The organism is Caulobacter endophyticus (assembly GCF_029543245.1).
Classification (GTDB): Bacteria; Pseudomonadota; Alphaproteobacteria; order Caulobacterales; family Caulobacteraceae; genus Caulobacter; species Caulobacter endophyticus_A.
In genome coordinates, this window is the sequence record NZ_JARQWV010000008.1 from 1 (window position 1) to 57,671 (window position 57,671).

Annotated in this window: 39 protein-coding genes (1 of these 39 running past the window's edge); 15 read left to right on the plus strand and 24 right to left on the minus strand. The window is 70.1% G+C overall.

Translation table 11 applies throughout. The features are described 5' to 3' along the window. The first annotated feature begins 888 nt into the window (after nt 1–888). Nucleotides 889–1,362: a hypothetical protein gene (locus P7A99_RS09285; protein ID WP_277793603.1), complete on the plus strand. Its 474-nt coding sequence runs from the start codon at nt 889–891 to the stop codon at nt 1,360–1,362. A gap of 3 nt (nt 1,363–1,365) precedes the next feature. Here the strand turns inward: P7A99_RS09285 and P7A99_RS09290 are convergent, their stop codons facing one another. Further along, complete coding sequence (locus P7A99_RS09290) at nt 1,366–2,271, minus strand: polysaccharide deacetylase family protein (protein WP_277793604.1); 906 nt, start codon at nt 2,269–2,271, stop codon at nt 1,366–1,368. After that, nucleotides 2,268–4,133 carry a glycoside hydrolase family 2 protein gene (locus P7A99_RS09295; protein ID WP_277793605.1) on the minus strand — a complete coding sequence of 622 codons (1,866 nt, stop codon included), beginning with the start codon at nt 4,131–4,133 and terminating at the stop codon, nt 2,268–2,270. Before P7A99_RS09295 ends, P7A99_RS09290 begins: the two co-directional genes overlap by 4 nt. A gap of 157 nt (nt 4,134–4,290) precedes the next feature. On the opposite strand from P7A99_RS09295, the gene P7A99_RS09300 reads away from it, so the two are divergent. After that, entirely contained in the window at nt 4,291–6,528 is a 2,238-nt protein-coding gene (locus P7A99_RS09300) for a TonB-dependent receptor (RefSeq protein WP_277793606.1), read from the plus strand. A gap of 43 nt (nt 6,529–6,571) precedes the next feature. Here P7A99_RS09300 and P7A99_RS09305 read toward each other — a convergent pair whose 3' ends face one another. After that, complete coding sequence (locus tag P7A99_RS09305; protein WP_277793607.1) at nt 6,572–7,612, minus strand: hypothetical protein; 1,041 nt, start codon at nt 7,610–7,612, stop codon at nt 6,572–6,574. A 72-nt stretch (nt 7,613–7,684) separates the two neighbouring features. Next, nucleotides 7,685–8,428, minus strand: coding sequence for a FadR/GntR family transcriptional regulator (locus P7A99_RS09310; protein ID WP_116490705.1), 744 nt, complete (start codon nt 8,426–8,428; stop codon nt 7,685–7,687). A gap of 141 nt (nt 8,429–8,569) precedes the next feature. Between P7A99_RS09310 and manD the strand changes: the two genes are divergently transcribed. Next, nucleotides 8,570–9,778, plus strand: coding sequence for a D-mannonate dehydratase ManD (manD, locus tag P7A99_RS09315; protein WP_116490704.1), 1,209 nt, complete (start codon nt 8,570–8,572; stop codon nt 9,776–9,778). Nucleotides 9,779–10,117: 339 nt separating this feature from the next. Here manD and P7A99_RS09320 read toward each other — a convergent pair whose 3' ends face one another. Then, nucleotides 10,118–10,396, minus strand: a complete 279-nt coding sequence (locus tag P7A99_RS09320; protein WP_101715906.1) for an HU family DNA-binding protein — start codon at nt 10,394–10,396, stop codon at nt 10,118–10,120. A 355-nt stretch (nt 10,397–10,751) separates the two neighbouring features. On the opposite strand from P7A99_RS09320, the gene P7A99_RS09325 reads away from it, so the two are divergent. Then, on the plus strand, nt 10,752–12,755 hold the full coding sequence (locus tag P7A99_RS09325) for a glycoside hydrolase family 43 protein (protein WP_277793608.1): 2,004 nt from the start codon (nt 10,752–10,754) through the stop codon (nt 12,753–12,755). Nucleotides 12,756–12,918: 163 nt separating this feature from the next. Here the strand turns inward: P7A99_RS09325 and P7A99_RS09330 are convergent, their stop codons facing one another. The 9 genes from P7A99_RS09330 to P7A99_RS09370 all read right to left on the minus strand — a co-directional run bounded on the left by P7A99_RS09330 (nt 12,919) and on the right by P7A99_RS09370 (nt 19,907). Further along, nucleotides 12,919–13,068, minus strand: coding sequence for a hypothetical protein (locus tag P7A99_RS09330; RefSeq protein WP_277793609.1), 150 nt, complete (start codon nt 13,066–13,068; stop codon nt 12,919–12,921). Between the two features lie 2 nt (nt 13,069–13,070). Then, nucleotides 13,071–14,414: an LLM class flavin-dependent oxidoreductase gene (locus P7A99_RS09335; protein ID WP_277793610.1), complete on the minus strand. Its 1,344-nt coding sequence runs from the start codon at nt 14,412–14,414 to the stop codon at nt 13,071–13,073. Nucleotides 14,415–14,567: 153 nt separating this feature from the next. Continuing rightward, nucleotides 14,568–15,401 (minus strand): oxidoreductase, encoded by an 834-nt coding sequence (locus P7A99_RS09340; RefSeq protein WP_277793611.1) that lies wholly within the window; start codon nt 15,399–15,401, stop codon nt 14,568–14,570. A gap of 22 nt (nt 15,402–15,423) precedes the next feature. After that, entirely contained in the window at nt 15,424–16,209 is a 786-nt protein-coding gene (locus P7A99_RS09345) for an alpha/beta fold hydrolase (protein WP_277793612.1), read from the minus strand. Between the two features lie 79 nt (nt 16,210–16,288). Continuing rightward, nucleotides 16,289–17,380: a redoxin domain-containing protein gene (locus P7A99_RS09350; protein ID WP_277793613.1), complete on the minus strand. Its 1,092-nt coding sequence runs from the start codon at nt 17,378–17,380 to the stop codon at nt 16,289–16,291. A gap of 26 nt (nt 17,381–17,406) precedes the next feature. Further along, nucleotides 17,407–18,411: an alpha/beta fold hydrolase gene (locus P7A99_RS09355; RefSeq protein ID WP_277793614.1), complete on the minus strand. Its 1,005-nt coding sequence runs from the start codon at nt 18,409–18,411 to the stop codon at nt 17,407–17,409. Between the two features lie 10 nt (nt 18,412–18,421). After that, nucleotides 18,422–18,886 (minus strand): DUF6130 family protein, encoded by a 465-nt coding sequence (locus P7A99_RS09360; protein ID WP_277793615.1) that lies wholly within the window; start codon nt 18,884–18,886, stop codon nt 18,422–18,424. After that, complete coding sequence (locus tag P7A99_RS09365) at nt 18,879–19,403, minus strand: DUF1097 domain-containing protein (RefSeq protein ID WP_277793616.1); 525 nt, start codon at nt 19,401–19,403, stop codon at nt 18,879–18,881. The genes P7A99_RS09360 and P7A99_RS09365 overlap by 8 nt, the downstream gene beginning before the upstream one ends. A 72-nt stretch (nt 19,404–19,475) precedes the next feature. Next, complete coding sequence (locus P7A99_RS09370) at nt 19,476–19,907, minus strand: organic hydroperoxide resistance protein (RefSeq protein ID WP_277793617.1); 432 nt, start codon at nt 19,905–19,907, stop codon at nt 19,476–19,478. A 154-nt stretch (nt 19,908–20,061) separates the two neighbouring features. Between P7A99_RS09370 and P7A99_RS09375 the strand changes: the two genes are divergently transcribed. Both P7A99_RS09375 and P7A99_RS09380 read left to right on the plus strand, forming a co-directional pair. Then, nucleotides 20,062–20,532, plus strand: coding sequence for a MarR family winged helix-turn-helix transcriptional regulator (locus tag P7A99_RS09375; protein ID WP_277793618.1), 471 nt, complete (start codon nt 20,062–20,064; stop codon nt 20,530–20,532). A gap of 243 nt (nt 20,533–20,775) precedes the next feature. Continuing rightward, nucleotides 20,776–21,540, plus strand: coding sequence for an alpha/beta fold hydrolase (locus P7A99_RS09380; protein WP_277793619.1), 765 nt, complete (start codon nt 20,776–20,778; stop codon nt 21,538–21,540). On the opposite strand, the gene P7A99_RS09385 is transcribed toward P7A99_RS09380, so the two are convergent. Both P7A99_RS09385 and P7A99_RS09390 read right to left on the minus strand, forming a co-directional pair. Further along, complete coding sequence (locus tag P7A99_RS09385; RefSeq protein ID WP_277793620.1) at nt 21,537–22,877, minus strand: sigma-54-dependent transcriptional regulator; 1,341 nt, start codon at nt 22,875–22,877, stop codon at nt 21,537–21,539. The genes P7A99_RS09380 and P7A99_RS09385 overlap by 4 nt on opposite strands. Further along, a complete protein-coding gene (locus P7A99_RS09390) occupies nt 22,874–24,718 on the minus strand; it encodes a sensor histidine kinase (protein WP_277793621.1) in 1,845 nt (614 codons plus the stop codon). The genes P7A99_RS09385 and P7A99_RS09390 overlap by 4 nt, the downstream gene beginning before the upstream one ends. Before the next feature lie 205 nt (nt 24,719–24,923). Here P7A99_RS09390 and P7A99_RS09395 point away from each other — a divergent pair, with 205 nt between their 5' ends. Both P7A99_RS09395 and P7A99_RS09400 read left to right on the plus strand, forming a co-directional pair. After that, nucleotides 24,924–26,258 carry a dicarboxylate/amino acid:cation symporter gene (locus P7A99_RS09395; protein WP_277793622.1) on the plus strand — a complete coding sequence of 445 codons (1,335 nt, stop codon included), beginning with the start codon at nt 24,924–24,926 and terminating at the stop codon, nt 26,256–26,258. 104 nt (nt 26,259–26,362) lie between these two features. Next, entirely contained in the window at nt 26,363–27,808 is a 1,446-nt protein-coding gene (locus P7A99_RS09400; RefSeq protein WP_277793623.1) for an OprO/OprP family phosphate-selective porin, read from the plus strand. Between the two features lie 180 nt (nt 27,809–27,988). Here the strand turns inward: P7A99_RS09400 and P7A99_RS09405 are convergent, their stop codons facing one another. The 6 genes from P7A99_RS09405 to P7A99_RS09430 form a co-directional block, all read right to left on the minus strand. Continuing rightward, the gene (locus P7A99_RS09405; RefSeq protein WP_277793624.1) at nt 27,989–28,990 is read right to left on the minus strand and encodes an alpha/beta hydrolase; all 1,002 of its coding nucleotides are present in this window, start codon (nt 28,988–28,990) and stop codon (nt 27,989–27,991) included. A gap of 10 nt (nt 28,991–29,000) precedes the next feature. Continuing rightward, a complete protein-coding gene (locus tag P7A99_RS09410; RefSeq protein WP_277793625.1) occupies nt 29,001–29,600 on the minus strand; it encodes a helix-turn-helix transcriptional regulator in 600 nt (199 codons plus the stop codon). A 160-nt stretch (nt 29,601–29,760) separates the two neighbouring features. Next, on the minus strand, nt 29,761–32,478 hold the full coding sequence (locus tag P7A99_RS09415; protein ID WP_277793626.1) for an ATP-binding protein: 2,718 nt from the start codon (nt 32,476–32,478) through the stop codon (nt 29,761–29,763). Nucleotides 32,479–32,551: 73 nt separating this feature from the next. After that, nucleotides 32,552–35,023: an ATP-binding cassette domain-containing protein gene (locus P7A99_RS25195; RefSeq protein ID WP_277793627.1), complete on the minus strand. Its 2,472-nt coding sequence runs from the start codon at nt 35,021–35,023 to the stop codon at nt 32,552–32,554. Continuing rightward, nucleotides 35,020–35,898: a branched-chain amino acid ABC transporter permease gene (locus P7A99_RS09425; RefSeq protein WP_277793628.1), complete on the minus strand. Its 879-nt coding sequence runs from the start codon at nt 35,896–35,898 to the stop codon at nt 35,020–35,022. Before P7A99_RS09425 ends, P7A99_RS25195 begins: the two co-directional genes overlap by 4 nt. 3 nt (nt 35,899–35,901) lie before the next feature. After that, nucleotides 35,902–37,080, minus strand: a complete 1,179-nt coding sequence (locus P7A99_RS09430) for an ABC transporter substrate-binding protein (protein ID WP_277793629.1) — start codon at nt 37,078–37,080, stop codon at nt 35,902–35,904. Between the two features lie 273 nt (nt 37,081–37,353). Here P7A99_RS09430 and P7A99_RS09435 point away from each other — a divergent pair, with 273 nt between their 5' ends. From P7A99_RS09435 to P7A99_RS09450, 4 genes are all read left to right on the plus strand, one after another. After that, entirely contained in the window at nt 37,354–38,139 is a 786-nt protein-coding gene (locus tag P7A99_RS09435; RefSeq protein ID WP_277793630.1) for a GntR family transcriptional regulator, read from the plus strand. A gap of 8 nt (nt 38,140–38,147) precedes the next feature. Continuing rightward, complete coding sequence (locus P7A99_RS09440; RefSeq protein ID WP_116489724.1) at nt 38,148–38,780, plus strand: flavin reductase family protein; 633 nt, start codon at nt 38,148–38,150, stop codon at nt 38,778–38,780. A 492-nt stretch (nt 38,781–39,272) separates the two neighbouring features. Then, nucleotides 39,273–42,566: a TonB-dependent receptor gene (locus P7A99_RS09445; protein ID WP_277793631.1), complete on the plus strand. Its 3,294-nt coding sequence runs from the start codon at nt 39,273–39,275 to the stop codon at nt 42,564–42,566. A gap of 8 nt (nt 42,567–42,574) precedes the next feature. Beyond that, nucleotides 42,575–43,975: an amidohydrolase gene (locus P7A99_RS09450; protein ID WP_277793632.1), complete on the plus strand. Its 1,401-nt coding sequence runs from the start codon at nt 42,575–42,577 to the stop codon at nt 43,973–43,975. 72 nt (nt 43,976–44,047) lie between these two features. Here P7A99_RS09450 and P7A99_RS09455 read toward each other — a convergent pair whose 3' ends face one another. Together P7A99_RS09455 and pgm are read right to left on the minus strand one after the other, a co-directional pair. Next, nucleotides 44,048–49,822 carry an autotransporter outer membrane beta-barrel domain-containing protein gene (locus P7A99_RS09455; protein ID WP_277793633.1) on the minus strand — a complete coding sequence of 1,925 codons (5,775 nt, stop codon included), beginning with the start codon at nt 49,820–49,822 and terminating at the stop codon, nt 44,048–44,050. A 522-nt stretch (nt 49,823–50,344) separates the two neighbouring features. Beyond that, on the minus strand, nt 50,345–51,985 hold the full coding sequence (gene pgm, locus P7A99_RS09460) for a phosphoglucomutase (alpha-D-glucose-1,6-bisphosphate-dependent) (protein ID WP_277793634.1): 1,641 nt from the start codon (nt 51,983–51,985) through the stop codon (nt 50,345–50,347). A gap of 170 nt (nt 51,986–52,155) precedes the next feature. Here pgm and P7A99_RS09465 point away from each other — a divergent pair, with 170 nt between their 5' ends. From P7A99_RS09465 to cobN, 3 genes are all read left to right on the plus strand, one after another. Next, nucleotides 52,156–52,293 (plus strand): hypothetical protein, encoded by a 138-nt coding sequence (locus P7A99_RS09465; protein WP_277793635.1) that lies wholly within the window; start codon nt 52,156–52,158, stop codon nt 52,291–52,293. Nucleotides 52,294–52,401: 108 nt separating this feature from the next. Further along, entirely contained in the window at nt 52,402–54,351 is a 1,950-nt protein-coding gene (locus P7A99_RS09470) for a TonB-dependent receptor domain-containing protein (protein WP_277793636.1), read from the plus strand. Continuing rightward, a protein-coding gene (gene cobN, locus P7A99_RS09475; protein WP_277793637.1) for a cobaltochelatase subunit CobN crosses the window boundary here: on the plus strand, nt 54,351–57,671 show its 5' portion. The gene runs 582 nt beyond the window's last position; 3,321 of the gene's 3,903 nt are visible here — the first part of the coding sequence; its start codon is at nt 54,351–54,353; its stop codon lies off the right edge, out of view. The genes P7A99_RS09470 and cobN overlap by 1 nt, the downstream gene beginning before the upstream one ends.

Here is a 57,671-nt window from a genome sequence, read left to right on the forward strand (position 1 = left end):
TCGCATCCACGTCGCCGCTTCGGGCCGGATCCTTGCGCCCTCTCCCTGCGACGGGACAGCTGTGATTATGCGGCGGGTTTCAGCGCGTCTGATCCAGGCGCGTGAGAAAGTTGCAAGCGGTTGAGTTCGTGGGACTCTTTTCGGGAAGCGCCGGGGATCGACGCTGCTCTATCCCCGCCCGGACCAACCTTCCAAGCCCAACCCCAACTCACGCCTTCCTCGCCCTCGTGGCGAGGATCCATCGTTCAGCCTGCTCAGACCTTTGCTGGACGACCCGGGTCTGAGCGGTCGCCGGCATGGGCCCTCGCCACGAGGGCGAGGGAGGCGGTGAGTGGGGGGTGAGCGCCATGCGTTTCAGAAAAAACCTGGGTCCCCGCTTTCGCGGGGATTGTACGGGGGAGTGTGGGCGGCGAGCGCAGCGAAAGCTGAAAACGCCCCTCCGGTCCTCTGGCCACCTTCCCTAGAAAGGAGGAGCGTATCTCTCGGCGTCTGACGCTTTATTGGTCTGACCGGGGTGCGGAAAATGTACCGACGCAGGTCGCGTGGCAGGGGGTAGTGATTTGCCGTTAAAGGGGAAGTCGTTGCGTTGTATAGATTTTTAATGCCGAGATGACAGCGCTATTAGCGCAAAAGTTGCGAAAATTGGTCAGGCCGATATTGCGCAGGCAGGGGCTTTTCGCTAGAAGGAGAGGGTGTTCGGCGTCTGCGAGCCGACCACAATCTTCATAGTTCCCCCTCCGGCCGACCACGACGACGGGTCGGCCTTTTTTTGTGCGCTGGCGGCTTCCATCGCTGGTCCATCGACGGATAGTTTCGGGGCGCGCGCTGGCGCGCGCCTAGGCTTGGCCGAGGCTGCACCTCACTGTCGCCGAGTAGCTGGAAGCCACGATGATCTTCGCCCTGATCGCAAGTTCCCTGGCGAGCAAAACCCCTGCGATTGAGGTACAAGCCATCGAGATGCAGGCCAAGGCGCGTGCGGCGCTGCAAGCGGTCGGCAAGGGCGACCCGGCCGGTCCGGCCCGGTTTCAGCTCGATTGTGAAGAGCCTTCCTGCGTTTCGCTGCTTCGGTCCTTGACGGCGCGTGCGCCGTCGTCGCTTTCCGCAGAGGCCAACTGCGAACTATCGCGGACGGTGTTGCGTCCCGGAGAAAGCTGCGTTCGCCTCTCCTTGCCCGCGAAGCGAACGGCTTGGTCGGGAACGCTCTGGCGGGTCACGGTCGTTGGAGAGGCGCGGCCGGTGTGCGGCGGCTGGCGCTGGAACGTGCGCTACGTCGCGGTGGATCGACACGCCTGGGTCGCCGATCCGCTGCCGAAGGACGTGGAGGTCCCGCCCCCCGCGAAGATTGCACCACCAAGCCGGTAGCCTTCAGCGGCAAAGCGTCTTGGGATCCACGCGCGCGGCGGTCGAAGCCGTCGCCGGCAGGGCGATGCCCCGGGCCTTGGCCGTGCGCTCCATGATCCCGCCGCCGCCAGGGATGGCCTCGGCTTGGGCGTAGGCGGGGTCTCTCTGGGCTTTCTCCAGCGTGACGTAGCGGGCGCCGGCCGCGTCGAGGCGGTCCATGACCTTAGGCAGCATGTGCGCCGACCAGCCGCCGATGTGGGTCAGCAGCACCTGCGGGATCATGCGGCCGTAGACCGCCTGCGAGACGGTGCGCATGTTCGCGAGCTCGTCGTCGGCGCCGCGCAGGTACTGGTCTTCCATCGTCTTGATGGCGGCCTGATCGCCCTTGGCCAGGCAGCGGGCGTAGGCGTCGCTATAGCTCCAGTCGCTGAACGAGATGGTGACGTGGGCGACCTTGTAGCCGTGGGCGGCGAGGTAGGCGGCCGCGCCCTGGTGGCGTTCGGGGCGCGTGCCGGCCGTCAGGTTGGGAAACCTCAGATACCGCCAGTCCTGGCCCTTCATCCGCTGGGCCACCGCCGGCTCGCCGGCCTCGAGGTCGGCGATCCAGGCCTGCAGCGTTTCGGCCTTCTCGAGGTTGAGGTGGCTGGCGGTGTGGTTGCCGAGCGGATGGCCGGCGGCGCGCCAGGCGTCGAGCACGGCGTTGCTCTCCACGTCGGTCGCATTGGCCGAATTGACGAAGCCGAAGGCCTCCTTCACGCCGTGGGCCTTGAAGGTCTCGATGTGCGAGCGGGCGATCGACAGGCGGGTCATGCCCGGCGGCAGGGCGCCGTGTACGGGCAGGTCGTCGACCGTGACGGAGACGTCGAAGCTCTGGGCTAAGCCTGCGCCGGGTGCCAGCAAGGCCAGGAAGAGGAGGGCGGCGGTCCTCACGAGGTCTTGCCCACGTAGTAGCGGCGCAGGGTCTCGAAGGCGAGCTTGCGGTGGCCCTCGTTGCTGACCAGGCCCTTGCGGTTCCAGTAGTCCTGGTAGCGGGCGTGCCAGCGGCGCGGGGAGCGGAAGTCCTTCAGCACCCAGGGACTGACGCCGACGAAGCCGTCGCGGTCGAGCAGGGCCAGGGTCTCCTCGAACACCCAGGCCTGGTACTCCTCGGTCCAGCGGTTCTCTTTCGGGCCACGTTCGCCGTAGAGGGCGTCGGCGCCGAATTCGCTCATCATCATCGGCTTGTCGTGCGGGTTGGAGAAGCGGACGGTCTTGGCCTGGTCGGGCGTGCGCGGGCCATACCAGCCCTCGTACTGGTTGATGGCCACGACGTCGAGGTCGGGCGCCAGAGGGTCGTCGACCACGAACTGGTTCTGGCCGGCCTTGGCGCCGCCGACGTCGATGTTCTTGTTGAGGGCGGCGGTCAGCAGGCGGGTCGGGTCGAGGCGGCGGATGTCGGCGACCACGTGGCGCAGGAAGGTCGTGCGGGCCTGGTGAGTGGGCGTCTCGTTGGCCACCGACCAGAAGGCGACGCTGGCGCGGTTGCGGTCGCGCACCACCATCTCGGCGGCCATGGCGCGGGCCAGGGCCAGGGTCCTGGGGCTCTCATAGGCCACGTCGTCCCAGTAGACGGGGATCTCCGACCAGACCAGCAGGCCCAACTCGTCGCACAGCCGCACGGTGCTTTCCGTATGCGGATAATGCGCCAGGCGGACCATGTCGCAGCCCAGGGCCTTGGCCTCTTCCAGCAGGGCGCGGGCCTCGGGCGGGGTCATGACGCGGCCGCCCTGGGCGCCCAGGGGCTCTTCGTGCAGGGCGATCCCGCGGATGAAGCGCGGCTTGCCGTTGACCAGGATTTGGCGGCCGCGGGCCTCCAGCGTGCGGAAGCCGATACGGTCGCGGCGCACGTCCTCGCCGGCCTTGAAGGTCACGTCGTAGAGCGTGGGGCTTTCTGGCGACCACAGCTTCAGGCCGCGCGGCGGCTTGGCGGACAGGCGGGCGCGGCCGTCGGGGCCGGTCTTGCCGGTCAGGGTCAGGTTCAGGCCGGCGATGGCGACCGAGACCTCCAGGCCGGCCGCGGCCGGACCGTCGGCGCGCAGGTCGGCGACGATCTGGCCGCCCTCCAGCCGCAGGAAGGCGTCGCGCAGGAAGGTCCTGGGCGTCTCGACCAACCAGACCGAGCGGGTGATGCCGCCGTAGTTCTTCCAGTCGAAGTCGAGGGAGGGCAGGGTCTCGGGGCCCACCCGGTCGTCGACCCGCAGCACCACGACGTTCTCACCGGGCTTCAGCTTGCCGGTGACCTCGAAGACGAAGGGCGTGAAGCCGCCCTCGTGACGGCCGATCTCCTGGCCGTTCAGCCAGACGACGGCGTCGTAGTTCACCGCCTCGAAGCTGAGGAAGCGGCGGCCGCCCGCATCGGCCGGGGCCTGGAAGCGGCGATGGAAGTAGATCGGGCCGTCGTACCACTCCAGCGACGGATCGCGGGTGTTCCAGTCGCCGGGGATCTCCATGCGCGGCGAGATGCTCCAGTCGTACTCGACGACGGGGCCGCCCGGCTTCTGCGGCTCGTCCAGCCAGAAGGCCCGGCGGGCGTTCGGCTTGCGGAAGGCGGAGTCGTTCTGGTCGAGGATGTAGGCCCACAGGCCGTCGAGCGTGGTGCGCGGGCGGTCATGCTGCGCGAACAGCAGCAGCGGCTCGTCACCGGCGACGAGGGGCGGGGAGGCGGCCTTTTCCTGTGCATGAGCCTGCACGGCAAGCGCGGCGCTGGCGGTCAGGGCGGCTCCGGCGAGCAGCTGGCGACGGCTGGGCGTCATGGGCGGCGTTCTCCCTAAATCGTACTTGGCTCCTTCCTAGAGGGTTTGGTCTAGTTTGGCCAGGGCGCATGGTCAGGCCGCTATTGCAATCGGTCTGACCAATCTCTATGTGCACTCCCATCGGGTCGAAGAACCCTTCAGAATATGGGAGTCAGGTATGCGGCGGTTTTTCAACACGACGGCGCTCGGCGGGATCTCGGCGGGGGTCGCCCTGGCCGCCTTCGCTGGCCTCGCCCATGCCCAGGAAACGGTCGACGACGCGATCGTCGGCGAGATCGTCGTCACCGCCCAGAAGCGCTCGCAGAACGTCCAGGACGTGCCGATGGCCGTGCAGGTGATCGGCGGCGACCAGCTGGAAGCCGCCGCCGTGCGTGAGTTCACCGACCTGACCAAGGTGGCGCCGTCGCTGATCGTGCGCCCGGCCGACAACCCCGTGAACGCCTCGGTGTCGATCCGCGGCGTGGGCACCTTCGCCTTCGGGGTGGGGGTCGAGCCCAGCGTCGCCGTCGTGGTCGACGACGTGCCGATCGCCTTCCAGGCCCGCGCCTTCGCCGACCTGGCCGACGTCGAGCGGATCGAGGTGCTTCGCGGCCCGCAGAGCACGCTGTACGGCAAGTCGGCCTCGGCCGGCCTGATCAATATCGTCACCCCCGGCCCGACCCGCGAGCTGACCGGCAAGGTCAGCGCTCTGGCCACCACCGACGACGAGGTCGGCCTGGGCGCCATGATCTCGGGCCCGATCACCGACACCCTGCGGTTCCGTTCCTCGAACAGCTACACCAGCTTCGAGGGCAATATCGACAACCTCTACAACGGCGAGAAGGTCAACGGCCGCGAGACCTTCGCCACCCGCAACAAGCTGGTCTGGGACCCGACCGACAAGTTCAGCGCCATCCTGGCCGTCGACTACCTGAAGGGCGACACCACGGCGGGCCGGCCGTTCATCGCCCTGTCGCCGAACGCCCGCCTGCGCGGCAACGCCGCCTGGACGCCGGCCGTGTTCGCGCCCGGCGTGACCGTAGGCGCCAACAACAGCTCGGTGGTCAACAACGTCACCACCGGCTCGGACTACGAGGACTTCGCCCAGTCGCTGAAGATGACCTACGACCTGGGTTTTGCGACCTTGATTTCGGTCACTGCCAACGACCGCTACAAGATGCTGGACGCCTTCGACCAGGACGAGACGGCGCTGAGCGTCAACAACTACGCCAAGGGCCTGTTCTCGGCCGACCAGTTCAGCCAGGAGATCCGGCTGGTCTCGGACGGTTCGCAGCGCCTGCGCTACACCCTGGGCGCCTTCCACGCCGACGTGAACTATCGCCGCTACTTCTTCCGTGGCCCGGCCTTCTCGCAGGCCAACTGGGACGCGACCTCGGGCTCGAACGAGAACTCGGTGTTCGGCCAGCTGGAATATGACGTGATCGAGGGCACGACCCTGATCGGCGGCCTGCGCCTGGGCCGCGAGAAGATCGGCTACACCTTCCGCGACCTGCGCGGCGGGCCGGCGGCGGCCTGGGCCGACGGCGCCAGCGACGACTACGCCACCTATCGTGTGGGCGTGCAGCACAAGCTGGCCGACGACGTGATGGTGTTCGCCACCTACGCCACCGGCCACAAGGGCCAGAGCTACGACCTGACCACCGGCTTCAACCAAGCCCGCGCCGACCTTGGCCCCGTGCGCCCGGAAAGCTCGGAAGACATCCAGGTGGGCGTGCGCTCGCGGTTCCTGGATCGCCGCGTGACCCTGAACGCCACGCTGTTCAACACCGAGTACGAGGACTTCCAGGCCCAGGGCGCCGAACTGCTGCCGGACGGCACCCAGAACTTCCGCCTGACCAATGTGGGCGCGATCCGCACCCGCGGCGTCGAGCTGGAAAGCACGGCCCGCCTGGTCGACGGCCTGACCCTGTCGGGCTCGGTGGCCTATCTGGACGCCGAGATCACCCAGTTCGCCGGCGCCCAGTGCTGGCCCGGCCAGACGGCCGCCCAGGGCTGCACCGGCTCGCCCGCCCGCCAGAACCTGGCCGGCGAGCGTCCGCCCCAGGCTCCGAAGTGGAAGCTGAGCGCCGGCGCCGAGTACGTGCGTCCGCTGGCCGGCGACCTGGAAGGCGTGGCCAATGTGGCGGCCAACTACCAGAGCAGTGTCAACTACTCGCTGAGCCAGGATCCGCTGACCGTCCAGAAGGGCTACGCCGTGGTCAACCTGTCGGTGGGCGTGCGCGACAAGGCGCGCGGCTACCAGGTGACGGCCTTCGTCAACAACCTGTTCGACGAGGGCTACTACACCAACCTCGTCAACAACTACGGCGCCTACGGCAACCAGCTGGCGGTGCAGGCCTTCCTGCCGCGCGACTTCAAGCGCTACGGCGGCGTGCGGGCGTCGATGACGTTCTGATCGAGCAGGGGCGCGCGGGGGTGTTGGGCCCCCGCGCGTCGCTCTATTTCTCGACGGTGAAGGCGCTCACCGTCCACGACTTGAGCGCCCATTCGCGCAGGCCCGTGTCCCAGATCCAGGTCTGCTCGCTGGACGCCGACTCCCGGACCTGCGGCTCGGACAACGAGGCCTTGTGGAGCCGCCCGGTCACCTTGACCGTCCGGCCGTCCAGGCCCTCGATCCGGTCGGGATAGAGCGACAGCCGCGCCGACGCGCTTTGGGCGGCGAGGAACTTGCCGACGTTGTTGCGCCCGTAGATGTCGTCCTTGGCGACCTGTCCGTTCCAGTTCAGTTCGGCCTTGGCGTTGGTGCCGATCCAGCTGCTCCAGGCCCTGGCCGGTTCGAGGTCGCGGCGCAACTCCAGCCAGCCGCCGGTCTGGCTGGTGAAGCCGGCGGCGGCGAGGGTGTCGCCGTGCAGCAGCGTGCAGGCCGCCAGGCGTTCGATGTCGTTGCGGTACTTGGTTTCCGACAGGGCCTCGCAGGCCGGGAACTGCTGGATGGCGAGCGTCGCCAGCTCGAAGGTGAACTGCGTCGTCAGGCCCGGGCCGCAGGCGTTTTCCGTTCGGGTCCTGACCGTGTCGGGGCCGCCTTCGCGGGTTGGCGCATTGACGATCTCGATCGACGAGACCCAGGCGTGAAGGCAGAAGTTCGGCACGTCGTTGGCCGGCTTGACGGGCGGAAGCGGCGTCAGGGCGCGATCGGCGAACTGCGCGTCGCTCTTCACCTTGTTCCAGGCCGTCAGCGAGGCGAGGGCTTCGAGCTTGCGGCCCTGGGCGTAGACCACGGCCTTTGGCGGCTGGCCCGGCCGCCGTTCGAAGGCGATGGTCGGGCGCTCGCGGCCGTAGCCGTCGACGAAGAAGGCGCGATAGGCCTCGACGCCGGCCTTGGCTTCCGCGTCGGCCGAGGCCATGCCCAGCCTGGCGACGATGCGAGCCCGGTCCTCCGGCGCGCAGCGGTCGGCGTGGTTGTCGTCCCGGCAGTTCTCGGGCGGAAGAGCCGGGCTGGCCTGCAGGAGCGCGGCGGCGAAGAACACTGAGCTGAACATGACACCCCACTTACATCTGGGGTTGATTGTTCAGCTTCCTGCGACCGCCGTAAATAGGCTTGCTTCGCTTCCTTAAGTGTAGCGGTCGCGGGTGGCGGCGATGCGGGCGCGGGCCTCTTCCATCTCCTGCACCTCGGTGGCCGCCAGCAGCGAGTTCAGCACGCGGGTGAGGTGGCGTCGCATGGCGTCGCGGGCGTCCTCGGGCGAGCGTGCCCGCAGGGCCGAAACGATGGCCGCGTGCTCGTCGATGCGCGGGATGACGCCGGCGGCGTGGGCTTTCTCGCCCATCAGCTTGGTCTGGGGGGAGCGCTCGCGGGCCTCCCACAGAAGCTCGACGGCGGCGATCATGGCGCTGTTCTGGGTGGAGGCGGCGATCAGCATGTGAAAGCGCTTGTCGGCGTCTTCCGAGCGGTCGACGTCGCGGGCGTTCTCGGCCTGCATCTCGGCCACCAGGCCGTCGAGCTGGTCGAGCTCTTCGTTGGTGATGCGCTTGGCGGCCATGGCGCAGGCCTCGGCCTCGATGGCGCGGCGGGCCTCCAGCAGCTCGAACGGGCCGATGTCGGTAGCGCCGGCCTGGCCCTCGTTAGGGGTCTGGGCCTTCACATAGACGCCCGAGCCCAGGCGCACCTCGACCATGCCGTCCAGTTCCAGGGCGATGATCGCCTCGCGGATCGTGGGGCGCGAGACCGAATAGGTCTGGGCGAGGTCGCGTTCGGACGGCAGGCGCTGGCCGACGGCGTAGCGACCCTCGGCGATCTGGCCGGCCAGATCCTTGGCGACGCGTTCGTACAGACGGTTCTCGCCCTTCACGGACATGCGGGGACTTCCTAAAATTGGTCTGACCAATATGGACAAGCCAGTTGTCGATAGTTATGGGTCTTCCAACTGGAAGACCACGGGAATCTCGACGTGCATACTAGCCAAACCGAGGCGTTCAAAGCAGCCGGCCTGCCGCCGATGCGAATTACCGGCGCCCGCGTGATCGTCACCTCGCCAGGCCGCAACTTCGTCACCCTGAAGATCGAGACCGACCAGGGCGTCTACGGCATCGGCGACGCCACGCTGAACGGCCGCGAAAAGTCGGTCGTCGCCTATCTGGAAGACCACGTCATCCCGGTGCTGATCGGCCGTGACGCGCGCCGCATCGAGGACATCTGGCAGTATCTCTATCGCGGGGCCTACTGGCGTCGTGGGCCGGTGACGATGCGCGCCATCGCCGCCGTCGACGTGGCCCTGTGGGACATCAAGGCCAAGGCCCTGGGGGCGCCGCTGTACGACCTCTTGGGCGGGCGTTCGCGCGACGGCGTACTGGTCTACGGCCACGCCAACGGCAGCGACCTGGAAGACACCGTCGAGGCTGTCGGCCGCTATATCGACGCCGGCTACAAGGCCGTGCGGGCCCAGTCGGGCGTGCCGGGCCTGGACCTGGCCTACGGCGTGGGCCGCGGTGACATGTATTACGAGCCGGCCGACGCCACCCTGCCGACCGAGACCACCTGGGACACCCGCAAGTACCTGCGCTACCTGCCGACCCTGTTCGAGGCGCTGCGCAAGGAGCACGGCTTCGACGTGGCCCTGCTGCACGACGGCCACCACCGGATGACCCCGCGCGAGGCCGCGCAGCTGGGCAAGAGCCTGGAGCCCTACGACCTCTTCTGGCTGGAGGATTCCACGCCGGCCGAGAACCAGGAGGCCTTCCGCCTGATCCGCCAGCACACCACCACGCCGCTGGCCGTGGGCGAGGTGTTCAACACGATCTGGGACGCCAAGGACCTGATCCAGGAACAGCTGATCGACTACATCCGCACGACGATCGTCGGGGCCGGCGGCCTGACCCACCTGCGCCGCATCGCCGACTTCGCCTCGCTGTGGTCGGTGCGCACCGGCTGCCACGGCGCCACCGACCTGTCGCCGGTGACCATGGGGGCGGCGCTGCACTTCGACACCTGGGTGCCCAACTTCGGCATCCAGGAATACATGCGCCATTCCGAAGAGACCGACGCGGTGTTCCCGCACGACTACCGGTTCGACAAGGGCATGCTCTACGTGGGCGACACGCCTGGCCACGGCGTCGACATCGACGAGGCCCTGGCCGCCAAGTACCCCTACGAGCCGCGCCAGCTGCCGGTCGCCCGCCTGGAAGACGGGACGATGTGGAACTGGTAGGGCGGTTCCGGGAGATCGGAGTTCAATACTGATCGTCATCCCGGCTTCATGTTCCGCTGAGCGGGGCTGAGGCCGGGAGATGCAGCCCCCTCCACCGAGCTTCCCCGCGAAGGCGGGGACCCAAGCTGGCTTTCAGGATGTGGCGCGGCCGCGGGTGATCCGGATACGCGGCTTGGATCCCCGCCTTCGCGGGGAAAGTCGGGTTCGAGGGTACGGGATCCGGCTTCGAGCCGATCCGACCACGAGGTCGTGGCGGCCCCAAAACAGCAGAGGCGGAACGTCTGGGACGTTCCGCCTCTTTTTTCTTCGAGTTAGCCCCGAAGGCCGTTCCTGTCAGGATCAGCCGTTGACGGCGTCCTTCAGTTGCTTGGCCGGCGTGAAGCCGACCTTCTTGCTGGCGGCGATCTCGATGGTCGCGCCCGTGGCCGGGTTGCGGCCGGTGCGGGCCGGCTTGTCCTGGACCTTGAACTTGCCGAAGCCCGGGATCGAGACTTCTTCGCCCTTCACGGCGGCGTCAGCGATGGCCTTGAAGACGCCGTCGACGATGGCCTTGGCCTGGGTCTTGGTCAGCTTGTCGTCGCTGGCGACCAGAGCTTCGGCGATATCGGCGGTGTTCATGGAGTAACTCCTTATAGAATCGGGAGAACCAGACTGACTGGTGACATCGGCCTTGTCACGCGCCGCCCTGCGGCGTCAAGCGTTCGCCGCAACCGCCGGAAGGCCGCGAAAGCCTTGATCCGCCTGGTTGAACGGCCGATCCGGCCTCGATCCGGCGCGGGTTCGTCCCCTGGGTGGACGATTGGGTGAAGTTTACTCAGACAATATGCATTGTTCGATAGATTGCATGTGCACGCATATCCGGATCATCAGGTGATTGACGACCATTGTTGCCGATTATACTCCGACAAATAGTCGGCAGCTGGCGAAGGCTGCTCCAGACGCCGCTCGAGACGGCGACGAGGGAAGAAGCAAGATGACGCCGAGCAAGCCTCACCGCGTATTCCTGGCCGGGCTGGCGGCGTTTCTGCTGGTGGCAAGCGCCGCGCCAGGCCTTGCGGGCGAGCCTGGCCCGCGCACCTGGACCGCCGACAACGGCGACGGAACCTTCACCAATCCGCTGTTCTACGACGAGTTCTCCGACCCCGACATGATCCGGGTGGGCGAGGACTACTACCTGACCGGCACGACCATGCACACGATGCCGGGCCTGCCGATCCTGCACTCGCGCGATCTGGTGAACTGGCGGTTCGTCGGCTACGCGGCCGACAGGCTGGACCTTGGCCCGAACTTCCGGCTGGAGGGCGGCGAGGTCTACGGCCAGGGCTTCTGGGCGCCGAGCTTCCGCCATCACGACGGCGTCTTCCACATCTTCAGCAACGTCAATCGCGAGGCGACCTTCCACTTCACCGCCAAGAACCCCGCCGGGCCTTGGACGCGTACGCGGATGAAGCGGGGCTTCCACGATCTCTCCGTGTTGTTCGACGACGACGGCAAGGTCTACGTGGTCTGGGGCTATCGCGGCATCCGCATGGCGCAGTTGAACGCCGACCTGACCGACATCGTGCCGGGCAGCGAGCGCGAGATCATCGCCCCCGAGCAGGGCATGGGCGAGGGGCTGCACTTCACCAAGGTCGGCGGCAAGTACTGGATCACCAGCGCCTGGTTCGACGGCATGATGCGGCTGCCTGTGGCGCGCGCCGATCGCCCGGACGGGCCCTATGAGGTCAATCGCGAGATCAGCGTCGGCGAGGACTTCGGCCTGGCCGAGGGCAATCGCCTGGAGGCCCCCAAGCCGCCGTTCACGATCATCCCGCCCGATCCCCGGCCGCGCGGCCGCACCGCCCTGCACCAGGGCGGCTACGTCCAGACGCCGGGTGGCGCGTGGTGGGGCTATTCGATGATGGACTACAATTCGGTGGGGCGGCTGACGGCCCTGTCGCCGGTGACCTGGAAGGACGGCTGGCCCTATTTCGGCCTGCCGGGGAACCTGGGCCGCAACCCGCGCACCTGGGTCAAGCCCGACACGGGCGCCAAGGATGCGCCGCATGCGCCCTACGAGCGGGGCGACGACTTCTCGGCGGCCGTGCTCAAACCGATCTGGCAGTGGAACCACGTACCCGTCGACGCCCGCTGGTCGCTGTCCGAGCGGCCGGGCTTCCTGCGGCTGAAGACCCTGCCGGCCGCCGACTTCTGGACGGCGCGCAACACCCTGACCCAGCGTTCGATCGGTCCGGCGTCGCGGCCCCGCACGCTCCTGGACGCCTCGGGTCTGGTCGAGGGCGACGTGGCGGGGCTGGCCCTGTTGAACCTGCCCTATGCCTGGATCGGCGTGCGCAAGGTCGCCGGCGGGCTGGAGGTCGAGCAGCGCGACCAGCGCACGGGCCAGATCGCCAAGGCCAGGGTTTCGGGGACACGGATCTGGCTGCAGGCCGACGCCGACTTCATGGCCGAGACGGCGCGGTTCTCCTATTCGACCGACGGCAAGGCGTTCACGGCCTTGGGCGAGCCTATGGCCATGGTGTTCCAGCTGCGCACCTTCCAGGGCGTGCGCTACGGCCTGTTCGCCTACAACGAGGCCGGACGCGAGGGCGGTCACGCCGACTTCGACGCCTTCGAGGTGTTCGAGCCGCATCCGCGCGGCCTGCGCCGGCCGATCCCGGGTGGGCGCAAGGTGACGCTGGCGGCGCTGGGCCAGGAGAAGGTCGTGATTGTCGAGAAGCGGCCGCTGGGCCGGGCCTTGCTGCGCGGGCCGGAAGGCTATCTGACCGTCGCCGCCGACGGGACGATCAGCGCCTCTAAGGCGCGCGACGACAAGGCCCAGGCCTTCCAGTGGATCGAGACGCCGACCGGTGAGCTGGCCTTGATGTCGCTGGTCACCAACCGCTTTCTGCGAGTGTCGGAGGCGGGCGTCTGGACCGCCGACAGCCCTGGACCTCAGTCCGATGGGCGGGATGGGGCGCGGTTCGTTTGGCGTTAGGACGTAATCGTCACAGCTTGAACCTCATCTTCCGAGCTTCCCCGCGAAGGCGGGGATCCAAGCGGCTTTACAGCGCTCTAAGACCAAGCTGATTAGCGCGCCGTGAATTCAGCTTGGGTCCCCGCCTTCGCGGGGATTGAGCGGAGTTTTGCGCCAGGGAAGACTAAGCCGCGTCCAGCGCCGCCCGCTCCAGCACGTCGATGCGATCCGCCAAGCCGGGCGCGGGCCAGTCCAGCGCCGCCAGGGCCAGGTCGATGACGGGCGGGCGAGGCGGCGGGGCCGCCTCGATCGCGGCTTCAGCAAGCTCAGCCATCGCTATTCCGCCGCCAGCTGGCCGGGCGCGCGCGTCCAGCGGTTTTCGGGAACGGGCAGGCCGAGGTGCCCGCGCAGGGTGTCGTGCTCGTACTCAGTGCGGAACAGGCCGCGGGCCTGAAGGATCGGCACCACCTGCTCGCGGAACAGGGCGAAGTCGCGCGGGCGCGTGACCCGCAGGATGAAGCCGTCGGCGGCCCGGCCCTCGAACCAGCGCTGGATCTCGTCGGCGATGGTCTGGGGCGAGCCGACGAAGTCGCTGCGCCAGGTTCCGAACCGCTCGGCCGCCTGGCGCAGGGTCAGGTTCTGCTCGCGCGAGATCCGCACGATGCGCTCGGCGTGGCCCTTGTAGGCGTTGAGGCTGAGGCCCGAGACGTCGGGGAACGGCCCGTCCAGAGGGTACTGCTTGAAGTCGTGATAGCCGAAGGCGCGGCCAAGCTGGGTCAGCAGCTTGTCGATGCTGACGGCGCCGCGCTGGGCCTCGGCCAGGGCGCGGGCCTCCTCGTCGGTATCGGCGATGACGGGCGACAGGCCCGGCAGTACGCTGATGTGGTCGGGATCGCGCCCCTGCGCGGCCGCGCGGGCCTTGAGGTCGGCGTAGTATTCCTGGGCGTCCTCGAAGCCGTCGACCCCGGCGAACACCCCCTCGGCGATCCGGGCGCCCAGATCGCGGCCCGCGCCGCTGACCCCGGCCTGGAAGATCACCGGCTGGCCTTGCTGCGAGCGGCTCAGCGCCAGCGGCCCGGCGACGGAGAAATGCGGGCCCTTGTGGTTCAGAGCGTGCTGCTTGTCCTTGTCGAGGAAGACGCCGGCGGCCTTGTCGCGCGGGAAGGCGTCGTCCTCGTAGCTGTCCCACAGGCCCTGGACGACATCGACGAACTCGCCGGCCCGCTCGTAGCGCACGGCGTGGTCGAAGTGGGCGTCGCGGCCGTAGTTGCGGGCGGCGCCCTCCAGCCCCGTGGTCACCACGTTCCAGCCCGCGCGGCCCTTGCTGATGTGGTCCAGCGAGCCGAACTGGCGGGCCACGTTGTAGGGCTCCCAGTACGAGGTGGTCAGGGTGCCGACGAGGCCGATCTTCGAGGTCGAGACCGCCAGGGCCGACAGCAAGGTGAGGGGCTCGAGCCGGTTGAGGAAGTGCGGCGCGGTGTCGGGGGTGATGAACGGGCTGTCGACGATGAAGACGAGATCGAACTTGGCCGCTTCGGCCAGGCGGGCGTTGTCGATGTACCAGCCGATGTCGATGCTGGCGTCGCCGGCGAGGTCGGGATCGCGCCAGCTGGTGTGATCGGCGCCGACGCCTTCGAGGATGGCGCCGAGTTTCAGTTGGCGTTTCGCGGCCGTGGTCATGTTCGCCTCCGTGTCTTGGCCGCAAGGCTTGCGGCGGGGGAGGGCGGGCGACAAATCAGGTGTTCTCAAGAGGCCTATTGGCGGCGTTCAACACCCTGCTCTCGCTCAGGTTTTCGAACGCCGCCGTCTGCTCGGCTGCAAGGCCGATCAGAATTACTGGGCCGGGAAGTCGGTCGAGACGCTCAAGTCCCGCCAGCGTTCCAGCTCGGCCAGCCGCCGCGTATCGGTGTCGCGGATGATGCCGACGGCGTCGCTGCCCAGCGCGATGCGCAGCGGCGGCTCGTCCATGGCGGCCACGGCGAGGATGGCCTGGGCGGCGCGGACCGGATCGCCGGGCTGATTGCCGTCATAGGCCGCCTGGCGACGGGCGGTGGCCCCGACCACGGCGTCGTACTCGGCGCGGCCGGCGCTCAGCGTCGTCGAGGCGCCGGCGAAGTCGGTGCGGAAGCCGCCCGGCTCGACGATGCTCACCTTGACGCCCACGAGGGCCATTTCCAGCGCCAGGCTCTCGGAGAAGCCCTCGACGCCCCACTTGGCGGCCGAGTAGGGCGCGCGGCCCGGCGCGCCGATCCGTCCGCCGACGGACGACAGCTGGATCACGTGGCCCGAGCGCTGCTCGCGCATCAACGGGATCGCCGCCTTGGTGACGATGATCGTGCCGAACAGGTTGGTCTCGATCTGGCGGCGGAAGTCGTCGAGCGAGGTGTCTTCCACCGGGCCGACATCGCCGTAGCCGGCGTTGTTGACCACCACGTCGAGCCGGCCGAAGGCCGAGACCGCCAGGGCCACGGCGCGTTCGGCCGCGACCGGGTCGGAGACGTCGAGGGCCGCCAGCCGTACGGCGTCGCCGTGGCGGCCGGCGAGGTCTTGAAGCGCGCCGGGATCGCGGGCGGTGGCCACCAGATGGTCGCCGGCGGCCAGCACGGCTTCGGCGAGGGCCCGTCCGAGACCGCGCGAGGCCCCGGTGATCAGCCATGTCTTTGTCATGGGTGTTTTCCTGTCTCTGGAGTCACTGGGCCTTGGCGGCGGTTTCGATCAGGGCCGAGACGGCGTGCGGATGCGAGATCATCACGACGTGCGAGGCGCCGGGCACGGTCACCACCTGCTTGGCATGCGCGCGGTCGGCCATCCAGGCCATGGCGGCCGGCGGGATGTTGCGGTCGCCGCCGCCCCAGACCCACCAGGACGGGATGGTCTTCCAGGCGGCCGAGACGGCCTTCTCGCCGCCGGCGGCGTCGGTCAGCGGGCGCTGGGCGATCGCCATCAGCTGGGCCTTGGCCAGCGGCACGTCGGCGGCGAACTGGGCGGGGAACTTGTCCTGCTGGATATAGAGGTCGTGGACGCCGCCGGGCAGGTCGACCGGCTTGTCGAGGGCGGCGGGCAGGGTCGAGCCGGGGAACTTGCCGGTCAGGTCGAAGGTGCTTTCGCCGACCTCGGGGGCGAAGGCGGCGACATAAACGAGCGCCTTGACGTTGGCCGCGCCGTCGGCGGCGGCCGAGATCACCGTGCCGCCGTAGGAGTGGCCGACCAGCACGACCGGGCCGGGGATGGAATTGATCACCGTGCGCACGGCGGCGGCGTCGTTGGCCGCGCCGCGCAGCGGGTTGGCGGCCGACACGACCGGGTAGCCGTCGCGCCGGAGGTCGGCGACCACGCCGTCCCAGCTGCTGGAGTCGGCGAAGGCGCCGTGCACCAGGACGACCGTCGGCTTGGCGGCGGGCGGCGTAGCGGCTTGGGCGGCGGCGAAGCCGGTCAGGGCGAAGGCCAGGGAGAAGGCGAGGGCTTTCTTGGACATGGGGGTCTCCTTGAGGCGTGCGGAAGGGTTCGGCCGTGAGGGCCGTTCGGGTTGGCGTTTTGGGGGAGAGAGGCTCGGGCTAGCCGAAGGTGAAGGCGTAGGCGCGGACGCCGGGATCGAGGAACTCGATCGCAAAGCCGCGATCGCCGACGGGGCGCGACTGGCGGACGAGCTGATACATGCGGGGCCGGTCGATCACCCCGGTTCCGTCGGGCGCGACGTCCCAGCCGTGGTCGGACCCCGGAGTTTGGCCGTCGAGGCGTACGCGATAGCGCACCGGCCGGCCCGGCTGGTCGGGCGAGAGCACCATGTGCAGGTCGCGGGCGTGGAAGCGGCTGGCGACCACGGCGCCGGACGCGAGGCTGGTGGTGAACTCCTCGCCGGCCCGCCAGTCGCCGGAGAGGCCCCAGCGGTTGAGGTCGAGGGCGGCGGGCTGGCGGTAGGCCTTGGCGGCGTCCTGGCGCAGGCCGCCGGGCGAGGCGAAGGCGTCGGCCTTTCCCCAGCCGATGTAGCTTTCGGGCGAGCCCAGCTCGGCGAAGTCGGGCGCCGCCTCGGGACCGACGGCCCTGATCGGCGACAGATCCTGCGCGATCGCCGGGCCGGGAACTTGCGCCAGCAGGGCCTGGATGCGCCGCTCGTGGCGGTCGTAGTCGCCTTCGCCCGCCGCATGGCCGTGCACCCGGCCGTCGGCGCCGACGAAGTAGAAGGCCGGCCAGGCGTTGTTGCCGTAGGCCCGCCAGATCCGCCAGTCGCTGTCGAGCACGACCGGGAACGGAACGTCCAGGTCGCCGAGGGCCTGGCGCACATTGGCGACGTCCTTCTCGAAGGCGAACTCGGGCGTATGCACGCCGATCACCACCAGGCCCCGGTCGCGGTAGCGCGTATGCCAGGCGCGCAGGTAAGGCAGGACCCGCAGGCTGTTGATGCAGGAATAGGTCCAGAAGGCGACCAGCACGACCTTGCCGGCCAGGGCCTTGGGCGTCGGCGCCGGGCCGTTCAGCCATTGCGGCGACAGGGAAAGGGCGTCCAGCGCCGAGGACGAGCCGCTGGCCCAGGCCAGGGCCTTGCGGGCCGGCGGCAGGCCGATGGCGGCGGCGACCGACAGCGGCGCGAGGCCGACGGCCGCGCCCTTCAGCCAGTCGCGGCGGGAGAGATGTTCGGATCGGGTCACGATGACCGCTCCTTGAAAACGAGGCTTCAGGCCGCCCAGCGGGCGACGTCCAGGATGGCGCGGGCGAAGTCGCGCGGCGCTTCCTGGGGCAGGTTGTGGCCGACGCCGCCGCCGACATCGCGGTGCTCGTAGCGGCCCTTGAACTTGCCGGCGTAGGCGGCCGGCGGCGGGTGCGGGGCGGCGTTGCCGTCGCCTTCCATGGTGATGGTCGGCACGGTGATGACGGGGCCTTGGGCGAGCTTGGCCTCGAGCGCGTCGAAGCGGGCCTCGCCCTGCGCCAGGCCCAGACGCCAGCGGTAGTTGTGGATAGTGATGGCCACGTGGTCGGGATTGGCCAGCGAGGCCGCTGATCGGGCGAAGGTCGCGTCATCGAACGCCCACTTAGGCGAGGCCGTCTTCCAGATCAGTCGGGCGAAGGCGTCGCGGTTCTGGGCGTAGCCCTTCGCGCCGCGCTCGGTGGCGAAATAGAACTGGTACCACCAGGAAAGCTCGGCTTCCGGCGGCAGCGGCGCGGCGTTGGCCGCCTGGCTGCCAATCAGATAGCCGCTGACGCTGACCAGGGCCGAGCAGCGGTCGGGCCACAGGGCCGCGACGATGCAGGCGGTGCGCGCGCCCCAGTCGAAGCCGCCGATGACGGCCTTCCTGATGTTCAGCGCGTCCATCAGGGCGATGACGTCGACGGCGAGGGCGGCCTGCTGGCCGTTGCGCGGAGCGGCGTCCGAGACGAACCGGGTGGTTCCGTAGCCGCGCAGGTGCGGGACGATCACCCGCTTGCCGGCGGCCGCCAGGATCGGGGCGACCTCGGCGAAGGCGTTGATGTCGTAGGGCCAGCCGTGCAGCAGGATCACCGGCGCGCCGTCGGCCGGACCCATCTCGGCATAGCCGATGACGAGGTCGGGGGTGGTGACCTGGCGCAGGGTCCAGGCGGGTGCGGCCGTGGCGGCGACGGCGCGGGAGGCCAGGCCCGCGGCGCCGGCGATGGCGACGGCCTGCAGCAGGCGGCGGCGGGGGAGGTCGAAGTTCGAGGTCATGGGGACGTGCCTAGTGCTGGTGGCCGGCGGGGGAGGCCGGAACGACGAAGCGGATCGTGGCGCTGTCGAGCGGGCGATGATTGGCGTCGGCGAGCGTGATTTGAACGCTGTGCGACCCAGGCGTCAGGCCGACCAGGATGATCGGCTCGCCGCTGGCGTCGGCCCAGTGCCAGGGGGCGTCGTCGACGGTGACGTGGACGTGGCCGATGCGGGGCGCGACAGCCAGAGCGGCGGGGCCGAACACCGGCTCGATACGCAGGTTCTCGGCCCGGTACTGGATGAACACCCGGCCTTGGGCGAGCGGGCCGGGCAGGGGCGGGTCGACGATCAGGCGCGCGGGCGGCTGGGGCGTGGTCAGCGGCACGACGCCGGCCGGGCCCAGGACCTCTGCGGCAGACAGGTTCGGCAGGTTCTGGGCGAAGGCGGGGCCGGCCAGCAGGGCGGCGGCGAGGGCGAGGAAGAAGGGCTTACGCATGGCGCACCTCGCCGGCGCGGGCCACGGCGTCCTGGGCGAAGGCGGCGATCGCGCAGGCCGCGCCGCCGATGACGGCGGCCGAGCCCAGCATCGCCAGGGTCGAGGCCGAGGGGGCGAGGCCCGAATAGAAGAAGCTGGTCAGGCCCAGGAAATAGGCCAGCGGATTGTTGATCGGCGCGACCTCGCGCAGCGACAGCACGACGATGACGACGCAGATCACCGCCAGCGGCGTGGCCAGCAGGCCGAGCATGGGCGTCATGGCTCCGATCAGCACGGCGGTTCCGGCGCCCAGCGCCAGGCCCAGCAGATGCGAGACGGTGTTGGCCAGGCCGCCGCGCAGGTCGTCGCCCGCCAGGTTGAAGGCGGCCCAGCCCAGGAACATGGCCGGCGGCGGGAGCATGACCGAGGTCACGCCCAGGGTGGCGATCCCCGCGACGGCGGCGACGCTGAGCGAGGCGGCGTGGAACTGCGCGGACTTCGGCGTGGCGAAGGCGGTGAGGGCGGGCAAGGCGGACATGGGGGCGTTTCCTTGGGCTTGGGGAGGGCGGATGGAGGCGCTGCGTTTCGCAGCGCCTCGGGTCTTCCGGGGTCAGATCAGGTTCAGGGTCACGCCGATGTTGCCGCGCGTGGCCTTGGAGTAGGGGCAGGTCTGGTGGGCGGCCTCGACCAGGGCGCGGGCGATGTCGGCGGGCAGGCCCGGCAGGCTGACGTTCAGGCGGGCCTGCAGCTGGTAGCCTTCGCCCGACTTGCCGAGGTCCACTTCGGCGTCGACGGCGACGTCGGCGGGCAGGGCCACGCCTTGGGCGCGGGCGGCCAGGCCCATGGCGCCGATGAAGCAGGCCGACCAGCCGGCGGCGAACAGCTGCTCGGGGTTCGTGCCCGGGGCGGCGCTGCCCGGGGGCGACAGGCGGACGTCCAGCTTGCCGTCGTCGCTGCGGGCCGAGCCGTCGCGGCCGCCGGTGACGTGGGTGCGACCGGTGTAGAGGACGGTGTCGATAGTGGTTGCGGGGGCGGTGGTCATGTCGATCTCCTTTTAAATCGGATCCGATGTAATCGGTACCGACTTCATAGATCGAAGTTTCGCACATCGTCAACCTTCCGATTTGATCGGATCCGATTTATATTTGTCCCGAACCGCCGCGAACCGCCCGCGGCGCCCGAAACGCAAGGCTCCGATGACGACCTCCGACCCGCCTGTCGCCCCTTTGGGCAAAGCCCCCAGGCTCGCCGACTTCCTGTGCTTCGCCGTCTACTCGGCGAACCTGGCCTATGGCCGCGCCTACAAGCCGATCCTCGACGAGCTGGGCGTGACCTACACCCAGTGGATCATCATCGTGGCGCTGTGGGAGGAGGACGGCCAGAGCGTGAAGAGCCTGGGCGACAAGCTCTTCCTGGAGAGCAACACCCTGACGCCGATCCTGAAGAAGCTGGAAAGCCTGGGCTTCCTGCAGCGCCGCCGCGATCCGTCAGACGAGCGGCAGGTGATCATCAGTCTCACCGAGGCCGGCCGCGCCCTGCGCGAGAAGGGCGGCCAGCGGACCCTGGTCAAGGCCACGGGCCTGGAGCCCGACGAGTTCCGCCAGGTGCAGAAGACCATCACCCGCGTGCGCGACAACCTGATCGCCCACGTCGCCAACGACGCGTGATCAATGCTCCCCTGAAGGGGGAGCTGTCGCCCCCGGGTCCGGCCAAAGGCCGGCCCGAGGATAAACTCCGCCGACTGAGGGGGAGGTGGCTGCTGATGTTGGGGATGCATCGCCCTCTGTAGATACTTCCCCCTCCGGCCCTTCGGGCCACCTCCCCCTTCAGGGGGGATCTTCCCGCTCGCGTTGCGGGCGTCGGTGAAGCTTGGTATCGGTTGAAACGTTCGTTTGAACTGATGGGCCGCCATGTTTCGCTTCACCACCTCCGACGGACTTTCGATCGCCTGCCATGAATGGGGCGATGACAGCGTGCGACCGCCGGTGGTGCTGCATCACGGCTTTTCGGCCAGCGGCCCGATCAACTGGAAGGCGCCGGGGATCGTCGACGCCCTGACGGCCGCGGGCCGCCGGGTGATCGCGCTCGACGCCCGGGGTCATGGCGCGTCGGACAAGCCGCACGATCCGGCCTTCTACGGCGAGGCGCGGATGGCCAGGGACGTCTGCGAGCTGATCGATCATCTGGGCGTGCCGGCCATCGACCTGGCCGGCTATTCCATGGGCGCGATCGTCGGCCTGATCTGCGCCAGCCAGGAGGCGCGCGTGCGCCGTCTGGTGGTCGGCGGGGTGGGCGAGGGCGTGGTGGCCACGGGCGGGGTCGATACGCGCCATGTGCCCAATGCGGCCATCGTCCAGGCCCTGCTGACCGAAGACGTCTCGATGATCGAGCATCCGGCCGCCGTGCCGTTCCGCCTGTTCGCCGACGCGATCGGCGCCGACCGCAAGGCCCTGGCCGCCCAGGCCAGCGTGGTCCACGCCCAGCCGATACCGCTGGACCGCATCACGGCGCAGGCCCTGGTGATCGCCGGCGACGACGATCCGCTGGCGGTGCATCCCGAGCGGCTGGCCGCGGCGATCCCCGGCGCGCGGTCGCTGCTGGTCGGCGGCGACCATCGCTCGGCGGTGGCTGCGCCAGCGTTCGCCAAGGCCATCGTCGAGTTCCTGGCCGGCTAGGCCTTGCCCGGCCGGTAGCGGTCGATCTCGATGCCGTGGCGGCGCAGCTTGTCGTAGAAGGTCTTGCGGGGGGTCTGGAGCAGGGCCATGGCCGTGCGGGCGTCGCCGCCGCAGGCCGCCAGGGTCTCGCGGATGACCATCGCCTCGTAGCGGCCGGTGCGGTCGGCCAGGCTCTCGACGGATCCTTGCGCCGCGCCGTCCTCGCCGACCAGGGCCGAGGGCAGGCCCAGGGCCACGCGCTCGGCGTAGTGGGCCAGCTCCCGCACATTGCCGGGCCAGTCATGGCCCAGCAGGTGATCGCGGATCGTCGCCGTCAGGCGCGGAGGCGGTCGCCGCAGCCGCGCGGCCGCCTCGGCCAGGAAGTGGCCGAACAGCGCGGGCACGTCCTCGCGCCGCTCGCGCAGGGGCGGGACCACCAGGGTGACCACGTTCAGGCGATAGTAGAGGTCGGCGCGGAAGGCCCCCTCGCGCACGGCCTCGGCCAGGTCGATCTTGCTGGCGGCGATGATCCGCAGGTCGAGGTGCCGGGGCTCGGCCGCGCCGACGGGCCAGATCTCGCGCTCCTCGACCACGCGCAGCAGCTTGGCCTGCATGGACGGCGACAGGCCCTCGATCTCGTCGAGGAACAGCACGCCGCGATCGGCGCGCTCGATGCGGCCGGTGACGGGACGGCCCGCGGCGCCGGCCGCGCCGAACAGCTCGGTCTCGAACACCGCCTCGGGCAGGGCCGCGCAGTTGACCGTCACCATCGGCCGGGCCCGCCGCGCGCCGCCGCGATGCAGGGCGTGGGCGACCAGGCCCTTGCCGGCGCCGGTCTCGCCCTGGATCAACACGTCGACCTCGGCCTCGGCCAGCTGGGCGATGGTGGCCCGCAGCCGCTGCATGACGGGGGTCTCGCCCAGCAGGGGCGAGCCGCCGCCGGCCTGGGCGGCGGCCTCCAGGCGGCGGTTGTCGAGCACCAGGCCGCGCTTCTCCAGCGCCCGCGCCAGGGCGGCCGTCAGCCGCTCCATCGGGAAGGGCTTGGAGACGAAGTCGTAGGCGCCGTCGTGCAGCGCCGCCACGGCCATGGCCACGTCGCCGTGGCCGGTGATCAGCAGCACCGGAATGTCGGGGTCGACGGCCCGGACGCGCTCGAACAGCGCCAGGCCGTCCATGCCGGGCATGCGCACGTCCGACACCACGGCGCCTTCGAAGTCGCGCGTCAGGGCCTTCAGCGCCGAAGGGGCGTTGTCGAAGGCCTGTACCTCGAAGCCGCGCAGCTCCAGCCCCTGGGCCACCGCGCCGCGCAGGGCGTCGTCGTCGTCGACGAGCAGGATCTTGCCGGCGGGAGAACTCATGGAGCGGCCTTGCGCAGGGTCAGGGTGAAGGTCGCGCCGGCGCCCGGAGCCGAGGCGGCGGCCAGCTCGCCGCCAAAGCCGGCGGCGATGTCGTGGGCGATCACCAGGCCAAGGCCAAGCCCCCTGGGCTTGGTGGTCAGGAACGGCGTGAACAGGGCCCGCTCGACCTCGGGCGCGAGGCCCGGGCCGTTGTCGGCGACGTCGATCCGCACCGCCTCGTCGGTCTGGCTGACGGTCAGGGTGACCAGGCCGTCGGGACGGTCTTCCACGGCCTCGAAGGCGTTCTGCAACAGGTTGACCAGCACCTGCTCCAGCCGCACCCGTTCGCCCAGCACGGCCAGGCCCGGCGTCTCGCCCCTGCGCACGAGGCGCGCCTCCTGCCGGCGCGAGCGGCTGGCGGTCAGCAGCACCGAGCCGTCGATCACCTCGGTCACCAGGGTCGGCTCGACCCGGCCGTCGGCCTTGCGCGAGAAGGCCCGCAGCTCGTCGGTGATGCGGCCGATGCGCTCGGTCATGGCGGCGATGGCGGTCAGGTTCTCGCCCGCCGCCTCGGGGCGTCCGCGGGCGATCAGCAGCAGGCCGTTGTCGGCGTTGGCGCGGATCGCGGCGACCGGCTGGTTGATCTCGTGCGCCACGCCGGCGGCGATCTGGCCCAGCGAGGCCAGCTTGTTGGCCTGCACCAGGTCGGCCTGCAGCGAGCGCAGGCGGGTCTCGGTGCGCTGGCGCTCGTCGGCCTCGTGGGAGAGGGCGGTGTTGGCCAGGGTGAGCTCCTGGGTCCGGACCTCGACCCGGCGCTCCAGCTCCTGGCGCGCGGCCCGTTCGCGTGCGGCGACCAGCTGGACGCGGCGGCGGCGAACCCAGAGCCACAGGAAGGCGGCGCTGAGCAACGCCCAGACGAGGGCGGTGATCCAGCGCGCGGCGGCGGCGGTCTGCTCGGCGGGGGCGGCGGGGCTGAGGAGATGCAGGGTCCAGCCGGGGGCCACGTCGGGCAAGAGGGTCTCGATCTGGCGTTCGGCCAGGGCGAGGTCGGTGCGCGACACCGCGTCGCCGCGCCGGTCGCGCAGCGGCATGGGCGAGAAGGTCGCCTCGCCGTACTGGCCCTGGGCGCGCAGATTGCGAAGCGCCTCCTGCGACAGGGGCTCGCGGGCGTGGAAGCGCCATTGCGGTTCGCTGGTGATCAGCACCAGGCCCTGGCGGTCGACGACGAAGGCCGGTTCGCCGATGGCCCGCCAGGCGGCCTCGACGGCGTCGAACTCCAGCTTGACCACGACCACGCCCAGCGGGCCGTTCGCGCCCTCGACGCGGCGGGCCAGGTAAAGGCCGGGCTTGCGGCTGACCGTGCCCAGGGCGAACTGCTCGGCATAGCCGCTGCGCAGAGCCTCCGCGAAATAGGGACGAAAGCCGTAGTTCGAGCCGAGGAAGCTGGTCGGCTGGCGCCAGTTGCTGGCTGCGGCCGTGTAGCCGTCGGCGGCGACCACGTAGATCACCGCCGCCCGGGTCTGGGCGCCCAGCACCTCGAGCTTGCGCGACAGCGCTTCCAGCCGGCGCGGGTCGCGAGTGGCCAGCGCCGCCTCCAGGTCGGCGTCGTCGGCCAGCACCAGGGGCAGGGCGCGCTGCTTGTCCAGCTCGCTACGCAGCACCGCCGCGTGCAGCGCCGCCGAGGCGGCCGCGCGCGAGCGCAGGGTGGTCATGGCCCGGTCCCGTGTGAGGACGCCGACCGACAGCACCAGCAGCGCGCCGATCACGGCGGCGACCAGGGCGAACAGCGCCAGATGCGGGCGCGAGATGGTCCTGACCGGCGTGGCCGGTGTCTCGTCCGGGGTCGGATCGACTTGTGTCATATTCCACACTGAGGCGGTCTAGGCTGGGTGAAATGTGACACGGGATGGGGCGTCGTGGCGAGGTCGGATTTCGATTTTCTCTAGAACATTCATCGTCTTGAGCTAGATTTTCGAAATCGAGTCCCGGCGGCGGGGAATTCCCGCACTCTTGGACCAAGCGCCCGACCTGCAAGGACGCGCGAGGAAACGAGCCAGGAGCCGCCCAATGATCCCGCAGACGACCGCCGCCGGTTCGCCGCCGCCGCGCCCGGGCCCGTGGTACACCCACCTCTATGTCCAGGTGCTGGTCGCTATCGTCGCCGGCGCCCTGATCGGTCACTTCTGGCCCAAGTTCGGCGCCGACCTGAAGCCGCTGGGCGACGCCTTCATCAAGCTGGTGAAGATGGTCATCGCACCGGTGATCTTCCTCACCGTGGTCACCGGCATCGCCGGCATGCGCGACCTGGGCCGGTTCGGCCGCGTGGCGCTGAAGGCCTTCGCCTATTTCCTGACCTTCTCGACTCTGGCCCTGATCATCGGCCTGATCGTCGCCAATGTGGTGCAGCCCGGCGCCGGCATGAACGTCGACCCGGCCACCCTGCACAGCGACAAGATCGCCGACTACGCGGCCAAGGCCCACGAGAGCACGATCGTCGGCTTCCTGCTGCACATCATTCCCAGCACCGTGGTCAGCGCCTTCGCCGAGGGCGAGATCCTGCAGGTGCTGTTCTTCTCGGTGACCTTCGGCATCGCCCTGGCCCTGGTGGGCGATCGCGGCCAGCCGGTCGTCGACATGCTGGAGGCGATCTCCATCGCCTTCTTCAAGCTGGTGGCCATCCTGATGAAGGCCGCCCCGATCGGCGCCTTCGGGGCCTTCGCCTTCACCATCGGCAAGTATGGCATCGGCTCGGTGATCAATCTGGCCGCCCTGGTCGGCACCTTCTACGCCACCTCGGCGATCTTCGTGCTGGTGGTGCTGGGGGCCGTGGCCCGGGTCAACGGCTTCTCGATCCTCAAGCTGCTGCGCTACCTCAAGAGCGAGCTCCTGCTGGTGCTGGGCACCAGCTCGTCGGAATCGGCCCTGCCCAGCCTGATGGAGAAGATGGAGAAGGCCGGCTGCGCCAAGCCCGTCGTGGGCCTGGTCGTGCCGCTCGGCTACTCGTTCAATCTGGACGGCACCAACATCTACATGACGCTCGCGGCCCTGTTCATCGCCCAGGCCACCGGCGTGCACCTGTCGCTGGGCGACCAACTGGCCCTGCTGGGCGTGGCCATGCTGTCGTCCAAGGGCGCGGCGGGCGTCACGGGCGCGGGCTTCATCACCCTGGCGGCCACGCTGTCGGTGGTGCCCAGCGTGCCCGTGGCCGGCATGGCCCTGATCCTCGGCGTCGACCGCTTCATGAGCGAGTGCCGCTCGCTGACCAACTTCATCGGCAACGCCGTGGCCACCGTCGTCGTCGCCCGCTGGGACAAGGCGCTCGACAAGGATCAGCTCGACGCCGCCCTGGACGGCCGCGCCGCGCCGGTCGAGGCCGAGCCGCTGCCGGCCCCGGCCGAGTAGGCCGCTCTCCTTTCCCCCAAGTCGAGGCCGTCCCGCGCGGCGGCCTTTCCATCCCTCTTCGTCTCCCTCCCGCGCCCCGCGCGGGAGGCGGGGAGAACACGCCCATGCGCATGCTTTTCGCCACCACGGCCCTGGTGGCCGTCAGCGCCGTCGCCGGCGGCGCCCAGGCCCAGGACGCCGACCTCGCCATCCTGAAAGCCCAGATCCAGGCCATGCAGGCGCGGATCGACGTGCTGGAGCGCCAGGCCGCAGCGTCATCCGCGCCCCTGGCCGCGTCCCAGCCCGTCATCACGCTCGCCCCGGCTCCGGCCGCGCCGCCCAAGCCCGCCGTCGAGCTGGTTCGCTGGGAGAACTCGCCCCGCTTCACCGATCCGTCGGGCGCCACCTTCAAGCTGCGCGGGCGGATCCTGCTGGACGCCGTCGATGCGGTGGCCCAGCGCGACGGCCTGGCCGACTATCACGCCCGCGAGCTGCGGGCCCGGCAGCTGTTCCTTGGCGTCGAGGGGCAGAACGGCCGCTGGGGCTATCGGCTGGAAGGCGGCGTGGTCAGCGGCGGCGCCTGGGGCTGGGACGACGCCATCATCGACTACCGCCTCGACAAGCAGACCAGCCTGCTGGTCGGCAACCAGAAGGCCGCCTCGCTGGAGGGGCTGACCTCGTTCAAGTCGATCACCTTCATGGAGCGCGGCGCCTATGGCGACGTGATCGACGCGGGCTACGTGCTGGCGTTGCAGGCGGTGCGCACCGGAACCAACTGGTCGCTGTGGGGCGCCTTGCAGGGCGACAACATCAACCGCACCGACGCGGTCGGCGGCTATGATCCCAACCAAGCGGTGGAGCGCATGGGCGTGACCCTGCGTGGGACCTGGTCGCCGCAACTGTCGGAAAGCGACCGCCTGCACCTGGGCGCCTGGGTGCGGCGGCGCGACCGGGGCGGGGAGACGGGCTTCACCTATTCGGCGGCGGCCAACACCGCCTTCCGGCCGCAGGCCTCGAGCGGGGCGACGCTGTTCTCGACCGGTGCGGTCGGCGACGGCGACACCACGCTGGGCATCGAGGCGGCGTGGGTGCATCGCGCGCTGTCGCTGCAAGGCGAGGCGGCGCGGATCCGGGTCGACCGCATCGGGACCGACGTCAACGCCGCGCTGGGCGGGCCGAACTTCGACATCGTCACCGCCTACGGCTCGGCCAGCTGGTTCGCGACCGGCGAGACGCGGCCCTACAATCCCAACGGCTCGTTCGGCCGGATCCGGGTGGCCCATCCGCTCGATCGGGGCGGCTTCGGCGCCCTGGAGTTCGCCGCCCGCTACGACTACGCCGACTTCAGCGACATGGCCGCCAACGGCGTCGCCACCCTGGCTGCGCAGACGGGGCTGGCCACGGCCGGGACCTATCGCGCCGTGACCCTGGGCGCCAACTGGTACCCGTACAGCTATGTGCGGCTGTCGGGTAACCTGACCCGGGCCCGGATCGACAACCGCCCGATCGCCGGCGTGCAGCTCGACGCCGACGTCACCGTGGCCCAGGCCCGGTTGCAGCTGGAGTTCTGAGGGGGATCGAGACAATCATCCGACGGCCGTTTCCAAATCCGCCTTTCCCCGCGAAGGCGGGGACCCAAGCGGAGTCTGCGGACGGCTCACGGCTTCACCTTCTCCTGAAGCGCAGCTTGGATCCCCGCCTTCGCGGGGAAGCTCGGTGAAAAGGCCAGACTTGCTGAATGTCGTTACGCTCTAGCGCTCGATCTCCAGAACCTCCCGCAGGAAGTCGATCGTCTGGCGCATCGCCGCCCGGGTGGGCGGGGTGTCGCGCAGGGCTTCCAGCACCATGAAGTCGTGGATGGCGCCGACCATGCGCTGGGCCGTGACCTCGACCCCGGCCCGCATCAGCTTGCGGGCGTAGGCCTCGGCGTCGTCGCGGGTGACGTCGGCCTCGGCGGTGATCACCAGGGTCGGCGGCAGGGTGGAAAGGCGGCGCAGCGGGGTGTCGAGCACGAAGGCGGGGGTGTCGTCGTCGGGCGTCGCGCCCAGGCAGGCCTCGCAATAGCGCAGGTCGTCGGCGGTGGGGCCGGGTCCCTCGGCGAAGGCCAGGCTGGAGGGGCTCTGGCCCACGGGCGCGGTGATCGGACACAGCAGGACCTGGCCCGCCAGCGCCGGCCCCTCGGCAAGCGCGACGCGCAGCGCCAGCGCCGCGGCGATCGCGCCGCCCGCGCCGTCGCCGGCCACGGCGATGCGGCCGGCGTCGAGGTTCAGGCTGGCCGCGCGTTCGACGACAGCCAGCAGGGCCGCGTGGGCCTGTTCGATCTGGGCCGGGTGGCGGGCCTCCGGCGCCAGGGCGTAGTCGACCTGCACGACCGCCGCCCCGACGCCCAACGCCAGTCGCCGCGTCAGCCGCTCGTGGGCGCCATGGCCGCCCATGATCCAGCCGCCGCCATGCAGGTGGAGCACGACGGGAAGTGGCTCGGCCCGGCCCGGCGGTCGCAGGATCCTGATCGGCAGGCGCTCGCCGTCGCCCGAATGCAGGGCGAGGTCCAGGATCTCGACGTCCGGCAGGTCCGACTGCGGCGCCTGGGCCTCGGCGAAGGCCTGGCGGATGACCGCCAGCGACTGGTCGCGCAGGGGCCCGGGGGCGCGGTCCAGGCGCTCGTCGACGAACTGCTGGGTGACGGGGTCGAGCACGGGATGGGCCGAGGCGGGCGTCAGCACCGGGCCGGTGGAGCGGTCGTGGCGGGGCAAGGCGTAATCCTCAGGCCAGGGCCGCATCGGCCAGATCGATCGAGGTTTCCTGGTCGCGCTGGTGCAGGCGGCGCCAGACCAGAGGGCTGGTCTCGAAGGCGCGGCGAAAGCGGTTGGAAAAGTGGGCCTGGTCGGCGAACCCGCAGGCGGCGGCGATCTGGCCCAGGGGCTCGCTCGTCTCGACCATCATCCGGCGGGCGTGGTCCAGGCGTTGCCGGATGATGTGCTCGCGGGCCCCGCCGCCGTAGCTCACCGCAAAGGCGCGCGAGAAGTGGCTGACGCTGAGGCGGACCAGGGCGGCCAGGTCCGACACCTTCACCGGCGCGTCGAGATTGGCGGCGATGTGGGCGTCGACGCGGCGGATCTGCCAGGGGGCGAGGCCACCGGAAATGGCGACCGGGCGGGCGTCGTCGAGCAGGCGCTTGCCTTCGCGCTGCACCAGTTCGATCGCCTCGCGCACCCGGCGCTCAGCGGCCAGGCGGTCGTCGCGGGCGGCGGCGCGGGCGTCGGCCAGCAGGCCGGCGATCAGGTCGGGCAGGGCGCCGGCGCTCAGGTCGATCACGCGATCGAAGCCGTTGGCGGCGACGGGGGAGATGGGTTCGAAAGACATGGCAGCGTTCCTTTCAGCGCCCGGCTCGCCGCCGGTGTGAAACTACGATGCCAAGGTCCTCCGCCGAGCGTGAGTTAAGCCTTGTGTAGAGTTGTGTAGGTGGAAAAAATCAGGAAAAGCAGATGCTTGATAGGTTGCTGCGCGGTGTTTGGCGGCGTGTTCAGAGCGCGTCGAGCAGCGCCCGCGCGGCCTTGCGATCCGGACAGCCGGGAACGTCGGGCAGGGCCTCCAGCGCCTCGCGCACGCTGCCGGGCTCGGCCAGGGAGATGGCGGTTCGAAGGCTCCACGCGCCGGCGTTCTGGGCCTTGGCCAGGTCGAGGGCGGCGCGCAGGCGCGCTTCACGCTCCGCCGGGGCGCCGGTGATGGCTGCGAGGCGCATCAGTTCGGGACCGACCCAGGTCGAGGGCTCCTGGTCCAGGCGGGCCAGCATGGCCTGGTCGACGAGGCCCGCGTCGGCTGCGGCGAAGCATTCGACCTGCATCGGGAAGGCTTCGGCCGGCGCGCGAACGGAGGGATCCAGGGCGGCCAGATAGCCCTGGCCCCATAGCTCCCAGAACCGCACGCCGCGTCCGCGTGCGCGCTCAAGAAGGCGATCGACCCAGTGGCGGGCGAGATCCGCGCGGCCGGTCCAGAGAGCGATGGGCACGGCGCCGACGGCCAGGCCGTAGCAGATGGTCAGGTCGTGGTCGGTGGCCAGGGCGGCCTCGGCGGTCTCCTGGGCCAGGCGCAGGGCCTGAGCGGACTCTCCGCGAAGCCACAGGATGCGCATCTTCAGCGCCTGGGCCGAGATGGTGTCGTTGACCTGGGCGTGGTTGGCCTGGTTGGCGACCACCGGGCCGGTGTGGGTGGCGATCACCCGCTCGACCAGCTTCAGGGCCTCGTTCTGGTCGCCCGAGAAGTGATGCCGCAGGGCCTGCATGTGGTCGGCCGTCTGCAAGGCGGCCGGATCGCCGACCGCCTGGGCGATGGCCTGGAAGGCGTCGGCGAAGACGGCGCAGTCGGCGTAGCGCCCGGCAAGGATGGCGTGGGCCCAGCGTCCCCAGCCGGACCGCAGCTTTAGGCCTGGGTCGTCCAGCGCCTCGGCGATTTCCAGGGCGCGCGCGAAGGCGGTCTCCATGGCCGTCGTGGGGCCGTGGGTGTGCCACAAGGCATGTCCCTGGGCGCTGAGCAGCTCGACCTCGGCGGCCGAGCCGGCCAGGTTCGTGGCGGCGACGCTCTTCAGCGCCTTTTCGACCAGGGCCAGGAATTCGCCGGGCAGGCTGAGATGGAACCACAGCGGCGCGGAGGCGACGGTCAGTCGGATGGCCAGCGGCAGGTCGCCGGCCGGCGAGAAAGCCCAGGCCAAGGCGGCGCGCACGTCGTCGACCAGACGGCTCTTCTCGGCGAGCCATTCGCGGCGGGCCCGGCCTTCCCAGGCGCTGTCGGTGTCGGCCAGCTGCGCGCAGCAGTATTCGGCGTGGCGGTGGGCGGTCTCGCCTGCGTCCGGGCGCGCGGCCAGGGTCTCGCGGGCATAGGCGCGAGTGGTGTCCAGCAGGCGATACAGCGTCACCGGTCCGGTGGCGTCGACCGACAGCAGCGACTTGCGGGCCAGGGCGCTGACGATGTCGAGCACCGCTTGGCGTCCAATGGCGGCGTCGGAGGCGACGGCGCGGGCCGCCTCCATGGGAAAGGCGCCGGCGAAGGCGCCCAGGCGGTCCAGCACCGCCTTGTCCTCATCCGGGAGCAGGCCGTAGCTCCAGTCCAGCGTGGCGCGCAGGGTCTGCTGCCGGGGCAGGGCGGTGCGGCGGCCCTTGGTCAGCAGGCCGAAGCGGTCGTCGAGATTGGCGGCCAACTCGGCGGCGCTCATCATGTCGATGCGGGCGGCGGCCAGTTCCAGCGCCAGGGGCATGCCGTCCAGCCGGCGGCAGATCTCGGCGACGGCGGCGGCGTTGGCGTCGGTCAGGGCGAAAGCGTCGTCGGCCGCTCGGGCGCGCTCGACGAACAGCTGCACGGCCGCGTAGCCGGAAACGGTTTCAGCATCGAGGGCGCCATCGCTGGGGGCGGCGAGGGTCTGTAGCCGATGGACCCACTCGCCCTCGGCCCGCAGGGCCTCGCGGCTGGTGGCCAGCACCAGGGTGGCGGGGGCGTCCTGGTGGATGGCCTGGGCCAGGTCGGCGGCGGCGTCGACCACGTGCTCGCAGTTGTCGAGCACCAGCACAGTCGGGACTTGGGCGAGGCGAGCGACCACGGCGGCCTGGGCGTCGCGGCCTGAGCCGGGCAGGTCGAGCGCGGCGGCGGCGGCGCCCGCCACCAGCTCGGACTGGGCGACGGGGGCCAGGTCGACGAACACCCAGGGCAGGCTCTGGGCCTGCGCCACGCGCTCGGCGACGGCCGTGGCGACCGTGGTCTTGCCGATGCCGCCGGGGCCGATCACCGTCATGAAGCCGCGCTCGGGCAGCAGTTGCACCAAGCTGTCGACGATGGCGTCGCGGCCGACGATCCGCCGTGCGGTCGGACGAGCGCGCGCTGGGGCGTGTGGTGCGGGCTGCGGAACGGCCGGCTCCGCGTCGGGACGCGTGACAGGCGCAACGAAGCGATAGCCGCGACCTTGCTCGTTCAGCACGTAGCGGGCGCCGTCGCGGCCGTCGCCCAGCGCCTTGCGCAGGCCGGCGATGTGGACGCGCAGGGTGCTCTCGTCGACCGTCACGTCGGCCCAGACCCGCGCCAGCAACTGGTCCTTACTCAGAAGCTCGCCGTCGGCGTCGATCAGGGCCAGCAGGATGTCCAGCGCCCGACTGCCGATCGTCACCGGCCGGCCGCCCGCGCTCAGCAGGCGGCGTTCGCGGTCGAGCGTGAACGGGCCGAAGGCGAGCGAGGAAGCGGCGGTGCTGGACGGCATGGAGGCGGTTTCGCGCGGATTCGTTTTGCGCCGATAGAACTAATCTTGCGCGATGGCGTGACCGTGACCCCGTTCAGCCGCCGAGATAGGCCGCGTTCACCGCCGGATCGGCCGCGATCTGGGCCGAGGTCCCGTGGGCCACGATCTGGCCGCCGCTCAGCACATAGGCCCGGTCGGAAACCGACAGCGCGAGGCCTGCCATCTGGTCGACGATCAGCAGCGTCAGGTCCTGGTCGCGCAGGTCGCGGAAGGCGGCGAAGATCTCGTCGATCACGCGCGGGGCCAGGCCCAGCGATGGCTCGTCCAGCAGCAGCACCTTGGGCCGGCTCATCAGGGCGCGGGCCAGGGCCAGCATCTGCTGCTCGCCGCCCGACAGGAGGCCGGCCCGCTGGTGCAGGCGTTCGGAGAGGCGCGGGAAGCGCCTCAGCATCTCCTGGGTGCGGGCCTCTAGGTCGCGGCGGTCGAGGAAGGCGCCCAGGCGGATGTTGTCGCGCACGGTGAGCTCGGGGAACACCTGCCGGCCCTCGGGCGACAGCACCACGCCCTTGCGCACGCGCTCGTTGGCGGAAAGACCGTTCAGCAGGCCGCCCTCGAAGGCGACCTGGCCCTCGGCGGCCGGGTGCAGGCCGGCGATCACCCGCATCAGGGTCGATTTGCCCGCGCCGTTGGCGCCCAGCAGGGCCACGGCCTCGCCCTGTCGGACCTCGATCTCGACGCCCGACAGCACGGGCGCGGCGCCATAGCCGGCGGTGAGGTTGACCACCCGCAGGGCGTCCAGCCGGCTGACCGGTCCGCGATCGGTGGGGGCCGAGGCCGGGGCGGCGCCCAGATAGGCCGCGCGCACGGCCGGATCGGCCTGGATCTCTTCCGGCGTCCCTTGCGCGATCTGCACCCCGGCGTTCAGCACCACGACGGCGTCGGATACGCCCATGATCAGGCCCATGTCGTGCTCGATCAGGCCCACGGCGACGCCGGCCTCGGCGATCTCCTTCAGCAGGGCGGCCAGGCGGCGCTTGTCCTCCTGCGACAGGCCGGCGGCCGGTTCGTCCAGCAGCAGGACGTCAGGATCCAGCGCCAGGGCGCGGGCGATCTCGACCAGGCGGCGGTCCACATGGGCGAGGTCGCCGGCCGGCAGGGTCGGGTCGCCGGCATAGCCGCAGGCGGCCAGCAGGGCGCGGGCGCGTTCACGCTGCGCCTTGGCGGCGAACCGGGCCAGCGGCGCGCCGAGGCGCCCCTGGCGGGCGGCCAGCAGCACGTTGTCCTCGACGCTGAGGCTCTGGAACACCTGCGAGGTCTGGTAGGAGCGCGCCACCCCGGCCCGGGCGGCGGCGAAGGCCTGGCGGGGCAGGGGCGCGTCGCCCAGCAGACAGCGGCCGTCGGTGGGGCGGTAGAAGCCGCTGAGCAGGTTCATCACCGTCGACTTGCCCGCGCCGTTGGGGCCGATCAGGGCCGTCACCCGACCGGGCGGCAGGGAGAAGCGAGCGCCGTCCAGGGCGCGCAGGCCGCCAAAGCGCATGCCCAGGTCCTGCGCCGTGAGGGCGGCGCGGGGACGGACGGCGAGGAGTTCTGCGAGGGGCAGGGCGGTTTCGGCGACGGGCGGAGCAGCGGCTTTGCGCTTGAAGGGCAGGGCGTCCCACAGGCCGGCCAGGCCGCGCGGCGCCAGCCACAGCACCACCATCAGGAGGGCGCCGAACACCAGGATGCGATAGGCCTCGAAGCCGGCCAGAAGCTCGGGCAGCAGGCCCACGACCAGGGCGCCCAGCAACGGCCCCAGGCGGGTTCCGGATCCGCCCAGCACCACCACCAGCACGAACAGGATCGACTGGGTCAGGTTGAAGGTCTGGGGCGTGACGAAGCCGGCCATCGGCGCGAAGAGGCCGCCTGCGGCGCCCGCGAACAGGGCGGACAGCGTGAAGGCCAGGGTGCGCACGACGGTGGGGTTCAGGCCCACCGAGGCGGCGGCGACGTCGGTGTCGCGCACGGCCCGCATGGCCGCTCCCCAGCCGCCGGCTGATAGGCGCTGGAAGGCCAGCAGAGAGGCCGCCGCCACCGCCACGGCCAGCATGGCAAGGCCGTTGGCGTCCAGCGCGACGCCGAACAGGCTGGGGGCGGGGATGTCGAGGATGCCGTTCTGGCCGCCGGTGACGTCGCGCAGTTCGACGAGGCCGTGCTCGACGATCAGGCCGAAGGCGATGGTGACCATCGCCAGGTATGGGCCCTTCAGGCGCAGGGCCGGGATCGCCATCAGTGCGCCGACGCCGCCGGCCAAGAGGGCGCCCAGCGGCCAGGCGATCCAGAAGCTGACATCCAGCCGCGTGGTCAGCACCGCCACGGCATAGGCGCCGATGGCGTAGACGCCGGCATGGCCGAACGACATCTGGCCGCCAAGCCCGATCAGGATGTTGAGGCCGACGCCGACGATGGTCAGCAGGGCGATCTGGCCCAGCACGAAGGCGTAGTAGCTGTCGAGCACGCCGGCCAGGACCAGGGCGACGACGACCGCGCCCAGCGCGGCCAGGGTGGAGCCGAGGGAACGCATGCTCATACCTTTCGCACCTCGGCGCGGCCCAGCAGGCCGTCGGGGCGCAGGGCCAGGGCCAGGATCACCAGGCCGAAGGTCAGCATCTGGGTGTAGCCCGAGCCCAGCACGCTGGCGGAGGCGGCCTCGACCACGCCGAACAGCACGCCGGCGGTCATGATGCCCCACGGGTTCTTCAGGCCGCCGAGGATGGCCACGGCGAAGGCCTTCAGGCCCAGGACGACGCCCATGTCGGGCTGGATGGTGAACAGCGGCGCCACCAGGGCGCCGGCCATGCCTGCCAGGGCCGAGGAGACGGCGAAGGCCGCGGCGATCATGGCGCTGACGGGGATGCCCATCAGGCTGGCGGCGTCGCGGTTCTGGGCCACGGCCAGGATCGCCGTGCCCAGCAGGGTCTTGCGGCTGATCCAGTGCAGCGCGGCGGCGGTCGCCAAGCCGACGACGGGGATCAGCAGGTGCAGAGGATAGACGCCCAGCGAGGCGCCGCCGACGCTGACGGACGAGGCGGTCAGGATCGAGCTGAGACTGCGCGGCTCGGTGCCGAACAGGAACAGCGTGGCGTTGTCGGTGACCAGGCCCAGGGCGACGGTGGCCATCAGCCAGGCGTCGGACTTGCGCTTGAGGAACGGCCGCACGGCCAGGCCCTCGACCAGCAGGCCATAGAGGCCGCACAGCGCGATGGTCGTCGGCGCGGCCAGCAGCATCGGCCAGCCCAGGGTGCGCTCCAGCGTAAACAGCAGCACCGCGCCCAGCATGGCGCTGGTGCCTTGCGCGAAGTTCAGCGCCCCGCAGACCGAGAAGGTGATGTGGAAGCCCAACGCGATCAGCCCGTACATGCTGCCGAGCGCCAGGCCGCTGAGGAGGGGAGCCAGAAGATCCATGGCCTAGCCGCGCTGGACCGGCACGATGGCGTCGCCTTCGAAGCGGGCCCAGACGTAGTCCTTTTCCGTCAGGGCGTCGTGGCGGCCGTCGGCGAAGGGGCGCTCGTAGGTCTTGATCAGGCCCTCGTAGCGGTCGATGGCGGCAAAGCCCTTGCGCACGGCGTCGCCGTCGGTCGAGCCGGCCTTGTTCAGCGCGAGGGCCGTGAGATGCAGGGCGTCGTAAGCGTTGGCCACGCCCACGGCCGGCGAGATGTCGGCCGGCGACTTGATGTCGGGGTACTTGGCCATCAGGGCGGCCAGCACCTTGTCGCGCGCCGGTGTGATCGGCCCGGCGAAGCTGTAGGTCTGGACGAAGGTCACGCGGCCGGCGTTGGGGCCGGCCAGCTCGCCGAAGCGACCGCCGGCCGGGCCCCAGTGCGAGACCACCGGCACGTTCCAGCCCATGCGGTCCAGCGAGCGCACCACCTGGGCCGACGGTCCCACCGTGCCGACCAGCAGCAGGGCGTCGGCGCCGGCCGCGCGCAGCCGGCCAAGCTGCGGCGTGACGTCGACGTCGGAAGGCTCGAAGCGCTCGGACCCGGCAAGGGGGGAACCGACCGCGGCCAGGGCCGCCTTCAGCCCCTTCTCGTTGGACTCGCCCCAGGGATTGTTGAGCAGGATCAGGCCGGGGCGCTTGGCGGCGAAGGTCTCGCGGGCATAGGCGACCATGGCCTTGTCGACCTCTTCGTCGACGGCCGAGACGCGGAACACGAAGTTGGGGCTGGTCCCGTTCTGGGTGATGGCCGTGCCGGCCGCCCACGGCACCATGAAGGGAACCTTGGCCTGGCTGGCGATCGGCACGATGGCGCGGGCCACAGGGGTGTCGAGCCCGCCGAACAGCACCGCCACCTTCTCGCGGTGGATCAGTTCGCGGGCGGCGGTGACGCCTCGGGCCGGGTTGCTCTCGTCGTCACGGCGGACCAGTTCCAGCTTGCGCCCGCCCAGCACGCCGCCGGCGGCGTTGATCTCGTCGATGGCGACGGTCAGGCCCCGGGTGATGGCCTCGCCCGAGCGCGCCGACTGGCCGGAGAGGGCGGTGACCAGGCCGATCTTCACCGGCCCCGCGCCGCCCTGGCCCTTGCAGGCGGCCAGCAGGACGGCGAGGCTTCCGACGGCGAACATGCGGCGGGACGGATTCGACACGAGACACCTCTTGAGCTGGCGCGACGCGTGGGCGGCGGGCCGTGTTCGAAGGCGAGTTAATCGCGTCGCTCGCTCATCGGCTCATAAAATCGTCGACGATTTGAAGAATTGTACGTCGACATTCTTACTGTGCAGAAAGTCGACATTCGTCGTTGCAAATCTGCTCGCGATCGCGGCATCGTGGTCTCAAGGCGGTGGGTTGGCGCGGATCCCCGGTTGCATCGGCCTCGATGCGGGCGCCTACAACCGCAATCACCAGTTTCGGCGGATTTCATGACCCAGACGCCCTCGGCCAAGCCGCGCAACGCCTCGAAGACCGCCGCCGGCGCGCGCAAGGCCGGCCGTGGTCCGGCCAAGACCGACATGGCCGGCATCGCCGCCGTCGATGGCGGGGCCGATGTCGAGCAGCGGATCTACCAGTCGGTGTTCGACGGCGTGCTGAACCAGCGCCTGCCGCCGGGCACCAAGCTGCCCGAGCCGGCCCTGTGCTCGCTGTTCGGCGTCAGCCGGGCGGTGGTGCGCAAGGTGCTGCAACGGCTGGAGCACGACCGTATCGTCGAGCTGCGGCCCAACCGCGGCGCGGTCGTTGCCGCCCCGACGCCGGAAGAGACCCGCAAGATCTTCGAGGCCCGCCGCGCGCTGGAAGCCGCCCTGGTGGAGCTGGCCGTCCAGCGCCACAGCGGCAAGGACATCGAGGAACTGCACGCCCTGCTGCACCAGGAGGAAGAGGCCATGGCCAACGCCTACCAGCCGGCCTGGGCCCAGACCGCGCGCAACTTCCACCTGCGGGTGGCGGCCCTGGGCGGCAACCCGATCCTCTTGGCCTACCTGACCGAACTGATCTCGCGCTGCTCGCTGATCGTGGCGTTGTACGAGCCGGCCGGCAACGCCGCCTGCGAGCACGAGGAGCATTGCGACATCGTCGACGCCATCTCCAAGGGCGACGCCAAGCGGGCCGTGGCGGCGATGAACGCCCACCTGGTCGGCCTGGAGGATCGGATCTGCCTGGAGCGGCCGTCCTCGGTGAAGACCCTGGCCCAGATGCTGAACCTGGCCTGAGCCGCGTCATGCACGTCGATTTCGCCAGCATCACCGCCTATCAACGCTACAAGCTGATGGCGAGCCTGATCGTGCCTCGGCCCATCGCCCTGGTGACCACGATCAACGCCGACGGCGTGGTCAACGCCGCCCCCTTCAGCATGTTCAACATGCTGGGCGAGGAGCCGCCGCTGGTGATGATCAGCATCAACCTCTTGGCCTCCGGCGGGCTGAAGGACACGGCCGCCAATATCGTCACGTCCGGCCAGTTCGTCGTGCACCTGGCCGACGAGGCCATCGCCGCCAAGATGCACGCCTGCGGCGAGGCGCTGCCGGCCCACCAGAGCGAGCTCGACAAGGTGGGCCTGACCACCGCGCCCTCGGTCGAGATCGCCCCGCCGCGCATCGCCGAGGCCCCGGTCGCCTTCGAATGCGCCCTGTGGGAGACCATCCGCACCGACAGCCGGCTGATCTTCTTCGGCAAGGTGCTGCACCTGCACGCCCGCGAGGGCCTGATCGACACCAAGGCCTGGCGGGTGAGCCTGCAGGACTATTTCCCGGTCGGCCGCTTCGGGGCCAGCTTCTACGTCACCACCCGCGACCGCTTCTCGCTCGAGGACGAGGCGGGCAAGGTGCGCGAGACCGAGATCGACCGGATCTAGGGGCGGGGGGCTCTGAGCTTTCCTGTCCCCGCCATTCCCCCAGATCCGTCCTTCCCCGCGTAGGCGGGGACCCAAGCGGGGGCTGCGGCTCGCTCATGGTCGCGCCGTCTCCTGAAAAGCAGCTTGGATCCCCGCCTTCGCGGGGAAACTCGGAAGTGATGGCTGGAGTCGCAAGTGGGCGATCCAACCTGGCTCGTCCGCGCCCGGAAGATCGTCGACGATCCGTCGACTCCATTCTTGCATCAGAACCCGGTTCAAAGACCCGCGGCGCCCCAACGTCGGGCGCCTCCCCGCGCTACGCGGCCAAAAAAACTGGCAGACATAACGTCGACACTGATTTATTAAATCGTCGACGATTTAGTTTTAGATCATCGACGAAATTCAAGTTTCCCTGAAGTCGTCCCTGGCGGCCCGGCGACCGTGCCGATCCCGCCGCCGAGGACACGGCCGCGTGGGGATACGCGCGCCGCACTCGCAACAGGGGATATGGCGATGACGTTCATGAGAAGGCTTTCGGCCGGCGCCGCGATCGGGGTGATCGCGATGGCGGTCGCGCCCGCGGTGGTCCAGGCCCAGGTGATCACCGGCGCGATCCAGGGGCGGCTGACCGACGAGGCCGGCGCGCCCGTGGCCGGCGCCCAGGTGACCATCGTCCACGCGCCCTCGGGCACCACCACCACGGCGACCACCAGCGCCGACGGCGTCTTCTCGGCCCGCAACCTGCGTCCGGGCGGCCCCTACCGGGTGACGGCCAATTCCGAGACCTACGGGACCAAGACGGTCGAGGTGCCGGCGGTCAATACCGGCGACGCTTTCCAGCTGAACTTCGCGCTCGATGGCGGCTCGGTCGACGCGGTGGTCGTCACCGCCGCCTCGGTCGGCGCCAAGGACCTCAAGACCGGTCCCAGCTCCAACTTCAGCGCCGCCCAGATCCAGCTGGCCCCCTCGATCAGCCGCGACCTGAAGGACCTGGCGCGGATGAACCCGTTCGTGGCCATCGACTCCACCAACAGCAAGGCGCTGATCTGCGGCGGGGCCAATAACCGCTCCAACTCGCTGACCATCGACGGCGTGCGCCAGAACGACGACTTCGGCCTGCAGGCCAACGGCTATCCGACCCAGCGCTCGCCGATCTCGATGGACGTGGTCGAGACCCTGGGGGTCGAGCTGGCGCCCTATGACGTCAACTACGGCTCGTTCGGCGGCTGCACCATGAACGCCACGACCAAGTCGGGCGGCAACGCCTTCCACGGCATGGTGTTCTTCGAGAACACCAACCAGAACCTGCAAGGCAAGAAGTTCGAGTACGACGACTTCCAGGACGGTTCGCGCCAGAAGCGCACCCTGGGCGGCAAGTTCTCGGAGAAGACCTGGGGCGCCACCCTGACCGGTCCGATCATCAAGGATCGCCTGTTCTTCACCGCCAACTACGAGAAGTTCGAGCGCGTCGAGCCGTCGCTGACCGGCCCGGTCGGTTCGGGAATGCCCAACGAGGTGCCGGGGATCACCGTCGCCCAGGCCGAGCAGGTGCGCGAGATCATCAAGCGCGTCTACGGCTACGACCCGCTGGGCTATTCGGCCTCGCAGTTCCGCAACCTGGATGAGAAGTACTTCATCAAGCTGGACTGGAACATCAGCGACCGCCACCGCGCCACGGTCTCCTACCAGCGCACCTACGGCTCCAACCTCAACGCCTCGGGCAACACCCTGACGGGCGCCTCGACCTCGCTTGGCCTGCTGTCGAAGTGGATCGAGCGCGAGAACAATCTCGACGTCTACAAGGCGCAGCTGTTCTCGAACTGGACCGACAACTTCACCACCGAGCTGTCGGCCTCGTACAAGAAGATGGACAATCCCTCGACGCCGCTGGCGGGCACGGACTACGCCCAGTTCCGGGTGTTCGTGAGCGGCGCGGGCGTGGGGCCCAGCATCTATGCCGGCACCGACGCCTCCTACCAGGCCAACGAGCTGACCACCTACTTGCAACAGTACCGGGCCAAGGGCGTCTACACCCTGGGCGCCCACAAGATCACCGGCGGCTACGAGCGCGAGGCGCTGAAGATCTGGGACGTCTTCGTCCAGAACGCCAACGGCGCCTATGTCTTCGACTCCATCGCCGACCTGGAGGCCAAGCGGGCCTCGTCGCTGGCCTATGCCAACGCCGGCGACAACATCAAGGCGCACGGCGGGGCCACGATCCACTCGGCCATGAACACGGTCTATCTCCAGGACGAGTGGGCGATCCTGCCGAACCTGACCCTGAAGGCGGGCCTGCGCTACGACTGGTTCGAGCAGAGCGACAGCCCGCAGGCCAATCCGGTGATCCTGTCCCGCTATGGCCTGGACAACAGCGCCAATCTCGACGGCAAGCACTTGCTGCAACCGCGCTTCGGCTTCAACTGGCAGCCCGATCCGACCCTGACGGTCTACGGCGGCGTGGGCTTGTTCGGCGGCGGCTCGCCTACCGTGTGGACGGCCAACACCTTCTACAACACCGGCATCGTGCTCGGTAACGTCAACTGCGCCCGCACCGCCACGACCAGCGCCGCGTGCCTGGCGGGCCTGAACAATGTCGACGCCAAGACCGTCAATCCCGCCGTGCAGCAGCTCAACACCGCCAGCGCCGCGACGGGGCAGGGGCTGACCAACATCCTCGACCCGGACTTCAAGCCGCAGTCGTCGTGGAAGGCCTCGATCGGCGTCCAGAAGTACTTCGACCTGGGCCGCTTCGGCGGCGACGACTGGCGGGTCAGCGCCGAATACATCCGCACCGAGGTCAAGGACGCCGTCACCTGGCGCGACCTCTACAGCGAGGCCAATCCCGGCCCGGCCGCGCCCGACGGCCGCCCGACCTTCCTGCGCGGCCGTGACAACCGCTACGACATTTTCGTCACCAACACCGGCAAGGGCCACACCGACCAGCTGGGCGTGGCGCTGGGCAAGCGCTGGTCCGACGGCTGGCTGGACGGCTTGGACGCCCAGGTCTCGCACACCTACATCAACTCCAAGGACGTCAATCCGGGCATCAGCACGGTGGCGGCGGCCAACTACAACGGCGTGGCGACGGACGACCCCAACGACCCGGGCCTGGCGACCTCGAACTACGAGTTCCGCAACCTCTCCAAGCTGTCGCTGAGCTATCGCCGCGAGTTCTTCTCGGGCTATCGGACCGGGATCAGCCTGTTCGCCCAGCGTCGCTCGGGCCTGCCGTTCAGCTACACCTTCGACGTCGGCGCCAACGCCGCCCAGGCCGGCGACGTGCTGGTCGGCGAGAACGGCTCGAACGCCTCGCGCAATCGCCAGCTGCTCTATGTACCCAAGACGGCGAACGGCCTAGTCACCGCCACCAGCGATCCGATCATCTCCTACGCGCCGGGCTTCGACTTCGCCGCCTTCAACGCCTTCCTGCAGAAGACCGGCCTGATCGACTACGCCGGCAAGATCACGCCGCGCAACGCCTTCAAGTCGCCCGAAGTGACCACGATCGACGTACGCCTCAGCCAGGAGGCCCCGGCCGTCTTCCCGCACGCGGCCAAGGCCGAGATCTATGTCGACATCGAGAACCTGGGGAACATGCTCAACAACAAGTGGGGCGTGATCCAGCAGGTGCCCAACCCTTACGTCTCGTCGAACATCGTGGCCCGCAACTGCCAGTTCACCGGCATCGGCTGCGCCGCGGGGCAGGGGAATTTCTACCAGTTCGACAAGTTCACGTCGAAGGCCGCCACCAGCTTCAACACCCAGTCCGTCTGGCAGGTGAAGCTCGGCGTCCGCTACAAGTTCTAGAGGCCGATATGAGCGATCGCATGTTCAACACTCCCTCCGTTTCCGCCGCCCCGGCGGCCGATCTCTCCCGCCGCGCCCTGCTGGGCGCCGGCGGCCTGGCGGCGGGGGCGCTCGGCCTCGCCGCCTCGGCCCCCTCGGCTTCCGCAGCCGCCCCGGCCAAGGGGCCGGCGGCGGGCGCGACCTACTTCCTGCGCAACGTCCGGCTTGAGACCGGCTACGAGCGCGAGGGCGACGAGGTGGTCGGTACGCGCACCGAGCTGAAGACCATCAAGATCGAGAAGGGGGCCATCGCCGCCGTCCTGCCGGCCGGCGCGGCGATCCCGCCCGGCGCGGTGGTGCACGACGCCGGCGGCCTCTTGATGCTGCCGTCGTTCCGCGACATGCACATCCACCTCGACAAGACCTTCTATGGCGGCCCCTGGCAGGCGCCGCGCAAGCGCAAGGGCGGCATCGCCGGCCAGATCAAGCTGGAGCAGAAGCTGCTGCCTGAGCTGCTGCCGACGCTGGAGCCCCGCGCCGAGGCCCTGGTGGCGCTGTTGCAGGGCTATGGCACCACCTTCGCCCGCAGCCAGTGCAACGTCGATCCGGTGATCGGGACCAAGCACGTCGAGAAGCTGAAAGCCGCCCTCGACCGTCACCAGCCCGACTTCGGCTACGAGATCGTCGCCTTCCCGCAGCACGGCTTCGCCAGCATCGGCCTGGAGCAGCAGATGCGCCAGGCGGTGCGGGCGGGCGCGGCCTATGTCGGCGGCATCGACCCCACCACAGTCGACGGCGGCATGGAGCGGTCGGTCGACCTGATGATGCAGGTGGCGCTGGACGAGAAGGCCGGCGTCGACATCCACATCCACGAGCCGGGCGAAAGCGGCGTCGCGGCCATCTCGCGCATCACCGACATCACCGCCCGCAACCCGGCGCTGAAGGACCGGGTCACGATCAGCCACGGCTTTTCGCTGATGTCGCTGGAAAAGCCGGCCCTGACGGAGCTTGCCGGGCGCATGGCCGCGGCGGGCGTGTCGGTGGCCTCCACCGTGCCGTTCGGCGGCCGGGTGATGCCGATCCCCGCGCTGCAAGCGGCGGGCGTCAAGGTGTTCACCGGCACCGACAGCGTCATCGACCACTGGTCGGTGTTCGGCAGCGGCGACGTGCTGGAAAAGGCCAAGCTGGCCTGCCAGCTCTACGGCTGGTCGGACGAGCAGGCCATCGGCCAGGCTCTGAAGATCCCCACGGGCGGGGTCACCCCTCTGTCGCTCACGGGTGAGCAGCAGTGGCCCAAGGCCGGCGACGCGGCCGACTGCGTCTTCGTGGACGCGGCCAGCTCGGCCGAGGCCGTGGCGAGGCTGACGCCTCGCCAGGTCGTCCTGCATCGCGGCGTCGTGGCGGCGGGCGGCTTCAAGGCCCGGGCATGAAAAACGCCCCGCCCTTGAAAGGGCGGGGCGCTTGACGACGGGGCGGACGTTGCGTCCGCCCCGCTATCGCTATCAGAACCGGACGCGGAAGCCCGCGGTTCCGGTCACGTCGTAGCTGTCGCCGAAGCCCGAGACGGACGTGTCGGCGGCGGCTTCGCCATAGACCACGTAGCGGCCCTGGCCCCAGCTGTAGTTGCCGCCGACGGCGGCGCCCACCCAGGCGCGGCGGTTGCGCGCGTCCAGCGGGGCGCCGGAGACGTCGACACGGGTTCCACCGAGGAACTCGTGGCTGACGTTGACCAGGCCGTAGAGGCCGCCTTCGCCGTCCTTGACGCTCCAGACGCGATCGACCGCCAGGCCCAGGCGGGCCCGCAGACTGTCGCCCTTGTCGTCCGAGACCACGGCGCCGAACGAGTCCGTGAAGCTCTGGAAGCCGGTTCTGGCGTAGGTCAGCTGGGCCTGCGGGGTCAGGCGCAGGGACGAGCCGGCCGCCATCGACTTGCCCACCTCCAGCGAGGCCGCATAGCCGTCGCCGTCGAGGCCGCCGGCGCGACGACCCAGCTGGGCGGACGTCAGGTCGCTGTCGAACCAGCTGCCCTGGACCTGCGCGTCGGCATAGCCGCCGCCGTCGCCGGCCCAGGTCAGGCTGGCGCCGAAACCGAAGCCCCGGGTGTCGATACGGCCATCGCCGTTGGCCGAGGCGATCTTCGCCCTGACCTCGCCGTAGTGGACGGTCAGCCCGCCGGTCAGCCGGCCGCCCATCACCGTTTCGGCGAGGGGCTTGTCCATGCCGAACTCCATCTTCCAGCGGTCGGCGCTCAGGTTCGCGCCGGTGGTGGAGACGACGGGTTCGAGACGGCTGTGGCCGCCTTCCATGCGGCCCCAGACCGCCTGGCCCGACCACTGCCGCGTGCCGACGCGCTGGCGCAGCGTGCTGACGCCGTTCAGCAGTTGCAGGGTCTGCGGATAGGCCTCGTACAGCGGCGCGCCGGCCTGGAACAGCGGCTTGCCGCTGTCGCCCTGGGCCGAGCGCAGGCGCCAGTCGCCGCCGGTCGCGTCCTTGCGCAGGACGTAGCCGTAGGCGCCGCCGACCAGCACGCTCTCGCCGTCGAGAAGGTAGTCGCCGTTGGCCAGGGTGAAGACGCCGTCCGAGGCGCCGTCCACCTGCACCAGCAGCGCGCCGTCGGCGGTGGGGGCGCCGCCGCCGGCCAGACGCTGAACCTGCACCGCGGTCGTGCCCGAGGTCGCGCCGCGGACCACCAGCAGGTCGGCCGTGGCGGCGGCTCCGCCGAGCTGAGCCTCCATTTCCAGGGTCCCGCCGGCGCCGGCGTAGTCGCCCGCGACGGTGAGGGCGCCGACGCCCTGGCCCGGCGCCACGACGCCGCCGTTGGTCAGTCCGCCCAGCGTGGCGGCGCCCGTGAGGCGGCCGCCGCGCAGGACTTCGGTCGCGCCGCCCAGAGCGCCGGTGACGGCCAGGGTTCCGGCATGGACCTCGGTGCGACCCGTGAAGGCGCTGTTGTCGCCGGTCAGGGTGGTGACGCCCGAGCCGATCTGCGCGATCACGCCGCCGCCCGAGATCGCGCCGGTAAAGCCGACCGCGTCCGAACGGTTGAAGGCCAGCACGCCGTCGTTGGCCACGTCGCCCAGGATCGAGCCGGTGGTCCCGCCCGCGCCCAGCTGCAGAGTGCCGCCGCTGATCTTGGTGCCGCCGGCATAGGCGTTGGCGGCGGTCAGCACCAGGGTTCCCGCGTCGGTCTTGTCCAGGCGGCCGGGGCCGGTCAGCTGGGCGGCGATGACGGCCGTGAAGGCCGCGCCGGCCGTCGTGCCGTCACCGACCCTGACGGCGGCGTCGCCGGCCTCCAGGCTGATGGCGTCGCCGGTCAGGCGATAGCCGTCGGCGGCGAACTGCATGCCGCTGACCGCCAGGGCGCCGTCGGCGTTGCTGGCCTGGACCGTGCCCGCCGCGCCGGTGAAGATCATGAACTCGCCGGGGTCGTAGGTCGAGTTCACCGCGCCGGTGCTGGTCGTCCAGTTGGTCTTCGAGGCCGTCCAGGTTCCTGAACCGCCCTCGATGACGCCGTTGCCGGCCGCGCCGAGGGTCTGGCCGTCCCAGTAGTTGACCAGCAGGCCGCCGCTGTTGACCAGATTGATCTGGCCGTCGACCGCCGTCTGCACGCTGACCGCCGCGCCGCCGGGGGTGATGGTCACGTTGAGGCCATTGTCGGTCAGGGCGCCGGTGTAGTCGATCAGCCGGTAGATGCCCACGCCGAAGGCGCCGCCGGCCGTTTCCGAAACTTCCAGCGAGCCGTCGAGGGTCAGGTCGCCGTTGACCACCAGCAGGTCGTTGAGGGCCCCGCCGGCGACGCCGGCCTGGCCCAGGCGGTAGCGCAGGGTGGCGGTCGAGCCGAGGACGACGTCGCCGTCGAGGGTCAGCACGCCCGGCGCGCTCGCCAGGCCCGGGGTCAGGGTCCCATTGACGGTGATGTCGCCGCCAAGGCGTCCGACGCCGCCCAGGGTTCCGTAGATGTCGACGAGGTTGGCGCCCGTCTGGCCCGACTGGTCGCCGTTGACCAGCAGCGTGCCGGCCGAGACGCGCGTGCCGCCGGCATAGGTGTTGTCGCCGTTCAGGACCAGGGTCCCGAGATCGGTCTTCACCAGCTGGGCGGCGCCGCCAAGCACATCATCGATCGTCGCCACGTAGTCCTGGCCCAGCGCGGTTCCGTCGCCGACCCGCACGGTGGCCGAGGCGCCGTTCAGCGCGATCTGCTCGCCGGTCAGGCGATAGCCGTCGACCGCGAACTGCATGCCGCCCACGGCGACGGGGTCGGCCACGCTCACCAGGCCGGATGCGCCGGCGAAGATGGCGAAGTCCCCGGCGGTGTAGGCCGCGTTGATCGCGCCGTTGGCCAGCGTCCAGTTGCTGGACGACGCGGTCCAGGTTCCGTTGCCGCCCTCGATCGCGCCGTTGCTGACGCCGAGAAGCCCGTCACCGTCCCAGAAGTTCGCGCTCAGGCCGGTGGTGTTGATCAGGTTCACCTGACCGGCGATGGCCGTCTGCAGGGAGACGGTGGAGCCCGCCGGCAGGGCGCCGATGGCCAGGCCGTTGTCGGTCAGAGAGCCGCCGTAGGACGCGATGCGATAGAGGCCCTGGTCGAACACGCCGCCGGCCGTCTGGATGACGTTGACCGTGCCGTCGAGGGTGAGGTTTCCACCCACGAGCACCAGGTCGTTCATCGGGCCGCCTACGACGTTCGACTGGCCGAACTCGACGTTCAGCGTCGAGGCCGCGTCCAGGGTCAGGCTTCCGGCGATGGTCAGGGTTCCGGGGCTGTTGCCCGGCGCGATGGTCCCGCCGACCGAGGCGACGTCGCCGCCCACGGTTCCCGAGCCGCCCAGCACGCTGCCGGCCTGGATGTCGAGCGTCGAGCCGGCCGCGCCCAGCACGCCGTCCACATACAGCGTGCCGCCGGTGACGTGTGTGGCGCCGGCGAAGGTCGAGCTGTCGCCCGTCAGGTGGGTCAGGCCGGCCTTGTGGTTGATCGTCCCCGCGCCGCTGATCGGCGTGGCGAACACATAGTCGGCCGTGTCGTGGTTGAAGGTCAGCGCGCCGGTGGTTCCGGTCAGGAACAGGCTGGGCGAATTCAGAACGCCTGCGGCCACGATCGCGGTCTTGCCGCCGATGATCACTTCACCGTCGCGCGTGGCCGAGCCGACCGTGACGACATCGGAGTTCAGCACGCCGCCCGTTTGCAGGTTCAGGAAGGCGGTAGCGCCGGAGCTGAGCGAGCCCACGGCCACCGCGCCGGGCGTGTCGAAGATCGAGCCGCCGGCGATGTTCAGCGTCGCCTCCCGGTTGGCCGAGATCCCCAGGGTGATGAAGCTGGCGCTGGCGCGGGCGCCGGCCAGCAGGTCCAGCGCGCCGCGGGCGATGTAGAGCTGCCCGTTGTTGATGATCAGGCTCGAGCCTGCGCCCGTGACGGTGACCTGATGCTGGAGGAGCCCGGTCGGCGAACCCACGTTGAAGCGGCCGCCGAACTCTACCGTCCCGCCGTCGGAGACGGTCATCACGCCAAGGCCCGTGCCGAAGCTGAAGGCGTTGGCCGTGCTGAAGCGCGAACCCGCGCCCGAGACGATCAGGTTGGCGGTGGCGTTGACGCTGTTGGCGATGACGCTCGTGGTGCCGGTCAGGTTGAGCACGCCGCCGTTGAGGAGCTGGATCGTGCTCGAACCGGACGTCTGGGTGGAGCCCGACAAGGTCGAGGCCTCCAGCCGACCGCCGTCCAAGGTCAGGGTTCCCAGGCCCATGTTGACCTGGCCCGTCGTGGTCAGAAGGCCGCCCGACAGCACGCTGACGTCGCCGCTGGCGAGGGTCAGGGCGCCGGTGGTCAGCAGGCCGCCATCCACCGACAGCAGGCCGCCGTCGCTCGAGGCCACTGTGCTGGCCGTCAGCTCGCCGCCGGTGAGGACCCGGGCGACGGCGCCGGCGTTCCGGACGTCGAAGATCGAGGCCGCCGCGCCGAGCTTGCCCTCGACCGACAGCGTGCCGCCGGTCACGTAGGCAGCGCCGGTGAAGGCCGAGCTGTCGCCGGTCAGATGGGTGTCGCCGGCCAGGTGATTGATCGTGCCGGCGCCGCTGATCGGCGTGGCGAACACATAGCCCGCGGTGTCATGGTTGAAGGTCAGCGCGCCGGTGGTGGCGCGCAGAAACACCCCCGTCGCGTTCAGCGTGCCCGCGCCGGTGACCGCGCCCACGTCGCCGATCACCAGGTTGCCGAAGTTGGTGGTGCTGTAGCCCACCGTGACATTGGTGGCGTTGAGGACGCCGCCGGTCTGCAGGGACAGGATCGAGTTCCCTGAAGTCAGCGCGCCCATCGTTACGGTCCCCGTGTCGAAGATCGCGCCGCCGGCGATGTTCAGCCGGGCGGCCTGGTTGACCGAGCGCGCGACGAGGAGCGAGGCGGAGCGGGCATGGGCGCCGTCCAGTACGTCCAGCGTGCCGCGGGCGACAAAAATGTCGCCGCCGACGTCGAGGGTCGATCCCGCGCCGGTGATCGTCACGTGGTGCTGGGTCGTGCCCGTGGGGGTGCCCAGGCTGAAGTCGTTGGCGACGGCCAGGGTCCCGCCGTTCCGGACCATCACCACGGCCGTCCCGGCGGCCATGCCCATGGCGTTCGCCGTGGTCAGGCGAGACCCGGCGCCGTCGATCGTCATGTTCATGTTGATGTTCGTGCCATTGGCCAGAATGGTCGACTGGGTGGCCGTCGACATGTCGATCACGCCGCCGTTGACGATCTCGATCGTGGCCGTCGCGGGGACGCCGGTTGAAGTGTTCGTCAGGCCGGCGGTGTTCAGCCGGCCGCCGTCGACCCGCAGGATCCCGGCGCCGTTCACGCTCGTGCCGCTCGTATTGGTGACGTTGGCGCCCGCCAGGATCAGCCCGGTGCTGTTGACGAGCGTAAAGCTGCGGAAGGTCGAGGCCGTGTTGGTCGAGAAATTGATCTGCGAGCTGCCGCTGAGCGTCACCGCGGCCGTGCCGGCGTAGCCGAAGTTGTCCAGGCCGAAGCCGTCGGTCTCGATCGTGATCGGCTTGAGCGCCGCCGGCATGGTCGACGGGTCGCTCAGGGTGATCGCCTGGGTCAGTCGGATGATCGAGGAGACGTCGGCCGAGGCGTTGGCGGCCAGGATCGCCGCTTTCAGTTCAGCCTCGTTGGAGGCGGTGAAGGTGGCGGCCGTGGCTGCCTGGGGCGCCAGGATGGCGGCGCCGAGGGCCAGGGCCGAGGCGTCCGCCCATAGGGAGGGGCTCCGCCCGATGCGCGACGGAGAGGAAGCGCGCTTACGCTGTGACATACAAAAAAACCCCGCTGGTGGCCGCGGCTTGCTTGCCGCCGGCTCATCGCCGCTCGCCCGAGTTTTTCGAGGCGGCCCCTCCAGCGCGTTTCTGGGTTTCCCCAGCCGTCCCGCGCTCCGCCAGAACTCGTCGAGCGCGTGGAAACTTGGTTTTGAATATTAACGAGAGGTTAATTTTTGTAGCAGTTTGGATGCATTACATTGTTATTGAAAAGCGTGACGGCAAGTCATTTTCATGCAGTTACATAGTTCATAGTAAACGTGACTCCTGTGTCGCGATCTTCACCTGGAAATAAGTCAGCTGTTCCTGGGTTTTTCTGGGTGTGCGGCGATCTGGGCTGTGTTCGGCAGTCTGCTTTTTGACTGTAAGTTGCATCAAGCGCGGCGCACCTCTGCGACATTCCGCCGCATGCCTGTCGCGGGGGAGATCCGGCGCCGAGGCGGCCGCCACAGATGAAAAAGGCCGCGACCCTGACGGGGCGCGGCCTGTTCCAAGTCGCTTCGAATGGTTCAGCCGACGGGTTAGGCGGACTGGAGAACCTTGCCGACCAGGTCGCGGGCCTGGGTCTGCACGGCCTTCAGGTGGTCGGGGCCCAGGAACGATTCCGCATAGATCTTGTAGACGTCCTCGGTGCCGGACGGACGCGCGGCGAACCAGGCGTTGCCGGTCGTGACCTTCAGACCCCCGATCGCCTCGCCGTTGCCTGGGGCGGCGGTCAGGACGCTGGTGATCGTCTCGTCGGCCAGGACCTGCGCCGACACGTCCGACGGGCTGAGCGCGGCCAGTCGGGCCTTTTCCCGGCGATCGGCCGGGGCGTCGATACGGGCGTAGGCCGGCGCGCCGTACTGCTCGGCCAGGCCGGCATAGAGCTGGCTGGCGCTCTTGCCCGTGACGGCCTGGATCTCCGCGGCCAGCAGCGACAGCAGGATGCCGTCCTTGTCGGTCGTCCAGACCGAGCCGTCCTTGCGCAGGAACGCCGCGCCGGCCGACTCCTCGCCGCCGAATCCGACCGACCCGTCCAGCAGGCCCGGAACGAAGTGCTTGAACCCGACGGGGGTCTCCAGCAGGCGGCGGCCCAGCCCCGCCACGACCCGGTCGATCATCGAGGAGGACACCAGGGTCTTGCCGACGGCGACGTTCTGGCCCCACTGCGGACGGTGGGCGAAGAGGTAGGCGATGGCGACCGCCAGGTAATGGTTGGGGTTCATCAGGCCGCCGTCTGGCGTGACGATGCCGTGGCGGTCGGCGTCGGCGTCATTGCCGACGGCGACATCGAAGGGGGTCTGGCCCTTCATCATCTCGATCAGGTTGGCCATGGCGCAGGGCGACGAGCAGTCCATGCGGATCTTGCCGTCGCTGTCGAGCGGCATGAAGGCCCACTGCGGATCGACCTTGTCGTTGACCACGGTCAGGTCCAGCCGGTGGCGGTCGGCGATCTCGCCCCAGTAGGCGACGCTCGCGCCGCCCAGGGGGTCGGCGCCGATCCTCACGCCGGCCGAGCGGATGGCGTCCAGGTCGAGGATGGCGGGCAGGTCGTCGATGTAGAGGCCGAGGAAGTCGTGCGCCTTGGCCGCGGCCCTGGCGCGCTCGAACGGAACGCGGCGGACCTCGCGCAGCCCGCCTTCGAGCAATTCGTTAGCCCGGGCGGCGACCGCCGAGGTGATCTCGCCGCCGGCGGGGCCGCCGGAGGGCGGATTGTACTTGATGCCGCCGTCGCGCGGCGGGTTGTGCGACGGAGTCAGCAGGATGCCGTCGGCCTGGCCGGCATGGGCGCGGTTGTGGGTCAGGATGGCGTGGGACACGGCCGGGGTCGGCGTGAAGCCGTCCGCCGCGTCGACCAGGGCCTCGACGCCGTTGCCGGCCAGCACTTCCAGAACCGAGCGCCAGGCCGGCTCGGAGAGAGCGTGGGTGTCGCGGCCTACGAAGACCGGGCCGGTGATGCCCTGGGCGGCGCGGTGCTCGACGATGGCCTGGGTGATCGCCAGCACATGGCCTTCGTTGAAGGCGCCGTCGGCGCTGGAACCACGGTGTCCCGAGGTGCCGAAGGCGACCCGCTGGCCGACGTCGCTCATGTCCGGCTGCCGATCGGCGTAGGCGCGGACCAGGGCGTCCACGTCGGTCAGGTCCTCGGCGCGCGCGCGGCGCCCAGCGTGTTCGTGCATGGATGTCCCCGAAAATGACTGGCGGCTAATATGCGCTATAGCGCCAAAGGTTCCGACAAATACGACATGATTTTCCGCGCCGGCCCGCAGGCCTGGGCGCTCGACGATCATTTCTGGCCGCGGCGTTCGGCATCGTCGGCGGCGGGGAGGTCAAAGCCCCGCGGAATGTCATGGTCAAGCTGGTGCATCGATTCGCCTCGGCGGCCATCAGGACGGCCATCGGGACGCCGATCATCGGCTTTTCTTTGACCATGACCGAGGGCGGAGCACTCGCGGTCGGCGAGGCCAAGGCGTCGCCGCCTTCGTAGAAGGCGACCGGTCTGCGCGAGGGATCCTCGGGAAAGGGGTATTGACTCAATGTGATGTTATAACGTTACAAGCGCGACCTTGTTCGATCGGCCTCGGGGGCGCGTTTCATGATTTCCAATCTTCGTTCGTCGGCTCGCGCCGCGCTGTGGCTGCTCGGCTCGGTGTCGGGCCTGGCGCTGGGTGCTACCCACGCCCTGGCCGAGGAGGCGACGGCCGTCTCCCAGGTCGTCGTCACGCCCACAGCCGGCGAACAGAGCTTGCAGGATGCGCCTGCCACCATCTCGGTGGTCACCCGCGAGGTGCTGGAGCGGCGCCCGATCCAGGATCTTTCCGACGCCCTGCGCGGCGAGCCGGGGGTCAATGTCGGCGGCATCGGCATGACCCGCCGCGGGATCAGCCTGCGCGGCATGCCCGTCGAGCACACCCTGGTCCTGGTTGACGGCCGGCGGGTCAGCGCCACCGGCGGCCTCGTGGCTCACGCCGACTACGATCTGGCCTGGACGCCGGTGGAGGCGATCGAGCGCATCGAGGTCGTGCGCGGGCCGATGTCGTCGCTGTACGGCGCCGACGCCCTGGGCGGGGTGGTCAACGTCATCACCCGCAGCGCCACGGACGCCTGGCGCGGATCGGCCACGATCAACGGCTCGCTGCCGCAGAGCGGGGCGGGCAGGGCCTATCAGCTGGGCGGCTACGTCGGCGGTCCGCTTGTCGAGGGCAAGCTCGGTCTCAGCCTCTACGCCGACGCCACCGGCCGCGACCCGACCTACATGGCCGCCGATCCGCGGCAGGCCGAGCTGGAAGGTCGCCGGGCGCTGAACGGGTCGGCGACCCTCAGCTGGACGCCGGACGCAGCCCAGCGCATCGACCTGACCTACACAGCCGGCAAGGATTTCCGCTACCGCGACACGGTCACCTCGGCCGCGCCCATCACCTATTACCGCTTCTCCGACGACATCGACCGCGAGCAGATCGCGCTGTCGCACAAGGGCGACTGGTCCTGGGGCGACACCAGCCTGCGGGCCTATCGCAGCGAGCTGAGCCGGGTGAACATCCGCTCGGCGCGGCAGACGCCGAGCGCGCCGGTGCGCATCGTCGAGCAGGTGGCCGACGGCCTGGTCAGCATCCCGGTCGCGGGGAAGCATCGCTTCAGCTTCGGCGGCGACCTGCGCCGCCAGAGCCTGCGCAATCCGGAGGTCAACGCCGCGGGCCGGGCCAGCGCCGATCAGTACGGCGTCTTCCTGCAGGACGAGTGGGAGATCACGGACCGCTGGTCGGTGGTCGGCGGCGCACGCTTCGACCATCACGAGGCCTATGACTGGCAGACGAGCCCCAGGCTCTACACCGTCTTCCACGCCACCGATCGCCTGACGCTGAAGGGCGGCGTCGGGCGGGGCTTCAAGGCGCCGAGCCTGACGCAGCTGTCGCCCGAATACGACGTGGTCGCCGCGGGCGGACGCTTCACCGTCTACGGCAATCCCGATCTCGAGCCCGAGATCGGCACGACCTACGAGGCGAGCCTCGACTACGACGCCGGCCGCTGGAGCCTGCGGGCGGCGGTGTTCCAGAACGACCTGAAGAACCTCGTCGAGACTCAATGCACGGCCTTTTGCGGCGTGCGGGGGCGCGAGATCCGCCTCTATGGCAACGTCGCCCGCGCGCGCATCCAGGGCTTCGAGGCCGGCGCCGCCGTCGACCTGACCGCCGATCTGAAGCTGCTGGCCAACTACACCCATCTGGAGACCGAGAACCGGGCGACCGGCGCCGAGCTGCTGGAAAAGCCGCGCGACAGCCTCAACGCCCGTCTGGAATGGTCGCCGCGCGACGACCTCTTCGCCCAGTTGCGCGCCGAGTACGTCGGTCGCCAGGTCGTCAGCACCGGCGTGCTGCCGACCTACGCCCTGTGGTTCTTCGAAGCCCGCAAGCGGCTGACCGACCATGTGGCCTTGCGGGTCGGGGTCGAGAACATCACCGACCAGCGCCTGGCCGAGAAGTCGAGCGCCTACACCTATGCCGAGCCGGGCCGGCTCTATCACCTCGGCCTAAACCTGAGCTTCTGATGGCCCGGCTGCTCCAGTTCCTGGCCCTGGCCGTCGTCGCGCTTGTCGTGACGGCGACGGCCGCCCGGGCCGGGTCGATACGCGTTGTCACCACCGATTTCGTCCTGCCGGGCAAGCTCGCCCGGCTCGACGCCTGGGCCCAGCCCCACGGGATGTCGGTGGAAGGCCTGTGGGTCGGCAAGGATCCCCGGCCGGCCAAGGACTGGGCGGCCGGTGTCGACCTGCTGGTGCTCGACACGCCGCGGGGCAATGACGCGGCCGCCGTCATGGGCGCGGCGGGCGAGGCGCTTTCGGCGACGACGACGCCCTGGCTGCGTGTCGGCGGCGGTCCGCCCGCGTGGGGAGGCGGCTTGCCGCCCGAGGTCGCGCGGCGGCTGGCGGCCTATTATGGCGCCGGCGGCAAGGCCAATCTGGATCTCTTCTACCGGGCCTATCTGGCCTGGCGCGCGGGCGAGGACTTGTCGGCGCTGCCGCCGGCCCAGGTCCTGCCGAAGGCCGGCGTCTATCACCCGGACGCCGCCGCCCCGTTCGAAAGCGCCGAGGCCTATCTGGCCTGGGGGCAGGGACGGTGGGCCAAGGACGCGCCGCGGCTCGGGATCATCAGCTACGCCGGAGCGCTGGCCGCCGGCGAGACCGCGCTGCTCGACGCCATCGTTCGCTCGGCCGAGGCCAAGGGTCTCGCGCCGGTGGTGTTCTGGTTCGAAGCGGCCGATCCGCAGGGCGTTTCCAGGGTCGCGCGGGCCGCCGGGCTCGACGTGCTGGTCAACCTGCAGCACCTGCAGAACGGACCGGCCCGGAAGGCCGAGTTCGAGGCGCTGAACATCCCGGTGATGGCCGGGTTCGTGTTCCGCGAAGGCGACATCGCCGCCTGGCGGGCGTCATCATCGGGCATCGCGCCCCAGACGACCGCGACTCTGCTGGCCACGCCCGAAGGCTGGGGCGTCAGCGACCCGATGGTCATCGGCGCGGTCGAGGACGGTGATCCGACGGCTATAGCGGCCCAGGTCGAGGCCCTGACCGCCAAGGCCGCCCGCCTGGCGGCGCTGCGCCGCAAGCCGGAAAGCGACAAGCGCCTGGCCCTGATGTTCTGGAACCACCCCGGCGGCGAGAAGAACATCGGCGCCTCGAACCTCAACGTGCCGCGCAGCCTGGCCCTGCTGACGCAGCGCCTGGCCGAGGCCGGCTACGACGTGCCGCCCACCGGCGAGAAGGCGCTGATCGCCGACGCCCAGGCCATGCTCGGCGGCTACTATCGTCCCGATACGCTGGACGACCTCTTGGCCCGGGGACTGGCTCAGGCCTTTCCGCTCGACGCCTACCGGGCCTGGCTGGCCGGGCAACCGGCCGCGGTCCGCGAGGCCGTGACACGCCGCTGGGGTCCGCCGGAGAAGCATTGGGCCGTGCGCCGGGTGGACGGCCGTCAGGTATTCGTCGTTCCGCGCCTCCAGCTGGGCAAGTTGGTGGTGCTGCCCCAGCCGCCCCGCGCCGACCGCGTCGGCGAGGCCTATCACGACACCAAGGTCCCGCCGGGCCACCTCTATCTGGCGACCTACCTGATGACCCGGCAGGCCCTGGCGAGCGACGCCCTGATCCACCTGGGCACGCACGGAACCCAGGAGTGGACGCCAGGCAAGGACCGCGGCCTTTCGGTCGACGACTTCCCGTTCCTGGCGCTGGGCGACCTGCCGGTCTTCTATCCCTACATCCAGGACAACGTCTCCGAAGCTATCCAGGCCAAGCGCCGCGGCCGGGCCGTCACCATCAGCCACCAGACGCCGCCGTTCGCGCCGGCCGGACTCTATGACGAACTGCGCGACCTGCACGGCCTGCTGCACGAATACGCCCAGCTCGACGCCGGCCCTGTCCAGGTGAAGACCGCCGAGCGGATCCGCGCGCTGGCGACGTCCGCGGGTCTGGCCGCCGACATGGGCTGGGACCAGGCGCGGATGGAGCGGGCGTTTCCCGAGTTCCTGGCGGCGCTGCACGACCACCTGCACGCCCTGGCGGCCACCGCGACGCCTCTGGGCCTGCACACCTTCGGCGAGGCCGCGCCGGTCGAGCTGCGCGCCGCCACGGTGATGCAGCAACTGGGCGAGCCCTACTACCGGCGCCTGGGCCTGGACCCCAAGGAGGTGTTCGCCGAGGACTTCGCCCAGCTGAAGGCGAGCCCCGCCTACGTGCTGGTGGCCCGGCGCCTGGCGTCTTCAGGTCCGCTGGCCGATGTCGCCGATCCCGAGCTTGCGGCCATGCTGGAGCGGGCCGTCGCGCTCGATCGCAACCTGGCGGGGACCGGCGAGATCGAGGCGCTGCTCGAGGGCCTGGACGGCGGCTTCGTGAAGGCCGGCCCCGGCGGGGATCCCGTGCGTGATCCGGAGGTTCCCAGCGGTCGAAACCTCTACGCCTTCGAGCCTGACAAGCTGCCAAGCCGCGCGGCCTACGCCGCAGGCATGGACGCCTTCGACCAGCTCTATGCGGCCTATCGCGACCGGCATGGTCGGCCGCCGACCAAGCTGGCCTTTTCCCTGTGGTCGGGCGAGGCGATCCGCAGTCTTGGCGTCGTGGAGGGCCAGGCGCTCTACGCCATGGGCCTGCGGCCGAGCTGGGACGCGGGCGGCCGGGTCACCGGCCTGGAGATCATTCCGGCCAAGGAACTGGGACGGCCGCGCGTCGACGCCGTGCTGCAGGTCACCGGCGTCTATCGCGACCAGTTCGACGGCTTCATGCGCCATTGGGACGAGGGGATCCAGGCGCTGTCGGCTTTGCGTGAACCGGGCAACGCCGTCGCCGACAACAGCGCCCGGATCGAGGCCGAGCTGGTCGCCGAGGGCGTCGAGCCCGCGCGCGCCGGGCGTCTGGCGGCCGTTCGCCTGTTCGGCAACCCGCCTGGCGACTACGGGACGGGCGTACCGGGCGCGGCCATGGCCTCGACCACCTGGAAGGATGACGGCGAGCTGGCCGACGGCTTCATGGAGCGCCTGCAATATGCCTATGGCGGCGGGGCCTGGGGCGAGAAGCCGGCCGGGCGCAATCTCTTCGCCGCCCAGCTGCACGGCGTGCAGGCGGCGGTGCTGTCGCGCTCGTCCAACCTGCACGGCGTCCTCTCGACCGATCACCCGTTCGAATATCTGGGCGGACTGTCGGCGGCCGTGCGCCGGCTGGACGGGGCCAGCCCCGAGCTCTTCATCACCGACGCGCGCTCGGCCCAACCCAGGGTGCGGCCCGCCGCCGCCGTGCTGGCCGACGAACTGCGCGGCCGCTACCTCAATCCGCAATGGATCCAGTCCATGAAGGGCGAGGGCTATGCCGGCACGCTGCAGGTG

Bases quoted from the DNA above. Each gene is read 5' to 3' on its own strand.
- P7A99_RS09295 (WP_277793605.1), bottom strand. From the start codon at position 4,133: ATGACGCCCAGCCGTCGCCAGCTGCTCGCCGGAGCCGCCCTGACCGCC.
- P7A99_RS09355 (WP_277793614.1), bottom strand. From the start codon at position 18,411: ATGACCTCGAACTTCGACCTCCCCCGCCGCCGCCTGCTGCAGGCCGTC.
- P7A99_RS09285 (WP_277793603.1), top strand. From the start codon at position 889: ATGATCTTCGCCCTGATCGCAAGTTCCCTGGCGAGCAAAACCCCTGCG.
- P7A99_RS09465 (WP_277793635.1), top strand. From the start codon at position 52,156: ATGGTCAAGCTGGTGCATCGATTCGCCTCGGCGGCCATCAGGACGGCC.
- P7A99_RS09345 (WP_277793612.1), bottom strand. From the start codon at position 16,209: ATGTCCAAGAAAGCCCTCGCCTTCTCCCTGGCCTTCGCCCTGACCGGC.
- P7A99_RS09360 (WP_277793615.1), bottom strand. From the start codon at position 18,886: ATGCGTAAGCCCTTCTTCCTCGCCCTCGCCGCCGCCCTGCTGGCCGGC.
- P7A99_RS09400 (WP_277793623.1), top strand. From the start codon at position 26,363: ATGCGCATGCTTTTCGCCACCACGGCCCTGGTGGCCGTCAGCGCCGTC.
- P7A99_RS09415 (WP_277793626.1), bottom strand. From the start codon at position 32,478: ATGCCGTCCAGCACCGCCGCTTCCTCGCTCGCCTTCGGCCCGTTCACG.
- P7A99_RS09305 (WP_277793607.1), bottom strand. From the start codon at position 7,612: ATGTTCAGCTCAGTGTTCTTCGCCGCCGCGCTCCTGCAGGCCAGCCCG.
- P7A99_RS09365 (WP_277793616.1), bottom strand. From the start codon at position 19,403: ATGTCCGCCTTGCCCGCCCTCACCGCCTTCGCCACGCCGAAGTCCGCG.
- P7A99_RS09425 (WP_277793628.1), bottom strand. From the start codon at position 35,898: ATGGATCTTCTGGCTCCCCTCCTCAGCGGCCTGGCGCTCGGCAGCATG.
- P7A99_RS25195 (WP_277793627.1), bottom strand. From the start codon at position 35,023: ATGAGCATGCGTTCCCTCGGCTCCACCCTGGCCGCGCTGGGCGCGGTC.
- P7A99_RS09435 (WP_277793630.1), top strand. From the start codon at position 37,354: ATGACCCAGACGCCCTCGGCCAAGCCGCGCAACGCCTCGAAGACCGCC.
- pgm (WP_277793634.1), bottom strand. From the start codon at position 51,985: ATGCACGAACACGCTGGGCGCCGCGCGCGCGCCGAGGACCTGACCGAC.
- P7A99_RS09300 (WP_277793606.1), top strand. From the start codon at position 4,291: ATGCGGCGGTTTTTCAACACGACGGCGCTCGGCGGGATCTCGGCGGGG.
- P7A99_RS09330 (WP_277793609.1), bottom strand. From the start codon at position 13,068: ATGGCTGAGCTTGCTGAAGCCGCGATCGAGGCGGCCCCGCCGCCTCGC.
- P7A99_RS09455 (WP_277793633.1), bottom strand. From the start codon at position 49,822: ATGTCACAGCGTAAGCGCGCTTCCTCTCCGTCGCGCATCGGGCGGAGC.
- P7A99_RS09340 (WP_277793611.1), bottom strand. From the start codon at position 15,401: ATGACAAAGACATGGCTGATCACCGGGGCCTCGCGCGGTCTCGGACGG.
- P7A99_RS09410 (WP_277793625.1), bottom strand. From the start codon at position 29,600: ATGTCTTTCGAACCCATCTCCCCCGTCGCCGCCAACGGCTTCGATCGC.
- P7A99_RS09335 (WP_277793610.1), bottom strand. From the start codon at position 14,414: ATGACCACGGCCGCGAAACGCCAACTGAAACTCGGCGCCATCCTCGAA.
- manD (WP_116490704.1), top strand. From the start codon at position 8,570: ATGCGAATTACCGGCGCCCGCGTGATCGTCACCTCGCCAGGCCGCAAC.
- P7A99_RS09450 (WP_277793632.1), top strand. From the start codon at position 42,575: ATGAGCGATCGCATGTTCAACACTCCCTCCGTTTCCGCCGCCCCGGCG.
- P7A99_RS09375 (WP_277793618.1), top strand. From the start codon at position 20,062: ATGACGACCTCCGACCCGCCTGTCGCCCCTTTGGGCAAAGCCCCCAGG.
- P7A99_RS09380 (WP_277793619.1), top strand. From the start codon at position 20,776: ATGTTTCGCTTCACCACCTCCGACGGACTTTCGATCGCCTGCCATGAA.
- P7A99_RS09445 (WP_277793631.1), top strand. From the start codon at position 39,273: ATGACGTTCATGAGAAGGCTTTCGGCCGGCGCCGCGATCGGGGTGATC.
- P7A99_RS09385 (WP_277793620.1), bottom strand. From the start codon at position 22,877: ATGAGTTCTCCCGCCGGCAAGATCCTGCTCGTCGACGACGACGACGCC.
- P7A99_RS09310 (WP_116490705.1), bottom strand. From the start codon at position 8,428: ATGTCCGTGAAGGGCGAGAACCGTCTGTACGAACGCGTCGCCAAGGAT.
- P7A99_RS09470 (WP_277793636.1), top strand. From the start codon at position 52,402: ATGATTTCCAATCTTCGTTCGTCGGCTCGCGCCGCGCTGTGGCTGCTC.
- P7A99_RS09390 (WP_277793621.1), bottom strand. From the start codon at position 24,718: ATGACACAAGTCGATCCGACCCCGGACGAGACACCGGCCACGCCGGTC.
- P7A99_RS09320 (WP_101715906.1), bottom strand. From the start codon at position 10,396: ATGAACACCGCCGATATCGCCGAAGCTCTGGTCGCCAGCGACGACAAG.
- P7A99_RS09440 (WP_116489724.1), top strand. From the start codon at position 38,148: ATGCACGTCGATTTCGCCAGCATCACCGCCTATCAACGCTACAAGCTG.
- P7A99_RS09395 (WP_277793622.1), top strand. From the start codon at position 24,924: ATGATCCCGCAGACGACCGCCGCCGGTTCGCCGCCGCCGCGCCCGGGC.
- P7A99_RS09325 (WP_277793608.1), top strand. From the start codon at position 10,752: ATGACGCCGAGCAAGCCTCACCGCGTATTCCTGGCCGGGCTGGCGGCG.
- P7A99_RS09370 (WP_277793617.1), bottom strand. From the start codon at position 19,907: ATGACCACCGCCCCCGCAACCACTATCGACACCGTCCTCTACACCGGT.